Raw genomic sequence first — 57,671 nt, 5'->3', positions numbered from 1 at the left:
GAAGTCTCCCTATGAAACTCGGTGACACCGTAGCCGAGCCCACTGGATGACATGAAACCTGTGGGAGCCGGGCTTGCCCGCGATAAGAACGCCGCGATCTGAAGTGTGAACCGCGTCAACCTTATCGCGAGCAAGCTCAGCTCCCACAACCTCTCCCTTGCCCGCGCTTGATCCCGACATGGCCACAGGCCTAATCTAACGCCATCGTTTCAGCTCTACACCGCGTCGCGCCCTTCGCGAATGAATTCGCTCCCACATTGAAATGCGATCCACCTGTGGGAGCGAATTCACTCGCGAAGACGCCGGACCAGACAACGCCCAATCCCCCGCATCACCCGAACAAGGATGACGCTGCATGTTCGATTTTTCCGCTCAGCTCAAGCAGCGGTTTACCGCCTTGCAGAGCCGTGCCCAGTTCTTTTCCGTGCGTTATGTTCGTCAGACCAGCCAGCATCTGTGCGTGCGTAAGAATGTCGCCGAACCGCCGCATTTGAGTTCCGACGAAGGCGCGATGCTGACCGTGCGCCTCAATGGCGTCGAAGCCTACGCGGCAACCCGGGACATTTCGCAACGCGGCCTGCAAGCTGCGCTGGAACAGGCCGAAGCCCACGCACGACGCCTCGCCCCTCACGCACTGCTCAATCTCAGCGATCAACCGGTTGCGACCGCACAAGCTGACTACCTGTCGCCACATTTGCATGACGCCTTCCCGCCTCTAAGCGATTGCCTGCAGCTGTTGCTCAGTGAGTCCAGCGCCGTCCCGAAAGACGAGCGTCTGGTGAACTGGCAAGTCACCCTGGGTCTGGAAAACGTCGAGCAGATTTACCTGAACAACGCAGGCGCACAGATTCGTCGGGCGCAGCGTTTTGTCTATCCGGGCATGACCGTCACCGCCTACGACGGCAGCGACAGCCAGACTCGCAGCCTGGGCCGGGACAACTTCGGCCAGCAAGGCGGCGCGGAAGTGATCAGTAATTGCGGGCTTGTGGGCGCCGCAAGCAAAGTCGCCGATCAGGCTCTGCAATTGATCATGGCCCCCAACACACCGAACGGCCCTCGCGATCTACTGTTGACGCCGGACCAGATGATCCTGCAAATCCATGAGTCCATCGGCCACCCGCTGGAGCTGGATCGTATTTTGGGTGACGAGCGCAACTACGCGGGGACCAGCTTCGTCAAAGCCAGCGACTTCGGCCATCTGCAATACGGCTCCGAATTGCTCAACGTAACCTTCGACCCGGACATCCCCGAGCAGTTGGCGAGCTACAGCCATGACGATGACGGCACACCCGCCAGCAAACAGTTTCTGATTCGCAAAGGTGTACTGGAAAGACCGTTGGGCGGCGCGCTGTCGCAATACCGAGCCGACTTGCCAGGTGTCGCCAACAGCCGCGCGTGCAACTGGAATCGTCCGCCGATTGATCGCATGGCCAACCTCAACATCGAGCCTGGGGATAATTCCCTCGACCAGTTGATCGGCAACATTGAACACGGCGTGCTGATGTCCACCAACCGTTCGTGGTCCATCGACGACGCGCGCAACAAATTTCAGTTCGGCTGCGAGTGGGGCCAGTTGATCGAGAACGGCGAACTCAAAGGCGTGGTGAAGAACCCGAATTACCGGGCGATTTCCGCGCAGTTCTGGAAAAACCTCAGCGCCGTGGGCGACGCCAGCACCTTCAAAGTTTTGGGCACACCTAACTGCGGCAAAGGCGAACCCAATCAAGTGGTACGCGTCGGCCATGCCTCGCCCGCCTGCGTATTCAAGCAAGTCGACGTATTCGGAGGGGATGCCTGATGTCGCATCAACAGCAGTTTCAGGCACTGATCCGCGCGCTCAATGGTGCGATCGCCGCTCAAGAGCGTTTCACCCTCGCCTACAACGCGGAAGAGTCGGATTTCATTCGCTTCAATCACGCCAAGGTGCGTCAGGTCGGCCACGTGCAGCAGGCCAGCGTGACCCTCAAACTGATCGACGACGAGCGCCACGCCGACTTGCAACTGACCCTCAGCGGCGATGGCGAGCTGGATCGTCAGCGTTTGAGCGAAGCACTGCAGCAATTACGCGAAACCGTGGCGCTGTTACCGAAAGATCCTTACCTGAAACCCAACACCGAGGCCTGGCAGAACACAAATGTTCAAGACTTGCCGTTGCCGGACAGCGAACATGTGGTCGGTCAAATTGCTGAGCTTGGTGAAGGTCTTGATCTGGTCGGCTTCTATGCCGCCGGGCCTCTATACCGCGGTTTCGCCAGTTCGTGGGGCGCGTTTGGCTGGCATGAAGCCAACAGCTTCAATTTCGACTGGAGTCTGTTTCACGAGAACGGTCAGGCAGTCAAAGCCAACTATGCCGGGCACAACTGGAGCGACGAAGGCTTCGCGCGCCGGTTCGAGCTGGCTCGCCAACAGTTGGAGTTTCTCGGCAAGCCGCTGAAAACCCTGGCACCGGGTGAATACCGTGCGTATCTGGCACCGGCCGCCATGGATGAAATCATGGGCATGCTCTGCTGGGGTGGTTTCTCGGCGCAGTCGCTGGCGAACAAGACCAGTCCATTGCAACGGCTGTACAGCGGCGATGCCCAGTTCAGCCCGCTGGTGAGCCTCGACGAGCAGGTCAGCGGTTCGCTGTCGCCAGCCTTTTCCGGTGAGGGTTATCCACGTCGGGATCTGGCGTTGATCGCGGGTGGCAAAGGCCGCGAGCAATTGGTGGGTTCTGCCAGCGCCGCCGAGTACGGTTTAACGGCCAATGGCGCGGAGCCTTGGGAAGCGCCGAACTCATTGAGCATGGCGGCGGGCAATCTGGAGCTGGAGCAGGTTCTGGAAAAGATCGGTACCGGCCTGTACATCGGCAATCTCTGGTACTTGAACTACTCCGACCAGCCTGCTGCGCGCCTGACCGGTATGACCCGCTTCGCGACGTTCTGGGTTGAAGACGGCAAGATCCAGGCCCCGGTCAGCACCATGCGTTTCGATGACAGCGCGTACAGCCTGCTGGGCAGCGCACTGGAAGATTTGACCAAAGAGCGGGAACTGATTCTGTCCACGAGTACCTATAGTGAGCGCCAGACAGCGTCCAGTCAGCTGCCGGGTGCATTAATCAGCAAGCTGACGTTGACGTTGTAAGGGCCTCTGAAAAAACACTGTGGAATGAGGCTTTTGTGACAGCGCGTTCTCCTGTGGGAGCAGAGCTTGCTCGCGATAAGGTCGCCGCAGATATCAGGTATATCGCATTCAACCTTATCGCGGGCAAGCCCGGCTCCCACAGGAATCAGTTCCACCTACAACTCCACAAGGACCCACATGCCGACCACCACACCGCTTCTGGATGAAAAAACCCTTCGCTGGCTGCCTTGGGTAGTCGCTATCGCGTTCTTCATGCAGAGCCTGGACGGCACGATTCTCAATACGGCGCTGCCTTCCATGGCGCGCTCGCTGGCGGAAGATCCGCTGCGTATGCAGTCGGTGGTCATCGCTTACATGCTGACCATCGCCCTGTTGATCCCCGCTTCCGGCTGGATCGCGGACCGGTTTGGCATCAAGCAGATTTTCTTCAGTGCGATCCTGCTGTTCAGTTTTGGCTCGCTGCTGTGCGCCGTTTCCAACTCACTGGGCATGCTGGTTGGCGCACGGATTGTTCAGGGTTTAGGCGGCGCATTGATGCTGCCCATCGGGCGCTTGATCGTGCTGCGCGCCTACCCGCGCTCGGAGCTGGTGCGGATCATGAGTTTCATCACCCTGCCCGGCCTGCTAGGTCCATTGATGGGCCCGAGCCTGGGTGGCTGGATGGTTGAATACCTGAGCTGGCACTGGATCTTCCTGATCAACATTCCGGTGGGGATCCTCGGCTGCTGGGCCGTGCACCACTTCATCCCGAACCTGCAAGGCGGCGGCCGTACAAAATTCGACGGCATAGGCTTCGCGCTGTTTGGCGCGTCGATGGTGTTGATCACGATAGCCCTGGAAGGCCTCGGTGAATTGCACTTGCCGCATCTACGCGTGGTGCTGTTGTTGTTCGCAGGCTTTGGTTGTCTGGCAGCCTATTGGCTGCGCGCCGGGCACGTTGAGTCGCCACTGTTCGCACCTTCACTGTTCCGCACCCGTACTTTCGCGGTAGGCATTCTCGGCAACCTGTTTGCCCGTCTCGGCAGCGGTGCCCTGCCCTTCCTCATGCCCTTGCTGCTCCAGGTGGCGCTGGGTTATTCACCGTCACAAGCGGGCATGAGCATGCTGCCTTTGGCGGCTGCAGCGATGTTCGCCAAGTCGGTGGCGCGCTGGCTGATCGAGCGGCTGGGTTATCGAATCATCCTCACGGGCAACACGCTGATGCTCGGTATTCTGCTGTCGAGTATTGCTCTGGTGGATGCGCAAACACCGTACTGGGTACTGCTGGTGCATCTGGGTCTGCTGGGCGCGGTGAACTCGTTACAGTTCACCGCGATGAACACTGTCACCCTAATCGATCTGGACGACGCCAGCGCCGCCAGCGGCAACAGCCTGCTGTCGGTAGTGGCGCAGTTGTCCCTGAGCTTCGGCGTGGCGTGTGCGGCAGCCTTGCTGGGCGGCTTTACCGAACAGGTGTCGACCGGCGAAGTGAGCAGCGTGCTGGGCGCCTTCCAGCTGACCTTCCTGACTGTGGGGGTGATGGCGATGCTGGCCGCGGGGATCTTCCTGCAGCTGCCGCCCAGAGACGCAAAGCCGGCGGCGACTTGAAATACACCCTCTGTAGGAGCTGCCGAAGGCTGCGAAAGATTGCTCCTGACACACCGAGATCGCAGCCTTCGGCAGCTCCTACAGATCCGGGGTGCTACACCACCCGGCGGGAGCGCGCCTGATGGCCCTGTGACCTGATACACTGCGCGACATTTTGTTTTGCAGGCCCATACCGTGACTAACACCGCTTTCAATACTTTGCCCCTGTCCGCCGCCATGTTGGCTAACCTGGAGTCCCTTGGTTATGCCGAGATGACGCCGATTCAGGCGCAAAGCCTGCCGGTGATTCTCAAAGGAATGGACCTCATCGCTCAGGCCAAAACCGGTAGCGGCAAGACCGCAGCCTTCGGTATCGGCCTGCTCAACCCGATCAACCCGCGCTACTTCGGCTGTCAGGCGCTGGTGTTGTGCCCGACCCGCGAACTGGCTGACCAGGTCGCCAAAGAAATCCGTCGTCTGGCCCGTTCGGAAGACAACATCAAGGTCCTGACCCTGTGTGGCGGCGTGTCGTTTGGCCCGCAGATCGGCTCGCTGGAGCACGGCGCGCACATCATCGTGGGTACCCCGGGCCGCATTCAGCAGCATTTGCGCAAAGGCTCGCTGGTGCTTGATGGCTTGAACACGCTGATCCTCGACGAAGCCGACCGCATGCTGGACATGGGCTTCTACGACGCCATCGCCGACATCATCGAGCAGACTCCGAAAAAGCGTCAGACACTGCTGTTCTCCGCTACTTACCCAGTGGGCATCAAACAGCTGTCGTCCAAGTTCATGCGCGACCCGCAGACCGTCAAGGTCGAAGCCCTGCACGCCGACAGCCAGATCGAACAGATTTTCTACGAGATTTCCCCGGAAGATCGCCTCGATGCAGTGGTAAAAGTCCTCGGGCATTTCCGTCCACAATCCTGCGTAGCGTTCTGCTTTACCAAACAGCAGTGCCAGGAAGTGGTCGATCACCTGACTGCCAAAGGCATTTCCGCCGTGGGTCTGCATGGTGATCTGGAACAGCGCGACCGTGATCAAGTGCTGGCAATGTTTGCCAACCGCAGTACTTCGGTGCTGGTTGCCACTGACGTTGCAGCGCGTGGTCTGGACATCGACGCACTGGACATGGTGATCAACGTCGAGTTGGCGCGTGATTCGGAGATGCACATTCACCGCGTCGGTCGTACCGGTCGTGCGGGTGAAAAAGGTATTGCGGTGAGCCTCGTTGCACCATCGGAAAGCCAACGCGCCCGCGCCATCGAAGAAATCCAGAAAGCGTCGTTGCGCTGGGAACAGCTCGACAGCCTGAAGAACGCTGGCGGCTCGCAACTGATCCCGACCATGAGCACGCTGTGCATCGGTTCGGGCCGTAAAGACAAGCTGCGTCCAGGCGACATTCTCGGCGCGCTGACGGGCGAAGCCGGTATTCCTGGCGCACAGGTGGGCAAGATCGCGATCTTCGATTTCCAGGCTTATGTAGCAGTTGAACGCGGCGTCGCCAAACAGGCGCTTGAGCGCTTGAACAACGGCAAGATCAAAGGCAAGTCGCTGCGCGTGCGGATTTTGTAAGGTAATTTTCCAGACCAAATAGATCCTATGTGGGAGCCGAGCTTGCTCGCGATAAGACTGAGCGCGGTTTGCTTTAGATCGCGTCCAGCCTTATCGCGAGCAAGCTCGGCTCCCACATAAACATCCACACCCCGAGGAAATCGCTTTGCCCGTTACTGACGTTGTGATCATTGGCGCTGGCGCCGCAGGTTTGATGTGCGCGCTGACTGCCGCTGGCCGTGGCCGCAAAGTGATGCTGATCGATCACGCCAACAAGCCCGGCAAGAAGATCCTCATGTCCGGTGGCGGGCGTTGCAATTTCACCAATATGTACACCGAGTCGAGTAACTTCCTCTCGCAGAATCCGCACTTCTGCAAGTCAGCGCTGGCGCGTTACACCCAGTGGGATTTCATCGGCCTGGTGGGCAAACACGGCGTGCCGTACCACGAGAAAAAGCTCGGGCAGTTGTTCTGCGATAACAAGTCCAGCGACATCCTCGAAATGCTACTCGACGAATGCAGGCAGGCCGGTGCCAGCCTGCACATGGACACTTCCGTGCAGCAGATCGAAAAAACCGAAAGCGGATACAGCTTGACCACAACGCTGGGCAGCATCAGCTGTGAATCGCTGGTGATCGCTACCGGTGGTTTATCGATCCCGACCCTGGGCGCGACCGGTTTTGGTTATCAGGTCGGCAAACAGTTCGGTCATACCTTGCTGCCAACCCGCGCCGGGCTGGTGCCGTTTACGATCACCGATCAGCTCAAAGAGTTGTGCACCGAGCTGTCCGGTACGTCGGTGGACTGTCTGGTCAGCTGCAACGACACAAGCTTTCGCGAGAACATCCTGTTCACCCACCGCGGCCTCAGTGGCCCGGCGATTTTGCAGATTTCTTCGTTCTGGCATCCCGGCGACGCGGTGGAAATCAACCTGCTGCCTGACCACGACGCTGCTGGCTGGCTGGCAGAGCAACAGGCCGAACGGCCCAATAGCGAATTGAAAACCCTGCTGGGGGAAATCTTCACCAAGAAGATGGCCAACCTGATTGCCGAGCAGTGGTTCGTGTCCAAGCCTATGAAACAGTACACCCACGCCGAACTGGCCGACATCGCTACAAAGCTGGCCTCGTGGCAGGTCGTACCGGCAGGTACGGAAGGCTATCGCACGGCGGAAGTGACGCTGGGTGGTATCGATACGCGGGAGGTTTCGTCAAAGACGATGGAATCCCTGAAGTCACCGGGGCTGTATTTTATCGGTGAAGTACTGGACGTCAGCGGTCATCTGGGCGGCTTCAACTTCCAGTGGGCCTGGGCGTCAGGGTATGCGGCTGCGCAGTTTGTTTAAAAACCGGAATGCGGTTTAACCCTTGTGGGAGCAGAGCTTGCTCGCGATAAGGGCACCGCAGTTCTAAAGTGAACCGCGTCCGGCCTTATCGCGAGCAAGCTCTGCTCCCACAGTCCTGCATCAGCTCTGTCACCGAATAAATCTCGCCAACCGGATGTACAGATGCGGCTCAGGCCTGTACATATCCACTTCAGCATTGATCAATCGTGAAACAGCTCCTTTATGGCATCGAAATCTCTTCGTCATACCTTCCGCCGTCTGTGGGCGCTGGATAAGTTCAGTTATAGCGTTCGTGTCTTCATTGCGCTGACCGGCAGCATGGCGCTGTGCTGGTACCAGAATGAGATGGGCTTGCTGATTCCGCTGTTCCTGGGAATTATCGCCTGCGCCCTGGCCGAGACCGATGACAGCTGGCAAGGCCGCCTCAATGCACTCGCGGTGACGCTGGTGTGTTTCAGCGTCGCCGCCATGGCCGTGGAGTTGCTGTTTCCGTATCCGTGGATCTTTGCCATATCACTGGCGATTGCCAGTTTTGCGCTGACCATGCTCGGCGCGCTGGGCGAGCGCTATAGCGCGATTGCCTACGGCACTTTGATTCTCTCCGTTTACACCATGATCGGCGTCGATCAGCGAGGCGGCGAAGTACTGGACTTCTGGCACGAACCGATGCTGCTGGTCGCGGGCGCGGCGTGGTACGGCTTGCTGTCAGTGTTGTGGCAAATGCTGTTTTCCAACCAGCCAGTGCAACAGGCACTGGCGCGCCTGTTTCGCGAGCTGGGTCAGTACCTGAAGTTGAAATCGAGCCTGTTCGAGCCGATTCGCCAACTGGACGTCGAAGCACGTCGTCTGGAGTTAGCCCAGCAAAATGGCCGGGTCGTCGCGGCGTTGAACGCCACCAAGGAAATCATTCTGCACAGGGTCGGCAACGGTCGGCCCGGCTCGAAAGTCAGCCGCTACCTGAAGCTGTACTTCATCGCGCAGGACATCCACGAGCGCGCCAGTTCATCGCACTACCCCTACAACTCACTGGCCGAAGCGTTCTTCCACAGCGACGTGCTGTTCCGTTGTCAGCGCCTGCTGCGCCAGCAAGGTTCGGCCTGTCAGGCATTGTCCGAGTCGATCCAGCTGCGCCAGCCGTTCGTTTACAACGACAGCTTTGCCTATGCCATGGAAGACCTGCGCGCCTCGCTGGAGCACCTGCGCATCCAGAGCAACCCGGCGTGGCGCGGCCTGCTGCGCTCCCTGCGCGCATTGGCCAATAACCTGGAAACCCTGGACCGGCTGCTCAGCGATGCCAGCAACCCGGACGCCGTGGCCGACGCGACTGACAGCTCATTACTGGACCGCTCGCCGCGCACCCTCAAGGACGCCTGGGCGCGCCTGCGCCTGCAAATGACCCCGACCTCGTTGCTGTTTCGCCACGCCTTGCGCCTGCCGCTGGCGCTGGTGGTCGGCTATGCGATGGTGCACTTGATTCACCCGTCCCAGGGTTACTGGATCATCCTCACCACGGTATTCGTTTGCCAGCCCAGTTACGGCGCAACGCGTCGCAAGCTGGGCCAGCGGATCATTGGCACAGCCATCGGCCTGACTATCGGCTGGGCTCTGTTTGATCTGGTCACCAGCCCGATCCTGCAATCGATGTGTGCGGTGCTGGCCGGTGTGGTGTTCTTCGTCAATCGCACCACCCGCTACACACTCTCGACTGCCGCCATCACCATCATGGTGTTGTTCTGCTTCAATCAGGTCGGCGACGGGTACGGCCTGTTCCTGCCACGTCTGTTCGATACCCTGCTGGGCAGCCTGATTGCAGGGCTTGCAGTGTTCCTGTTCCTGCCGGACTGGCAAGGACGACGTTTGAACAAGGTGCTGGCCAATACTCTCACCTGCAACAGCATTTACTTGCGCCAGATCATGCAGCAATACGCCAAGGGCAAGAGCGACGACCTGGCTTATCGCCTGGCGCGGCGCAACGCTCACAACGCCGATGCGGCGCTATCCACCACGCTGGCCAACATGCTGATGGAGCCTGGCCATTTCCGTAAGGAAGCGGACGTTGGTTTCCGCTTTCTGGTGCTGTCGCACACCTTGCTCAGTTATCTGTCAGGCCTGGGCGCGCACCGCGAAACGCAGCTACCGGCAGAGGTCCACGAGCAGTTGATTAATGGCGCGGGCACGACGCTGGCGGCCAGCATTGATGAAATCGCCCAGGGCCTTGCCGAGAAACAGCCGGTGGCGATCCACAGCGACGCTGAAGAGGCGCTGGCCACTGAGCTTGAGCAAATGCCCGATGAACTGGATGAAAGTCAGCGTCTGGTGCAAACCCAACTGGCATTGATCTGCCGACAACTGGGGCCGCTGCGAACCTTGGCGGCGCACTTGATCAAGGCGCCGGAGCCTGTTGCTACAGACCGTGTCGCTTGAAGATTGCCGCGTAACTGCCGTCAGCTTTCATGGCGGCAATTTCCCGATTGAAATCTTCAACAATCCCCTGATGCTCCGGATTCTTGAGGCTGACCAGAATATGCAGGCTGTTTTCGCTCAATGATTTAGACAGGAACTCAAGCTTGTCGCGAACGTTCTTGGGCTCCGCCGCCAAGTAAAAGCGGGCGACGAATTCATCCTCTACCGCCAGATCCACCCGCCCCGCCGCGACCATGCGCAGCGCCATGGAGAAATTGCTCACAGGCACTTTCTCCAGCAGTTTGTCATTATCAAATTCAGTGGAATAGCTGTACCCACGCACGACCGCAATCGGCCGCTCGTAGAGCTGACTCAAATCCTGAAACTGAACGCTGGACCGGCTGCGCTTGAGGAAACGCACGCGGTTGAGCAGATACTCTTCGGAAAATTGACCGATATGCGTACGTTCATCGCTGAACCACGCGTTGATCAGCACATCGTAACGACCTTCTTCGACCCCGAGCAGCGCTCGCGCCCAAGGTACCTGCGCATAGTCGGTGCTGTACCCGGCACGTTGCAGTGCAGTACTGACCAGATCAGTGGCCAGACCGTTGTTGAGTAATGAAGCTTCTGTAAACGGGGGCCAGGAATCGGCCACCAATCGCAATTTTTCCTCCGCATTGGCCTGAGCCGTCAGCAGAAATCCCAGTAAAGCTATGGCTCTAAGCACACACGACATGCTTTTTTCCCTGAGACGAGCATTGCCCGGATGATGACAGACGAGACCCCGAGTACCCGGTATCCATGCTGGCATGTAGCCTCATTGAAGCTGCATATAACCCTTTTCACAACTCACACATAGATGACATTACGTGCGGTGCTTCGCAAAAACCTCAAAGGGTTATCGGCCAGCTTCACGAAACATTCATAGGGCCTTCTTTGCAGGCGCTTATGGGGTATATGACCGGATGAGGTAGTATTCGCTCAACGTTTCTTCACCGAGTCAGCGAAATGCCAATCAACTGGATCTGCAAACACCACACCGACCTGAGCAAGGAGCAGCTTTACGCCATCCTGCAGTTGCGCGCCGAGGTGTTCGTGGTTGAGCAGAAGTGCGTTTATCTGGATATCGACGGCCAGGATCTGATCGGTGATACATGCCACCTGATGGCGTGGCAGGAAGACAAACTGGTCGCTTATCTGCGCTTGCTTGACCCGATCCAGCAAGGCGGCGACGTGACTATCGGCCGTGTAGTGACTGCGCCCTCGATCCGCAGCCGCGGCATCGGCCACGAGCTTATGGAGCAGGCGCTGGAGAACGCGGAGAAAACCTGGCCCGATCAGCCGATCTATCTGTCAGCCCAGGCGCATCTGCAGCGGTATTACGCCCGGTACGGCTTCGAGCCGGTCGGCGAGGTGTATCTGGAAGACGAAATCCCCCACATCGGCATGCGCCGCGACCTGGAGTAGCGATCAGGTACGGCGGACTCAGGGGTAACCCAGCACTGCTTTGATCTGTGCCAGGTTGCCCGCGATCCAGCTTTTATCTATCGCGCCCCAGCTACGAATGCGGTATTGCCCGGCATGATTACGGGCGCCATCAAGCTGCTCGAACTCACATTCGATATCGAGATCCGCCAGCGCGGCGATCGTGTCCTGCGCCGTACGGCGGGGCATGCCGGTAACCTCGACCAATGCCGGGACGTTGCTGGCCAGTTCGCTGTCAATCAGATACGCCACGTAAAGCCGACGGTAGAAACTGGATTTGGTTTTGCTGACTTCCATTGAAGTGAGGGCCTATTATCTTGACGGTGAGGGCATGGCTGGTGATTGACCTGTGGGAGCGAATTTATTCGCGAAGGGGGCATACCTCAAAGAGATTCAGCGACTGAAACACCGCCTTCGCGAATGAATTCGCTCCCACCGGAATGTCATTAATCCTTGGTGCTACTGCATATTCCGCCAGGTCAGGTAAATCCGCAGATCAAACTCCAACTGGTGATACCCCGGCTGCATGTGCTCGCACAGCTGGTAAAACGCCTTGTTGTGATCGGATTCCTTGAAATGCGCCAGTTCGTGCACCACGATCATTTTCAGGAACTCCGGCGGTGCTTCCTTGAACAACGAGGCGACGCGAATTTCTTTCTTGGCCTTGAGCTTGCCGCCCTGCACACGGGAGATCGTGGTGTGCAGCCCCAATGCGCGATGAGTCAGATCGAGCCGATTATCAAACAGCACTTTGTCGATGTTCGGCGCATTTCGCAGGTATTCCTGCTTGAGCCCCAACGCATAGGCATACAGCGCTTTATCGCTCTGGACCTCGTGACGACCGGGGTAACGTTGCTGTAAATATTCACCCAGCTTGTTGCGGGCGATCAACTGCCGCACCTGATCCTGAAGCGCGGGAGGATAGGCCTGAAGGTATTTGAGAGGAGCCATCGCCGATGCAGTCATGAGCCGTAACGCTGATTCGAAAGGCGCCAGTGTACATAAATCAATGCTGTTTCAGGCTCTCCCAGTCGAATACCTTCGGGAAGCGCAGCGCGTCGTCGGCCAGCATGGGCCGTCCGACCAGATAACCCTGAATCAGCTGGCAACCGTTGTCAGCCAGCCACTGGTATTGCTCGAGGGTCTCGACCCCTTCAGCGATCACCAGCACGTTGAGGTTGCGACACAGGTCAATAATGCTACGCGCTACAGCGGTATCGCGCGGCGTTGTGAGCATGCCCGCGATGAAGTGCCGATCGATCTTGAGCGTATCGATATCCAGGTTGCGCAGATGCGTCAGCGAACATTCGCCAACACCAAAATCGTCAAGCGCGACACTCACGCCGATGTCATGCAAATGGCGTATCTGATTACGGCTGTGGGACAAATTGTGTACGAGTGACGCTTCGGTGAGCTCAACCTCCAACTGGCCCGGCTTCAGATCGTAGCGCTGCATGGCGCGGCGCAACTCAGAGGCAAGATTAGGCATGCAGAACTGGGTTGGACTGATGCTGATGCTCAGCACCAGCCCTGCATCAAAAACATCATTGCAGCGGCTACGATGTTCGGCGCCTTGCTCGAAGATCCAGCCACCCAGCTTGTTAATCAAGCGGGTCTCTTCCAGCAGCGGAATAAACACGCCCGGCGGCACATCTCCGGCGCTCGGGTGCTGCCAACGCAATAAGGCCTCGAAACCGCGCAACTTGCCATCCGCGATGGACACCTGCGGCTGATAGACCATGGAGAAATCATGACCATCGATGGCGCTGCGCACACTGTCTTCGAGCATCAACCTCGAACGCGCCCGGCCGTTCATTTCCTGGTCGTAAAACCGATACTGCTGGCGACCGGCCCGCTTGGCCTCGTACATGGCAATATCCGCCGCACGCAGCAAGCCGTCCAGGTTGGAACCGCAATCGGGATAGGTGGCAATGCCGATACTGGCACCCAGCGTGACATCCAGGCCGTCGACCTGCCTGCGCACTGATACCCGCTCAATCAGCTTTTCCGCCACCTTGGCAGCCTGCTCGGGAAAGTCCAGACCATCGATGACAACGGTGAACTCATCGCCCCCCATGCGCGCCAGCACGTCATAAGGCCGCATGCAATCCTTGAGCTGCTGGGAAACCCAAAGCAGCACTTGATCGCCAGCGTCATGCCCCAGGGAATCGTTGACGCGCTTGAAGCCGTCCAGATCGAGGTACAGCAACACCAGGAATCCCCCGGCTTGCTCGTTGCGTAACAACAAGCCTTCTACCGCCTGGTAAAAACCCCGTCTGTTGAGCAAGCCAGTCAATGCATCGGTAACGGCCTGCTGCTCGAGCTGCTGATAAAGATCGCGGACCACCGACATGTCCAGAATGCTGAATACCATGGCCTTCTGCTCTACGGGCAAAGGCGCGCACGACAATGCCACTGGCAGTTTGCAGCCTTCATGGGTACGCAGGACGGCATCGTGCAGACGGTAGATTTCAGCGTTGCGGTAGTGACGATAGAACCCTGACTGCGCCCAATCAGAGACCTGCGGCTCGATCAGGTAATCAATCACGCTGGTACCTCTCAATTGCTCGGCATTGGCACCGAGCAACCGACAGATAGCCGGGTTAGCGAAATTGATGAGCCCGGCCTCGCTGACGACCAGAATTCCCTCGTCGATGTTATCCAGCACAGATGCGTTGAATGCCCGGGCGGCTTCCAGCTCTCGGGAGATTCGTTGCAGGGCGCGCTGATTTTGCTGCTGCTCAAGAAGAGCCTGGACTTTTGGCCTGAGTACGTTGGGATCGAAGGGTTTGAACAGGTAGTCGATGGCGCCGCTGGCGTAACCACGATGTACGGCGTCCTGAGACTGCTCGTTGGCAGTCAGGAAAATGATGGGGGTCAGCCGCGTTCGCTGGCTGCCGCGCATCAGGCGTGCGACCTCAAAACCGTCCATGCCCGGCATCTGCACATCAAGCAGCACCAGGTCGACCTCGCGCTCCAAGAGCACAGTCAACGCTTCGATTCCGGAACTCGCAGTCACGATGCACCAGTCCTGCCTCTGCAGAACAGCGCGCATGGTCACCAGATTCTCTGGGTAGTCATCAACAACCAACAAAACAGAACAGCCATCACCCGGCTTGGTTTGCGCGCATTCCATGCAGTTTCTCTTATGTAGCACGACATCCAGGGACCGTCGCGTCGATTTCCAATCAAGATAACTCTAGTCGGGTATGAGGGAAACTGAAGGTGGCTTTGTGACAGCCTTCGCTAAAGTTCATATCCACCCGACTAACGGTCATTTCCTACAGGCCAATCAGTACATGCCCTACAGCCAATGTGACAGCACTTTGACGTCACCAGTTCGACAATTAATCGTTAACAGAACGTTATTGAGAACGTATAACAACAACCCGCAAAGGCTTGACATAGACGCCTCTTACTGGCAATGCGACATATTGGAAAACATCACATGGTAGACATGGCTTCGTGGAATCTGAGCATTCCTGTGGGTTCGCCCCCCAAAACCATCGAGACGTCCCAACTGAAGAAGGGCTATGACGGCAAGTACTTCCGGTCTGAGTCGGGTTACATCTTTTTCTGGTCACCCGTCACTGGTTCGAAAACCGCCAACGCCAAATACCCGCGCAGCGAACTTCGAGAGACCTGGGCCGACGGTACGTTACATAACTGGATGTACCCGCAGGCCGACAACTTTCTCGACGCGACACTGGAAGTGAATCAAGTGCCCTCTTCCGGCAAGATCGTGATTGGCCAGATACATGCCTACGGAAGTACCGAGCCGATGCTCAAAGTTGAGTATCAGTACAAAGAAGACAGCAAATCCGGAAACATCGTCGCCAAAGTACGCAACCGTTATGACGATGATAAAAGCCGTGTCATACCGATAGCACAAGGTGTGCCGCTGAACGAGAGGTTCAATTACAAGATCCACCTCAGCCCGGGTGGCGACCTGAGTGTCAGCGCCAGAGGGAAGAACTGGAGCAGCCCAATCAGCGCCACCTGGCGAGACAAGCCGCTGTACTTCAAAGCGGGGGTTTACGTGCAAGACAACAAGGGTTATAGCAGCGAAGGCGGCAAAGCCACCTTCTATAAGCTGGACATCGATCACAACAAGATTTAGTGCTGCATCCCTGTTGCGCCAAAAGTCTGCAGGAGTTCACGAGTAACGCGAGGCAACGACAGCGTTCTGCCTGATACACCGCCATCGCGGCTTCGCATTGCTCGTGCGCTCCTACAGAATCATTTCAATTCAATGGCTCGCCGCCTTGAACTCTTTCTCGGCCAATTCAAAACGCGATTGCATGCCAGCCGAAGGCCCTTTGCCAATCAGGCTGAACACAACGATGGCGATGCTGGCGAACAGGAAGCCCGGGATGATTTCGTACAGCCCCCAGATTCCCAGCTGCTTCCAGACGATCACAGTAATAGCGCCGACCAACACACCCGCCAGCGCTCCGTTGCGAGTCATGCCTTTCCAGAGCACTGAAATCAACACCACAGGACCAAACGCCGCGCCGAAGCCAGCCCAGGCATAGCTCACCAGCCCGAGTACACGGTTGTTCGGATCGGCAGCCAGCAAGATGGAGATGATCGCGATCAGCAGCACCATCGCACGCCCGACCCAGACCAGCTCTTTTTGCGAAGCGCTTTTACGCAGAAAGGCTTTATAGAAATCTTCGGTCAACGCACTGGAGCACACCAGCAGTTGGCAGCTCAGCGTGCTCATCACCGCAGCCAGAATCGCCGAGAGCAATACGCCAGTCACCCAAGGGTTGAACAGCAGCTTGGCCAGCTCAATGAATACCCGCTCAGGGTTTTCGGTAACTGGCCCGGCGACATCGGGATTCGCCGAGAAATAGGCAATCCCGAAGAAGCCCGCCGCCACGGTCCCCCCCAGACAAAGGATCATCCAGGTCATGGAAATGCGCCGTGCGCTGGCAATCGACTTCACCGAGTCTGCCGCCATGAAGCGCGCCAGAATGTGTGGCTGACCGAAGTAACCCAAGCCCCAGCCCATCAGGGAAATGATGCCGATGATGCTGGTGTTGCGGAACATGTCGAAGTTGGCTGGATCCTTGGCCTCGATGGCAAGGAATGTCGCGTCAACGCCACCGGTCGCAAGCAGCACGATGATCGGCGTCAGGATCAAAGCAAAAATCATCAGTGTTGCCTGCACCGTATCGGTCCAGCTCACTGCGAGAAACCCACCTACAAACGTATAAGCGATGGTTGCTGCAGCACCGGCCCACAGTGCGGTTTCGTAAGACATACCGAAGGTGCTTTCAAACAGGCGTGCACCGGCAACAATGCCCGAGGCGCAATAAATAGTGAAGAACACCAGAATGACCACGGCGGATATCACCCGCAGCAAGCCGCTTTTATCTTCGAAACGACTGGTGAAATAGTCCGGCAGTGTCAGGGCATCACCGTTGTGCTCGGTCTGTACACGCAGACGACCGGCGACAAACAGCCAGTTCAGATAAGCACCAATAATCAGACCGACCGCGATCCAGCTTTCAGACAGGCCCGACATATAAATGGCACCGGGCAAGCCCATCAATAGCCAGCCGCTCATGTCCGAAGCGCCGGCCGACAACGCCGTAACGACGCTGCCCAGACTGCGACCGCCCAGAATATAATCCGACAGGTTGTTGGTTGAGCGATAAGCCATCAGGCCGATCAGCACCATTACTGCGATATAGATCACGAAGGTGATCAGGGTGGGATTGCTGACACTCATTGGTATTTCGCCTTGGCATTGTTTTTATTTAGCGAGGTCGACTTTGACCGGGAGATTAATAACCAAGGCGCAGAAAGAAAGCGGCAGATTTTCTGGCCCCACTCCCAGCCGAAGCCGGTCCCGCGAGAACAATTCTTGGTCGCACATGCGACATCGCGACGCATCCTATTCAACAACTCATCAGCGGTGCAACCCATTTACGGCCAAAAAGTTGCACCTCAACGTCATCGCTGCTCGTTTTTTTGCGAAGTTTGCCCCGTTCCAGAGCGTGAGTCTCCTTTCGTCCGAACATCGGCACTGCAGTTGTGCACCACAGAACATCGAACCAGGACCGGCTGGCAGGCCGCGAAAATATTCAGTAAAAAAAGGGTTGCACCCGGTTGCACCTCGACCTGCTCATGGCTAATCTTGTCCGACAACCAAGGCCACATTGCAGTGGCATGATGAGGACAGCACATGGCGACCACCACCCTGGGTGTCAAACTTGACGACCCGACCCGCGAGCGATTGAAAGTAGCCGCTCAGTCCATCGACCGGACTCCGCACTGGCTCATCAAACAGGCGATTTTCAATTACCTGGAAAAGCTCGAAGGTGGTGCAACCCTTTCCGAACTCAATGGCACGGCTGGCAAAGACGGCGATGACCACGGCGAATTGCCAGTGGACACGACGCACCAGTGCTTCCTCGAGTTCGCGGAAAGCATCCTCCCGCAATCAGTACTGCGCGCTGCAATTACTGCGGCCTATCGCCGACCGGAACCGGAAGTGGTGCCGATGCTCATCGAGCAGGCGCGCCTGCCTGTGCCAATGGCTGAAGCGACCAACAAACTGGCCGCGACCATCGCCGAAAAGCTGCGTAACCAGAAGAGCGCTGGCGGCCGTGCTGGCATCGTTCAGGGGCTGCTGCAGGAATTCTCCCTGTCGTCCCAGGAAGGCGTAGCCCTGATGTGCCTGGCCGAAGCGCTGCTGCGCATTCCGGACAAAGGCACCCGCGACGCATTGATCCGCGACAAGATCAGCACCGGCAACTGGCAGCCGCACTTGGGCAACAGCCCGTCGCTGTTCGTGAATGCTGCAACCTGGGGTCTGCTGCTGACCGGGAAACTGGTCTCGACCCATAACGAAGCCGGGCTGACATCGTCCCTGAGCCGGATCATCGGCAAAAGCGGCGAGCCCATGATCCGCAAAGGCGTGGACATGGCCATGCGCCTGATGGGCGAACAATTCGTCACCGGTGAAACCATCGGCGAAGCATTGGCCAACGCCAGCCGCTTCGAAGCCAAAGGCTTCCGCTACTCCTACGACATGCTCGGTGAAGCTGCACTCACCGAACATGACGCACAAAAATACCTGGCCTCGTACGAGCAGGCGATCCACTCCATCGGCAAAGCCTCCCACGGCCGTGGAATCTACGAAGGCCCGGGCATCTCCATCAAGCTCTCGGCATTGCACCCCCGCTACAGCCGCGCCCAGTACGAGCGCGTGATGGAAGAGCTGTATCCACGCCTGCTGTCGCTGACCCTGCTGGCCAAGCAATACGACATCGGCCTGAACATCGACGCCGAAGAAGCCGACCGTCTCGAGCTGTCGCTGGACCTGCTTGAACGCCTGTGCTTCGAGCCGCAACTGACCGGCTGGAACGGTATTGGCTTCGTGATCCAGGCTTACCAGAAGCGTTGCCCGTATGTGATCGACTATGTGATCGATCTGGCTCGACGCAGCCGCCACCGCCTGATGATTCGCCTGGTGAAAGGCGCTTACTGGGACAGCGAAATCAAGCGCGCCCAAGTTGAGGGGCTGGAAGGCTATCCGGTCTACACCCGCAAGGTGTACACCGACGTTTCCTACATTGCCTGTGCACGCAAACTGCTGTCGGTGCCGGAAGTCATCTATCCGCAATTCGCCACACACAACGCGCATACGCTGTCGGCCATTTACCATATCGCCGGTCAGAACTATTACCCCGGCCAGTACGAATTCCAGTGCCTGCACGGCATGGGCGAACCGCTTTACGAGCAAGTCGTGGGCAAGGTTGCCGATGGCAAGCTGAACCGACCGTGCCGCGTGTACGCCCCGGTGGGCACCCACGAAACATTGCTGGCTTATCTGGTGCGCCGCCTGCTGGAAAACGGTGCGAACACCTCCTTCGTCAACCGTATTGCCGATCAGTCCATCTCCATTCAGGAGCTGGTGGCTGACCCAGTGGCCAGCATCGAGCGCATGGCGACTCAGGAAGGCGGCTTCGGCCTGCCGCACCCGCGTATTCCATTGCCGCGTGATCTGTATGGTGCCGAGCGCGCCAACTCCAGCGGTATCGACCTGGCCAACGAACATCGTCTCGGCTCGTTGTCTTCAGCCTTGTTGGCCACCGCGCACAACGATTGGAAGGCCGCACCAATGCTCGGTTGCCCGGCCAGTGAAGGCGCTTTCACCCCGCTGCTTAACCCGTCTGACCTGCGTGACGTGGTCGGACAAGTGCAGGAAGCCAGCCTGGAAGATGTCGACAACGCCCTGCTCTGCGCCCTGAGTTCCGGCCCGATCTGGCAAGCCACTCCACCGGCTGAACGCGCTGCGATTCTGGAGCGTGCCGCCGACCTGATGGAAGCTGAAATCCAGCCTTTGATGGGCCTGCTGGCTCGCGAAGCAGGCAAAACTTTCGCCAACGCTATCGCTGAAGTCCGCGAAGCAGTGGACTTCCTGCGTTACTACGCTGTGCAGGCACGTAACGATTTCAGCAATGACGCTCATCGCCCACTGGGGCCGGTGGTGTGTATCAGCCCGTGGAACTTCCCGCTGGCAATTTTTAGCGGTCAGGTCGCTGCTGCGCTCGCTGCAGGTAACCCGGTACTGGCCAAACCAGCTGAACAAACGCCACTGGTTGCCGCTCAAGCCGTTCGTATTTTGCTCGAAGCCGGCATTCCGGAAGGCGTCCTGCAATTGCTGCCAGGACGCGGCGAAACTGTCGGCGCGCGTCTGGTCGGTGACGATCGGGTCAAAGGCGTCATGTTCACCGGCTCCACTGAAGTCGCTCGCCTGCTGCAACGCAACATTGCCGGTCGCCTTGACGCTCAAGGTCGCCCGATCCCGCTGATCGCGGAAACCGGTGGCCAGAACGCAATGATCGTCGATTCCTCGGCGCTCACAGAACAAGTGGTCATCGACGTCGTGTCCTCAGCTTTCGACAGCGCCGGTCAACGTTGCTCTGCCCTGCGCGTACTTTGCTTGCAGGAAGACTCCGCCGACCGCGTCATCGAAATGCTCAAGGGCGCCATGGCTGAATGCCGTCTCGGCAACCCGGAGCGTTTGTCTGTAGACATCGGCCCGGTGATCGATGCCGAAGCCAAGGCGGGCATTGATAAACACATTCAAGGCATGCGCGACAAAGGCCGCACGGTCTATCAGGTTGCAATCGCCGACAGCGACGAAATCAAGCGCGGTACTTATGTGATGCCGACGCTGATCGAACTCGAAAGCTTTGACGAGTTGCAGCGTGAAATCTTCGGCCCGGTGCTGCACGTGGTCCGTTACAAGCGCAAGGAACTGGACCAGTTGATCGGTCAGATCAACGCCTCCGGTTACGGCCTGACGCTCGGCGTGCATACCCGCATCGACGAGACCATCGCCAAGGTCATCGACAACGTTAACGCGGGCAACGTTTACGTTAACCGCAACATCGTCGGTGCTGTAGTAGGTGTGCAACCGTTCGGCGGCGAAGGTCTGTCGGGCACAGGGCCGAAAGCCGGTGGTCCGCTGTATCTGTATCGCCTGCTTTCGACCCGCCCGGTCGACGCCATCGAGCAATCGTTCGTGCGTGGCGATGCGTTGGCGGCACCCGACACCCGCATGCGCGATGCCTTGAGCCAGCCGTTGCAGGCTCTGAAAACCTGGGCAACCAGCAATCAGCAAGCCGAGCTGGATCAGCTCTGCAGCCAGTTCGCCGTGCAATCGCAAAGCGGCGTGACTCGCCTGCTGGCAGGCCCTACCGGCGAGCGCAACAGCTACAGCATCCTGCCGCGTGAACACGTGCTCTGCCTTGCTGAAGCGGAAAGCGACCTGCTTATTCAACTGGCTGCCGTTCTGGCCGTGGGTAGCAGCGCAGTCTGGCCGGACAACGCGTTGAGCAAACCACTGCGTGCCCGCCTGCCGAAAGAAGTACAGGCGCGCATCAAGCTGGTGGCCGACTGGACGAAAGACGAGGTGCTGATCGATGCCGTTCTGCACCACGGCGACTCGGATCAACTGCGCGCTGTTTGCGAGCAAGTGGCCCAGCGTCCGGGCGCCATCGTTGGCGTCAACGGGCTGTCCCATGGCGAAACCAACGTAGCACTGGAGCGCCTGGTGATTGAGCGCGCACTCAGCGTCAACACTGCCGCTGCGGGTGGTAATGCGAGCTTGATGACCATCGGTTGATGGTTGGCCGGGATTTAAAAAAGAGAGCTTCGGCTCTCTTTTTTATTGCCATGATTTTAAAATCTTGACAACTAAGCCACTTATTGATTCGCTATAAAAACAGATTTAAACCACCCCATATAATTGCACTATATACCTCACCCATACGGCTGCGATGCGACATTAAAAATTCATTGCACTCTCTAATACTCTGTGATTAAACGCCCCTATCGACTGATTAATTCATCTTTCGAAAACTATATAATTAACGCAATCAGAGATTAGAGAATGACAATCTTACACAATCAAAGAACTGAGTTTGATCCTGCCTTTGGTATCAATGGGAAACTTGATGTCCGCCCACCGGGCAACTTTCGTAATGACTTGTCGAACCTGGCCATGGATGCATCCGGCCTGCGTTTGATGATCTATGGGGCCTACGAACGCGAGACACCAAACTCGCCTATCCCGGGTGTTGCCTCCCTTTACCTCAACGGTAACTTCGACACCCGCTTCGGCGACAGGCAGGACGGCCTTACCATCGCACCACCGAATGTCCTCGCACAGAGCGCCAGCGGTTTCGCCAGGCTGAACAATGGATCATTCTTCATCACCGGTTCAGCGTCCCAACAACTTCCGCTCCTCCGATATGACCCTGAAGGGCGACTGATGTACGTCATGGATCTGGCCGAGGGTCCGCAATACTCCACTCCGCGACTACTGGGTATGGGTGAAGCCGTCTTATTGGCCAGCTCCGACCGTAACGGGGGTGTTATTTATTGCCGCAACTACGAAACAGACGAACCTTATTTCGGCATCGATGGCAAGGCAACTTTCCTGACGGGCAATAGTTATGTATCTACCTTGCACATGGTGCGCAGTGCTGATGACTCGTTTTATCTGGCCGGTGAAGTAGGCAATGACGGTTATATACTGCGCATGACCCGTACAGGCGAACTCGATCAAGGCTTTGCCGAGGGTGGTGTGTACAGGGTCAGGATGGTGGATGCCCGTTACAACTCTTGCCGCAGGGTGATTGACCTGCCTGATGGCAAAGTCCTTGCGTTGATTAACGACTCAGGCTCCGAGATCGGCGCGGCCAGCCACATGATTCGTTTGACCGCCGCCGGGCGAATCGACCCGACATTCAATCGCGGCGAACCCGTTCGCATCCCGGGCGAAGTTGGCGAAGACATGACACTGCACGCTGACGGCAGAATCCTAGTGGTTAATCGCGGCGTGATGACTGGCAACCTGCTAACCCGCTACCTGCCTGATGGCTTGCTGGACATCGAGTTCGGCAACGAAGGGACCGGATCAATCACGTTTACCAATGACCAGATCGGCTTCGTCAAAGGCGTGATGGTTCAGCCTGACGGCAAGATTCTCATTGGCGGAACATCCGGGTCGATCACAACGCTACTGAGGTTGCTGGCGTAAGACCTGACTGACCGCTACGGGCGCACCCAGGCCGGATGGCTAGCGGGTCCCACTGAATCTGTGGGAGCCGGGCTTGCCCGCGATAAGGCTGGAAGCGGTTTAGTTTAGATAGCGGTGCCCTTATCGCGGGCAAGCCCGGCTCCCACAGGGATGGTATTTCAATCAGATGTCTTGGATCCCACAGCAACCCGGTTACTTTCGCTAACGAAACGCCCTGTAAAATGGGCGTTTCCGACAGGCTTCTCCCTTTCTTCTGCGTGAAACTTCCTAGAGACTCCTGACCCCGTTGCGTGGGTGTTTTTGTCTCTTTAGGCTGCGTCGGTCACTGCTCATCAGTGATCGGGTTTAGCAGCCTGCCGTATCCACCGCGCAACAACACCGTTTATGGCGGCTTTGCGCGGGGCGCCTTCGGGCGCGCCGGTTTTGGTGGGTACCCGGTCTGCTAACCCGCGACAAAGCCGCCACCCTCATTCGTTTAGCGGCGTTTGAAAGGTGGCCCCAAAGAGGTACTCACCATGACAAAAGTAACGCCAGACACATCGCAAATCTCACTTGAACAATCCCTGCTCCACATCTCCGACCTGCTGCGTTGTGCAGCAGCGACCGCCTACGAATCCGGCGACAGCCTCAACGGCCCGAAGCGCGACCTGGCCTTCTCCGTCGTTCACCTGATCGGCATGGCCCGGACCGAAGTGGATCGCTCTTTGGCGGGAGTTGAAGCTCGATAAATTCCAGCCAGACAGGCCGTCTCGGCAACAAGTTGCCTCCTATCTGACGCGACGCTGTTTCACAGCAAACATTGGACCTGTAGGAGCTGCCGGAGGCTGCGATCGCGGTGTGTCAGGGAGAAATGCTTCGCAGCCTTCGGCAGCTCCTACAGAAGATGCATTTCAATCCATTAATTTGGTTTCTTTGATGAGAACGAACTTGTTCTCGATACGCTGGCATCGCCGATGAGCAGCGCACGCCCCAAACAGACTCGCGTGTTGCTTTCCCCAACCATCACCCAAATCAATCATCCTGTGCAGCCGAAATATGCGCGCCTAGACTCAGCCTATTTCAACAAAAAGGTACAGGGTCATGTCCGAGTTGCTGCTCAGTTCCCGCAATCTGGCGTTCGAGCTTTATGAAGTGCTGGATGCCGAAGCGCTGACCCAACGCAAACGGTTTGCCGAGCACAATCGGGAGACGTTCGATGCCGCGATTGGCACGGCGCGCACCGTCGCTGAGAAGTACTTCGCGCCCCACAACCGCAAAGCTGATGAAAACGAGCCACGCTATGAAAATGGCGAAGCGGTTCTGATTCCCGAGGTAAAACCTGCCGTTGATGCGTTTCTCGAGGCAGGTTTCCTGAATGCAACACGCAGTTTTGAAGACGGCGGCATGCAGTTGCCGACGCTGTTATCCCAAGCCTGTTTTGCACATTTTCAGGCCGCTAACGCAGGCTCTACGGCTTATCCGTTCCTGACCATGGGCGCGGCAAACTTGATTGAAAGCTTCGGCAGTGACGAGCAGAAACGACGCTTTCTGCAACCGATGATCGAAGGCCGTTTCTTCGGCACTATGGCGTTAACCGAACCCCACGCTGGCTCATCCCTTTCAGATATTCGCACCCGTGCGGAACCCCACGAAGATGGCAGCTATCGCCTGCGGGGCAACAAGATTTTTATCTCCGGCGGCGATCATCAATTGTCGGAAAACATCGTGCACATGGTGCTCGCCAAGCTGCCGGATGCACCTGCCGGTGTGAAAGGTATTTCGCTGTTTATCGTGCCCAAGTTCCTCGTCAACGATGACGGCAGCCTCGGCCCCCGCAACGATGTGATTCTGGCCGGGCTGTTCCACAAGATGGGCTGGCGCGGCACCACTTCAACAGCACTTAACTTCGGTGATAACGGTCAGTGCGTCGGCTATCTGGTGGGTCAACCTCATCAGGGCCTGAACTGCATGTTCCAGATGATGAACGAGGCGCGTATTGGCGTCGGTATGGGCGCTGTCATGCTCGGTTACGCGGGCTATCTATACTCGCTGGACTACGCTCGCGAGCGACCACAGGGTCGGCTGCCAGACAGCAAAAACCCGGAAAGCGCGCCAGTGCCCATCATCCAGCACGCCGACGTCAAACGCATGCTGCTGACCCAGAAAGCCTATGTCGAAGGCGCTTTCGATCTGGGGCTATACGCCGCTCGGCTATTTGACGACAGCACGACTGGGGAAACCGAAGAGGCTCGCCAGTGGGCTCAACAATTACTGGACTTGCTCACGCCTATCGTTAAAGCCTGGCCGTCGGAGTTCTGCCTGAAAGCCAACGAGCTGGCGATCCAGATTCTAGGAGGGCATGGCTACACCCGGGAGTATCCGGTAGAGCAGCATTACCGCGACAACCGCCTGAACCCGATCCACGAGGGCACCAACGGTATTCAGTCGCTGGACCTGCTGGGTCGCAAGCTGGCGCAGAATGGCGGCGCGGGCCTCAAGCAATTGCTGCGGCTGATTGCCGATACCAGTCAACGTGCCCAGACACATGAAGCGCTGACTGAACTACGCCAGCCACTGGAGCAACTGGTGGCACGCCTGCAAGCCGTGACCCTCGGTCTGCTGGGCGATCTGGCGTTGGGGAAAGTGAACACGACCCTGGCCAATTCGGCGCTATACCTCAAGGTTTTCGGGCATACCGTGATTGGCTGGCGCTGGCTGGAGCAGGCGATACACGCACAACAGGGCCTGGCGACGGGCAACCCGGCAGACAGGGATTTTTACCAAGGGAAACTTCAGGCTGCGCGTTACTTCCTGACCTGGGAAATCCCCGGTTGTCATCACGAGCTGGCGATCCTGGAAGCGCGTGACGGGACATGCCTGAACATGCACGAAGCCTGGTTTTAGGGGGACACCGCGTAAATCTGCGGGAGGCGGGTTCACTCCCGGGGGCGTACCGATGATGCCGTATGCCTCAAGTTAAATGCTTTTCTGTAGGAGCTGCCGAAGGCTGTGAAGCATTTATTCTGACGCACCGCGATCGCAGCCTCCGGCAGCTCCTACAGGGTCCGATGTTTGCTTCGCGACCCCGCGGTACCAAGGACACGTGGCAGCCCTCCTACAGTTCAAGCCATCTATTGAACATCCTGTTCAGCCAATCAACAGCAATGCTTTGACAGCCAACCAATTCAACAGGTTAGAATCCGTTGGCACGGTGACTGCATGGTGATTCATCTGCCCTTTCTTTTTTTGATCACTTTTCTGCCTGGAGTAATGCCCTTGGATGCCACGACCATCAACAGCCTGTTCTTGATCGGCGCGTTGCTGGTGGGTGCAAGCATTCTGGTCAGCTCGCTTTCTTCGCGCCTGGGCATCCCGATTCTGGTCATCATCCTTGCGGTCGGCATGGTCGCGGGCGTAGACGGCGGCGGGATTATTTTTGATAACTACGCCACCGCTTATCTGGTAGGCAACCTCGCGCTGGCGGTTATTCTGCTCGACGGCGGCCTTCGCACACGTGTTTCCAGTTTCCGCGTCGCGTTATGGCCAGCGCTGTCTCTGGCGACGGTTGGGGTCCTGATTACTACGGCTCTGACAGGCATGGTCGCGGCCTGGCTGTTCAATTTGAACATGATCCAGGGCTTGCTGATCGGCGCCATTGTCGGCTCCACGGACGCTGCCGCGGTGTTCTCGCTGCTGGGCGGCAAAGGACTGAACGAACGGGTCACCGCGAGCCTGGAAATCGAATCCGGCAGTAACGACCCGATGGCGGTGTTCCTCACGGTGACGCTGATCGGCATGCTTGCCAACGGCCAAACCAGCCTGGAATGGAGTCTGTTGACCCACCTGATTCGCGAATTCGGCATCGGCGGCGTCATCGGTCTGGGCGGCGGCTGGGTCATGTTGCAGTTGGTCAACCGTATAAATCTGGCTGCTGGCCTGTATCCAATTCTGGTGATCGCCGGTGGATTGGCGGTCTTTGCCCTGACCAACGCCGTCCACGGCAGCGGTTTTCTGGCGGTTTACCTGTGCGGGCTGGTGATGGGCAACCGTCCGATCCGCAGCCGCCACGGTATTTTGCACATGCTTGACGGCATGGCATGGCTGGCGCAGATCGGTATGTTTCTGGTGCTGGGTCTGCTGGTCACGCCGCACGACCTGCTGCCGATCGCAATCCCGGCATTGGGTCTGGCGCTGTGGATGATCCTCGTCGCACGACCTCTCTCGGTACTGGTCGGGTTGTTGCCGTTCAAGGCGTTCCATGGCCGTGAAAAAGCCTTTATTGCGTGGGTCGGCTTGCGTGGCGCAGTACCGATCATTCTGGCGGTGTTCCCGCTGATGGCTAACCTGCCCAATGCGCAGCTGTACTTCAACCTGGCGTTCTTTATCGTACTGGTCTCGCTGCTCGTGCAGGGCACCAGCCTGCCGTGGATGGCCAAACTGCTCAAAGTTACGGTGCCGCCTGAGCCTGCGCCGATCTCCCGAGCGCCACTGGAAGTTCATGTCACCAGTGAATGGGAGCTGTTCGTCTACCGCCTCGGCGCTGAAAAATGGTGTATCGGCGCCGCCTTGCGCGAGCTGAAAATGCCTGAAGGCACACGTATCGCAGCCTTGTTCCGCGGCCAGCAACTGCTCCACCCGTCGGGTAGCACAACCCTGGAAGTGGGTGATTTGCTGTGCGTCATCGGCCACGAACATGACCTTCCAGCCTTGGGCAAGCTTTTCAGCCAGGCTCCTCAGCGCGGTCTCGACCTGCGTTTCTTTGGCGACTTTGTGCTGGAGGGCGACGCCCAGCTCAGCGCTGTAGCGGCTTTGTATGGCTTGAAGCTGGATGGCCAGGACGGCAACATGCCGCTGAGCCAGTTCATCGTGCAGAAGAATCGTGGCGAGCCGGTTGTCGGTGACCAGATCGAATGGAATGGAACTATTTGGACAGTTGCGGTGATGGAGGGGAACAAGATCCTCAAAGTCGGCGTCAGATTCCCGGAAGGAAGCAACCCGGGCCCTGGGTTGTTCCTCTAAACTGCCCTTCTATTCGATCAGCTCGACCGGTGTCTATGTTGCCCCTGCGTACTTTTTTTGCTGCCATTGTGCTCGGCCTTTGCCTGTCTTCTTTCCCGGTGCTCGCCGCCGACCCGCCTACACGCGAGGCGGTACAGCAGAGTCTGGACAAGATCGCCGAGCGCAAACTGCCGGACGCTGACCAAAAAGCCCTGCAGCAAGTGCTGGAACAGACCCTTGGCTTTATCGACAGCAAGCGGGACTACGATCAAAAGCTCACAGCACTCAAGCAACAATTGGCCGATGCGCCGAAGCAGATCACGGAAAACCAGCGAGAGCTGACGCGGCTGAAGGGCAGCAGGATCATCCCCGTCGCCCAACGTTACGGCAGCCTTGATGTTCCGCAGCTGGAAAACATGCTCAGCGAGCGCAGCACTCAGCAAGGAGAACTGCAAAAAGCCCTGAGCGACGCCAGCAGCATGGTGATCACCGCCCAGACCCGTCCCGAGCGGGCTCAAGCCGAGATCAGCAACAATCAGAACCGTATCCAGCAAATCAACAACATCCTCAAGCTGGGCAAAGACAACGGTAAAAACGTCAGCGCCGACCAGCGCAATCAGCTCAACGCCGAACTGGCATCAATCAACGCCTTGAACGTGTTGCGTCGCCAGGAACTGGCCGGCAACAGCCAGTTGCAGGATCTGGGTAACAGCCAGCACGACCTGCTGGTGGAGAAGGTCAGCCGCCAGGAGCAGGAAATCCAGGAGCTGCAAAACCTGATCAACGACAAGCGTCGCGCCCAGTCGCAACAGACGGTGACGCAGCTGTCTCTGGAGGCCCAAAAAGCTGGAAGCAGCAGCCTGCTGGCAACCGAAAGCGCTGCCAACCTGAAGCTGTCCGACTACCTGTTACGTGGCACCGACCGCCTTAACGAACTGACGCAGCAAAACCTCAAGACCAAACAACAGCTGGATAATCTGACCCAGACCGATCAGGCCCTGGACGAGCAGATCAACGTGCTGCGCGGCAGCCTGTTGCTGTCCAAGATTCTCTACAAGCAGAAGCAGTCACTGCCGCACTTGCAGCTCGACAAAGGCCTGGCGGACGAAATCGCAGACATCCGCCTGTATCAGTTCGAGGTCAATCAGCAACGTGAACTGATGAGCAGCCCGGTCGCCTACGTTGAAAAACTGCTGGCCACGCAACCGCCGCAAGACATTACTCCGCAACTGCGTAAAACCCTGCTGGACCTTGCCGTCACCCGCAGCGACCTGCTGGAGCGCCTTAACCGCGAACTCAGCGCGTTACTCAATGAATCCATCACCTTGCAACTCAACCAGAAGCAGTTGGTCAGTACGGCGATCAGCCTGCGCTCAACGCTGGATGAGCAGATGTTCTGGATCCCCAGCAACAAGCCACTCGACATCGAGTGGTTTCAGGGCATCTGGCCGCGTCTGCAGAAACAGGTCGCAACCTTGCCGGTGGCCTCAAGCGTCAGCGAGCTTAGCGATGGCCTGACTCAGCGCCCGCTCCTGTTCCTGCCGCTGCTGCTGTTGATCGGCGTGCTGACCTGGAGGCGCAAAGCGCTCTACAACAAGCTCAACAAACTGCATGCCGACATCGGCCATTTCAAGCGTGACAGCCAGTTGCAGACACCGCTGGCGATTCTGATCAATATCCTGCTGGCGATGCCCGTGGCGCTGGCACTGGCGCTGTGTGGTTATGCCTTGCAGATCGATGCGCGAGGGCAAAATGCCAACCTGGGCGAAGCCTTGCTGCAAATCGCACTGGCATGGCTGGTGTTCTATACCGCTTACCGGATTCTCGCGCCGGGTGGCGTAGCCCAGCTGCATTTCCGCTGGGAAAAAGCTCAAGTGGAATTCCTGCAGCGCTGGATACGCAGACTTGGCCTGGTAGTGCTGGCACTGGTGGCGGTAGTCGCCGTGGCGGAGCATCAACCTGCAGCGCTGGCCGATGATGTACTGGGCATTGGCGTGGTGCTGACTTGCTATGCGCTGATGGCCTTGCTGCTTTCCCGGTTGCTGTTGATCAGCCCTAGCAATCACAACGCCTCGCTGTTCCGCAAAACCATGGGCCTGGCTTTCACAGCACTGCCTATCGCGTTGTTTGTCGCGGTCTGCTTCGGCTACTACTACACCGCACTGAAGCTCAGTGACCGGTTGATCGACACCTTGTATCTCATGATGCTCTGGCTGGTGATCGAAGCGACTTTCGTGCGCGGGCTGAGTGTTGCCGCACGCCGTCTGGCCTATCAGCGAGCGCTGGCTAAACGTCAGGCCGCCAAAGAAGCTGGCGATGGTGACGCCGTCGTGGAGGAACCGACGCTCGATATCGAACAGGTCAACCAACAGTCGCTGCGTCTGATTCGTCTGGCGCTGCTGGCCGGTTTCGTCGCCGCGCTGTATTGGGTCTGGTCGGACCTGATTACCGTGTTCTCGTACCTGGACAACATCACCCTTTATGAATACACCAGCGGTACGGGTGCAACCATGAGCATGGTGCCGATCAGCCTCGGCGACATGATCGGCGCACTGGTGATCATCGGTATTACCTTTGTGCTGGCGGGTAACCTGCCCGGCTTGCTGGAAGTGCTGGTGCTGTCGCGCTTGAGCCTTGCCCAAGGCAGCGCTTACGCGACCACCACGTTGCTGTCTTACGCCATTGCCGGTATCGGCTTCGTTTCTACGCTGTCAGCGCTTGGCGTGAGCTGGGACAAGTTGCAATGGTTGGTGGCAGCGCTGTCGGTGGGCCTGGGTTTCGGTATGCAGGAGATCTTCGCCAACTTCATCTCCGGCATCATGATCCTGTTCGAACGACCGGTGCGGATAGGCGACACGATCACCATCGGCAACCTGTCGGGCACAGTCAGCAAGATCCGTATTCGCGCCACGACCATTACCGACTTTGACCGCAAGGACATCATTGTCCCTAACAAAACGTTCATTACCGGCCAACTGATCAACTGGTCGCTGACCGATACCATTACCCGCGTCACGCTCAAGCTCGGCGTGGATTATGGCTCTGATCTGGACCTGGTTCGCACCCTGCTGATCAAAGCGGCCCGCGATAACCCACGGGTATTGAAAGATCCTGAGCCGATCGTGTACTTCCTGAACTTCGGCGAGAGCACGCTGGATCATGAGCTGCGCATGCACGTACGTGATCTGGGCGACCGTAACCCGGTGCTCGACGAGATCAACCGCTTCATCAACAAAGAGTTCAAGAAGCAGCACATCAACATCTCGTTCCGGCAGATGGAGGTTTACCTCAAAAACCTGCACGGCCAGGAATACAAACTGGTGCCTACCGACGAAGAGCCAAAACCAAGCGGGCCACTCAAGCTGGAATCTGCGGAGCCGGTCAAACCCGCGCCGAAAGACCAGCCAGAGCCGCCGGAGCTGCGGCTGGATTAAAGCAAATGCCGACCCGTTGGAGCGAGGCTTGCCCACGAACCAGGCGCCTCGGCAGCCCAGACAAATCGCATTAGCGTTCTTCGAGGGCAAGCCTCGCTCCAACAAACCTGGGAGCGCTGGACGCATACGGATCAACCCAGCAGAATACTCGGACATTCTGCTGGAGAAGGCCTGTGAAAGCCCTCGACGAACTCACCTTCGACAATCGCTTTGCCCGCCTGGGCGATGCGTTCTCCACTACGGTTCTGCCTGAACCCGTTGCCGAGCCGCGCCTGGTCGTAGCCAGCGATGCAGCCCTGGCCCTGCTCGACCTCGATCCCGCGCAAGCCGAGCTGCCGCTGTTTGCCGAAATATTCAGCGGCCACAAACTCTGGGCCGACGCCGATCCGCGGGCGATGGTCTATTCGGGTCATCAATTCGGCTCCTATAACCCACGCCTGGGCGACGGCCGCGGCCTGTTGCTCGGCGAGGTCTATAACGATGCGGGTGAACACTGGGATTTGCATCTCAAAGGTGCCGGACAGACGCCCTACTCACGCATGGGCGACGGGCGCGCCGTGCTGCGCTCATCGATCCGCGAGTTTCTCGCCTCCGAGGCCCTGTTCGCATTGGGTATCCCGAGCAGCCGCGCAGGTTGCGTGATCGGCTCAAGCACACCGGTATGGCGCGAAAAGCAGGAGCGCGCCGCAATGGTCTTGCGCCTGGCGCAGAGCCATGTGCGCTTTGGCAGCTTCGAGTACTTTTATTACACCAAACAACCGGAGCAGTTGAAGGCGCTCGGTGAACATGTGCTGGCGATGCATTTCCCACAGTGCCTGGAACAGGACGAGCCTTATCTGGCAATGTTCAAGGAAATCGTCGAGCGCAATGCCGAACTGATCGCCAAGTGGCAGGCTTATGGCTTCTGCCACGGCGTGATGAACACCGACAATATGTCGATTCTGGGCATCACTTTCGACTTCGGGCCTTTCGCCTTTCTCGATGATTTCGACCAGAACTTCATCTGCAACCATTCTGATCACGAAGGTCGCTACGCCTTCAGTAATCAAGTGCCCATTGCCCAATGGAACCTGAGCGCACTGGCCCAGGCGCTGACCCCGTTCATTAGCGTCGAAGCCTTGCGTGAGACCATCGGCTTGTTTCTGCCGCTCTATCAGGCTCACTATCAGGACTTGATGCGCCGTCGCCTGGGCCTGACCAGCGCCGAAGACGGCGATGAGCAACTGATTAGCGGATTGCTCAAACTGATGCAGAACAGCGGTGTGGATTACACGCTGTTCTTCCGTCGCCTTGGCGACGCACCAGCCGCCGAAGCACTGCGGGTGCTACGCGATGACTTCGTCGACATCAAAGGCTTCGACAACTGGGCCGAACAGTATGTCGCGCGTATCAGCCGTGAAGACAGCGGCACCGATCAGCAACGCCAGACGCGCATGCACGCGGTCAACCCGCTGTACATCCTGCGCAATTACCTGGCGCAACAAGCCATCGATGCCGCTGAAAACGGTGATTACGAAGAAGTCCGCCGCCTTCATAAAGTCCTCAGCGACCCGTTCAACGAACAACCGGGTATGGCTAGCTACGCTCAGCGGCCGCCGGAGTGGGGGAAGCACCTGGAGATAAGCTGCTCGTCCTGACGGTGGGCGCCTGTTTTGTGTTCACAGCCATGGAGGCCTCGCCATTGAAGGCCTCGTCGAGAATTCCAGGCTTTTTCTTGTCCCCGGGAAATCCATAGCGGGCGAGAAACTCAAAAAGCGATAACAACTCAAAGTCGCTTTTTTTATCTGTTGAGGTTGGGTCGCTGGCTTCTTTGATCTGGCGCTCTAAACGGCTCTCGTAAATATCGGGATACTGGGCTTCTTCTATAGGCTCAAGCGTCCGATAGTGCGCCAGCACTTCGGTATAGAACATTGGCGTTTTCCCATTATTGGCCGCCGACTCCAGGCGCTCCGGGCCCCATAAAGCATCATTCCATTTGCCTTCAATTTCACACACTGCACTACAGGCTGCACTTCTCTCGTCCATCGTATACGGTCCCTCATCGTCATAGACAATCAGGTTCAACTGCGCTCTGGAAAGCCCGTCAAAAGGATTTTTAGCTCCCACGTGGTTGTGAGCATAACGAGCGACAAACTCAGCGGCTTGCCGGGCCCTCTTCAACAGCTCAGGGTCGGTAGTGTCAGGAAGCTCAATCTTGTAATCGGCGCGGTCCAATCGCCAGTCACTTTCAGCCATTTTGTTCAAGATACGACTGGCTTCGGCCCCCAACTGCCGGCGATCCATAGTCTTGTCTCTATGTTCAGCACGTAACGCACTGTCCGCTAGCTGCCGAGAAAGCGTCGATAATGTCGCATTGGCGGATGATGCATCACGGGTTATTGGTTCTTTTGTTTGAAGAGATACTGATGCGGTATCACTGGTCTGTCTAGTCGAGTTGACACAAGCGCTATTGGTACTGGAAACAGTATTAATCATTACTAACCTCTAAGCGATAAGATAGTACAAACACGCCGTCTGGCCACAAGAACCAAATAACAGCCCTGCGACCAGACAACCTATCAATCTGGACTTCTACCTCATCGTGAATTCCACAGCCCAATTGTGATTTGACTGATTAACAGCGGTAATTCTTACTTCACAACGTGCGCCGCCCGTCTCCTCGACACTTTTATTCCACCTTGGCGCACCGTTACGGCCAGGAAGTTTTAAATAGCTTGTTTTAAACCTGCAGGACTTTCCCCCGATTTTGTATTGAAAAATGACGGGCGTCACATCAGGGGTAGGTCCTTTGACCTTAAAGACTTTTGAGGACCGCGGACCGACACGCGCCGGCGGCTTAGGGTCAGCATGTGCATAAGTATAGGCACTGATACTCACCGGATCATATATCGCAGTTTGGTCCGAATTATTCTTGAACGTCACGGTAGCCTCAGGCCCCGCAAGTGCAACACCTGAAACAGCGGCGATAGAAAGCGACGCGAACGCCAACGCATTAATTAATTTCATTAGTTATTTACCTTTATCTATTATTAAAACCTGAGAAAAAGGTAATCATCAAACACAGAAAGTCACAACCATTCGAACGGATAGCCAGCGAGAGAAAGCCCGCAATTGCTGGATATCAAAGGCAAGAAAAGATTAATTTTCCGAACACTCTTTATTTACTGTAAGAGCTGTCCTACACGACACAATATATAACTACCGCATTTTTCAGCGACCGCTGTACCAGCGCAATAGCACTGCAAACACCGGTTCTGTAGGAGCTGCCGAAGGCTGCGATGGCGATGTGTCAGGATGAATGTTTTCGCAGCCTTCGGCAGCTCCTACAAGAACTGCATTTGGCTGGATGTATGGCGATTTATCTGAAGAGACCAATCCTACAGCCCAAGCAACCACCGCAACCCCATCGCCACATGCTGCTCGGTACTGTCGATCAACGGCAACGGGCTTTTAACCCCGTCGAGCAGCAAGCCGATTTCGGTACAGCCCAGAATTGCCGCCTCCGCGCCCTGATCGCGCAGTTGCTCAAGCACGCTCAGGTAGTAATCCCGAGCGGGTTGATTGAATTGCCCCAGGCATAACTCGGCAAAGATCACCCGGTCGATCTCGGCCATGGCCTGAGCGTCAGGCAGCAGGCATTCAATGCCGAAGCGCTCGGCAAGGCGGTTGCGATAGAAGTCTTCCTGCATGGTGAAGCGCGTGCCCAGCAGTGCGGCGCGGGACACGCCGGAGGCTTGTAGGGTCTGGCCGACCGCATCGCCGATGTGCAACAGCGGGATGTCCACCGCAGCCTCAATGGCAGGAGCGATTTTGTGCATGGTGTTCGTGGCCAGCAGCAGCGCGCCCGCGCCAGCTCGTTGCAAACCTTGTGCGACCTGGGCCAGTTGCTCGCCTGCAACGTGCCATTCACCGGACTTTTGCAACGCAGCGATGCCCGAGAATTCGACTGAATGCAGAAGGATCGGCGCCGAATGGAGGCCGCCTAGCGCATCCCGAACGCCTTCATTGAGCCATTTGTAATAGGTGGCTGTGGATTCCCAGCTCATTCCGCCTATAACGCCCAGCGTTTTCATGGTTTGCTCCGTCACTGAATCATTGAAACCAGCCTAGGGGCATTAATCTCCTCAAACCAGTTACAGCCAAGTGGGAAGCGAGCAGTACAATCTGCGCGTCACTAGATTTTGGAGGCATCATGTCCGACCCCATGCTGATCCCCTGCCCGCACTGCAACGGGCTTAATCGCATCCCTAACGAACGCCTGGGCGACCATCCCAAATGTGGCCGCTGCAAACAGCAGGTATTTCTGAGCACATCGTTCAATCTGACCCAAGGCGATTACGCCAGCCAGATCAAAGGCGACTTGCCGCTGTTGGTGGATGTCTGGGCCGAATGGTGTGGCCCGTGCAAGTCCTTCGCGCCGATTTTCGAGCAGGCGGCCAATGAACTGGCCGGGCGCTGCCGACTGGCCAAACTGGACAGTGAAGCCAATCAGCAGTTGTCCGGGCAATTGGGCATTCGTTCGATCCCAAGCCTGATTTTGTTCCGCAACGGTCAGGAAGTCGCTCGTCAGAGCGGTGCGTTTCCGTTGCAGCAACTGTTGGCGTGGCTGAAAAGCCAGGGTATCTGAGTCGGTCTACGGCAAGGCAATGACTACGCCTTGCTGATTTTTCCGTAGGGGATTTCCGAAACCGCGATTTGCCCCTCCCGGCTGCGTTATTCAGACCTAGGATTTGAGTCCGACTCGTTTAACGGAAGCAGATCCATGTCCTATGTAGTCAGGGAAGACGATCCAACCACCACCGGTGGTTTTGTATTGAGCGCATCGGCGACACAACTCATGGACCAGCGCAGACTTGCGCGGATGGGTGACCCCGTCTGGTGCCCGGCCTGCGCAACGGTCGGTTACGTCGCTCAGGGCAACCCGACCTTCATTGACGAATACATCGCCGTCGCGACCCATGGCCACCACGTTAAATGCGACTGCGCCCCCGGCAGCCATCAGTTGATCGCGACGCAGCAAAGCCTGGCAGCAGATATGGATGCAGCAATTGATATCCCGAAAGGCCTGGCCAAACGGGCAAGGCTTGTCACGGACAGGATGAATGCTGCGGTAAAAGAAGGAGTAAAGCCTGGCGACCTTCGCTCAAGAAGAAAAACCTGACGTCTCAGGCGAATACATTTTCTGTAGGAGCTGCCGAAGGCTGCGAAGCGTTCCGCCCGGTATACCGCGATCGCAGCCTTCGGCAGCTCCTGCAGGTCTTGATTGCCTAAGCCCTGGTCTCCAGCAAATGATGAAGCTCCACGAACTGCTGGGTCAGTTTGTGGCGGGGCTCAAGGTAGATCAGCGGTTTGCTGGCCTGATGTGATTCGCGCATCTTCACCGAAGCATTCAAATACACCGGCAATACTGGCAACCCTTCTGCAATCAGTTCGTCGAGAATTTGCTGAGGCAGACTGGCCCGCGGCTGGAACTGGTTAACGATGATCCCCTCAACTTGCAGATCTTCGTTGTGATCTTCGCGAAGCTCCTCCACTTCCTTGATCAGGCCGTACAGCGCCTGACGAGAAAAGCTGTCGCAATCGAAAGGGATCAGTACTCGATCTGCGGCGATCAACGCTGAAACGGCGTAAAAATTAAGCGCAGGAGGTGTATCCAGATAAATCCGCTCGTAATCCTCATCCAGTTCGTCCAGCAGCTTCCTGAGCTTATTGATCTTGTGCTTGGCCTCAAGCTTGGGCTGCAAGTCCGCCAATTCCGGGGTGGCCGTTACGACATGGAGGTTATCAAACGGAGTTTCGTAGATATCCACCTGGTTTTTCTTGGCGAATGGACCTGAAGAAAGCGTCTGTTTGAAAAAATCCGCAATACCCATGGGGATGTCGTCACCCGTCAAACCGGTGAGGTACTGAGTCGAGTTCGCCTGAGCATCAAGATCGATCAAAAGCGTCCGATACCCTTCATTAGCACTGACGGCTGCCAGGTTGCAGGCAATGCTGGACTTGCCAACGCCACCTTTCTGATTGAAAACCACCCGACGCATGAGTTGACCTCCTTGGTCCCTGAATTGACTACAGGGGAAATAGTGGATGGCTGGAGTCTATGCAATGCACGTGACAAGGGCGAGTGCTACAGCCAGCCGCTAGACAAAATCCGGCTGGAAAAGTGGCAAATTTCTGCATATTTGATTTTTACAAATTGCTACTCCTCATCCTCATCGGGATAATGCCCGACGTTTGCCCGGAAATACGCACGATCCCGGCAAATTGCCAGCAATATCGCAGTAAGCAGTAGCCCGCAGGGGCGGGAAGATAATCCATTGATCACCTTTAACATCGCACAATGGCGCGCCTGGGCACCGGGTTTGACTCAGGTCGACGACTGGCAGCAGTGGAGCCAGCATCCCACGCCTTTGCAGAGCAGCGATGAAGCTCCTGACGTGTCGTTCCTGCCCGCCATGCAGCGTCGACGTCTGGGGCGCCTTGCACGCATGGCATTCGCCGTAGGCTGGCCACTGGCTGAGGGCCACGAGCGTTTGCCCCTGGTGTTCGTGTCACGCCATGGTGAAACACCGCGCACGTTCGAAATTCTGCGCGACGTAGCGGCCAGCCAACCGCTGTCCCCCACCCAGTTCAGCCTGTCCGTGCACAACGCGGTCATTGGCCTGTGGTCGATCATGCGTGGCGAAACCAGCGAAATGACTGCCCTGGCTGCGGCTGGCGACGGGCTTGAGCACGGCGCGTTCGAAGCGGCCGCACTGCTCGCCGAAGGTGCACCTGCGGTATTGCTGATCGTGACTGAAGAACAACCGCCCCACGCCTATTCAGACTGGATAGATGACGTGCCCTTCCCTTATGCCGTTGGCTTGTTGCTGACGCCGGGAACGGACTGGCAGCTTTCCTTGCAAGACAGCAGCGACAAAACGGTGCCCTGCAGCGAATGGCCCCATGCCTTGAATCTGCTGCGAGCACTCAACACCCAACAGAACATCTGCCAACACCCTTGGAAGAACCGGTTATGGAACTGGCAACGCAACCACTGAAAAAGCGCCAGGACGCCTATTACTGGCGCCTGCTCGCTACTGCGATGTGTTTTGCCCTGTTCGGGTTGGGCGGGCTATGTTTGCGATTGCTGTATTTCCCCCTGCTGCGCTGTCTGCCAGGCAATGCCGAGAAAAAACGCCAGCAGGCCAGAAGAACCATCAGCCGTTTGTTCTGGGTGTTTATTCAGCGCATGGCGCGCAGCGGCGTGCTGACTTACGAAGTAGAAGGCGCAGAACGACTGGGACGCCCCGGCCAGATGATCATTGCCAACCACCCGTCATTAATTGATGTGGTGTTTCTGATCGGGCTTGTGCGCGATGCCAACTGCGTGGTCAAACACAGCCTCTGGGAAAACCCTTTCACATGCGGCCCAGTGCGGTCGACCGGCTACATCAGCAACGATGGCAGCGCCGAGATGCTGGACACTGCCGCCGATGCATTGCGCAGCGGCCAGACCCTGATCGTTTTCCCGGAGGGCACGCGTACTCAGCCCGGCTGCGCACCAGAATTCCATCGCGGCGCAGCGGCAATTGCGCTACGAGGTGCCTCAATGATCACTCCGGTCGTCATTCAGGTCAGCCCGACGACGCTGACCAAGGCCGAACCCTGGTATCGCATCCCTTTGCGTCGTGTGCACTTCAGTTTGCGCGTCGGTGCCGATATAGATCCACACGCCTTTGCTGCGCTTGGCCCGGCGCCTGTCGCGTCGCGCAAGCTCAACGATCACCTGCATCACTATTTCATCAGGGAGCTCGCCTCAGATGAGCGTTCTACATCAAGACATTAAACAGCTGATCATCGACGCCCTGGGCCTCGAAGACATCAGCACCCATGACATCGGCAATGACCAGATCCTCTTCGGTGAAGGTCTGGGTCTTGACTCCGTAGACGCCCTGGAACTGGGCCTGGCCATCCAGAAGCGTTACGGCATCAAGATCGACGCGGACGCCAAAGACACCCGTGATCATTTCACTAGCGTGGACAGCCTTGCGGCGTTTGTCAGCGCACGACAAGCGGCCTGAGGATTTGACATGCAAACCCGTGAAGACATCTTCGAAATCCTGCGCGATGCGCTGGTCGAGCTGTTCGAACTTGAGCCTGAGCGAGTCACTCTGCAAGCCAATCTCTATCAGGATCTGGAAATTGACAGCATTGACGCCGTGGACCTGATCGACCACATCAAACGCAAGACCGGCACTAAAATCGCCGCTGAAGAGTTCAAGGCAGTACGCACCGTCAATGACGTCGTCGAGGCGGTTTACCGTCTGGCCAACACCGCCGAATGAAACGGCTGATCGGCCTGGGTCTTCTGCTGGCGGGCGTGCTGTACCCGTTCGCGGTTTACTACGGCACCGAGCATTTCGCACCCTGGCAGTTTGCGCTGCTGCTGGGTGTCTTGTGGCTGGGACGGGCGCTCACCGCTGGCAAGCGTCCCGCAACACTGATCACCGCCCTGATCGCCATTGGCTTTTGCCTGTTGTTGGGGCTGCTGGGCAGCCCGGAGTTGCTGCGTTGGTACCCGGTATTGATCAGCGCCTCAATGCTGAGTCTGTTCGGCATGAGCCTGATCTATGGCCCGCCGATCGTTGAGCGACTGGCGCGCCTGAGCGACCCGCATCTGCCCGAAAAGGCCATTCGCTACACACGTCAGGTAACGGTCGTGTGGTGCTGCTTTTTTCTGGCGAACGGGCTTATAGCCGCGGGGTTGACGCTGTGGGCTCCGTTGTCCTGGTGGGCGTTGTACACCGGGCTTGTTTCATATGGATTGATGGGTCTGCTGTTTGCAGGCGAATGGTTAGTCCGCCGCCGAGTAAGAGGCGCGGCATGAAATGGAATGCATGAACCGGATGGTTGTTGACTGGATAAAACCCGAACGTGTGTTGCTAGACCCGCGATTGGCCCGCGAGCTGACGCAGGCCCCGACGCTGAACCATGCCCAATTCTGCGAGCAGGCGTTGAGCGTCGCAGCGGGCTTGCAGGCCAAAGGCATCAAGCGCCTGGCGGTGCATCTTGAAGATGCAGGCGAACTGGCGATTGCCCTGTTTGCGGCCTGGCGAGCCGGTATCAGCGTACTGCTGCCCGCCGACTTGCAGGCGCAGACGCGTGAACGCTGGTCTGGGCATGTTGATGCCTGGCTGACCGACCAACCCGCTGACAGCAAACTGCATGAGTTGCATGCCGAGCCACTGCAACCTGCGCTGCTGGACCTTGATGAGTGTCGCCTCAGCCTGTGCACATCCGGCTCAAGCGGTGAACCCAAGCTGATCGAAAAGCGCCTGCGCCAACTGGCCAACGAGATCGACGCACTGGAACAACTGTGGGGCGCCGACCTTGGCGCGGCATGCATCATTGGCAGCGTCGCGACTCAACACATCTACGGTCTACTGTTCCGCGTGCTGTGGCCCTTGAGCGCGGGCCGTTGCTTCGTGCGCAAACAACTGCCGTTCCCCGAAGACCTGCAACGCGCCAGCCGCGAATTCCCGCACTTTGCGTGGGTTGCAAGCCCCGCGCTGCTCAAACGCATGGGCGACAACCTCGACTGGCCAGGTCTGGGCAAAGTTCGCCGGGTGTTCTCCTCCGGTGGCGCACTGCCAACAGAGGCAGCCGTCAGCCTTCACCAGCGTCTGGGCCAGTGGCCAACTGAAATCCTTGGCAGCTCGGAAACAGGTGGGATTGCGTGGCGCCAGGGCGAGAGCCTGTGGCAAGCCTTCGCCGGTGTTGAATTAGGTCAGGATGCAGAGGGAGCCTTGCGCATCAGTTCGACCTACATGCCTGCTGGCCACATCGAACAAACTGCAGACGCCGTTCGCATGGCCGACAATGGCCGCTTTGAATTGCTCGGGCGGCTGGATCGTATCGTCAAGCTTGAAGAAAAGCGCATTTCCCTGCCGCTGCTGGAACAAGCGCTGATCAGTCATGAATGGGTCGCTGAAGCGCGCCTAGCCGTGGTCCAGGAAAATCGTGCCTCGCTTGGGGCTCTGTTGGTGCTCAGCGCCAGCGGTTTGCACGCCTTCCGCAATCAAGGGCGGCGCCATCTGACACAAACCCTGCGCCAGCATTTAAGCGGACATTGCGAAGCCATCGCCCTGCCTCGCCGCTGGCGCATGCTGCGCCAGTTACCCCTGAACGCACAGGGCAAATTGCCTCAGGCTGAAATTCAGGCGCTGTTGATGGCGCCTCGCGGACAAGATCCGGAAGTGCTTGAGCAGCGCAACGTTGATGGCGAGTGGCATCTGCAACTGGGCGTACCGCCGGACCTGGCTTACTTCAGCGGACATTTCCCGACAGTGCCGGTGCTGCCGGGCGTGGTTCAAGTGAACTGGGCAATGGCGCTGGGTCAGCGTTTGCTTAATCTGCCGCCAAAGTTTGCCGGCATGGAAGTGCTCAAGTTCCAGCAACTGGTTCGCCCTGGCGACCAGATCAGCCTGAGCCTGCGCTTCGACGCCGAACGCGGCAAGCTGTACTTCGCCTTCCGCAACAGCGACGCGCCATGTTCCAGCGGCCGGATATTGCTGGAGGTGGCGGATGTTTGATTTAAAAGCGACCACGGACGCTTTCCTGCCGCTGCACTGTCACGCGACAAACATCAACTCTGTAGGAGCTGAGGAGCACCGCGAGGCTGCGATAGCGGCTTGCCTGACACACCCTTATCGCAGCCTCGCGGTGCTCGTCAGCTCCTACAGGAAACTCATTCCCTGTCATAAGTTTGATTTAAACCCGAGCGCTCCCACAGAATCCCCAGCGCATTCGACAACCCGGGAACAGGTAACTACGCATGCATAACCCCTGCGCAATTATCCCGGTGTTCGACCATGAACTGGCGGTGCCCGCAGTAGTTGATGCAGTGCTCGCCGCTGGTTTGCCGTGTATTCTGGTGGACGACGCCAGCAGTCCGTCTTGTGCCGCGGTACTGCGCGAACTGGCGCAAACCGAACAGGTTTATCTCGTCACCCTGCCGGTCAATCAGGGCAAGGGCGGCGCGGTCATGGCGGGTTTCCGCGAAGCCCAGCGCCTGGGCTTCAGCCATGCGCTGCAAGTGGATGCTGATGGCCAACACGACCTGGCTGATCTGGCGCTTTTTCTCGAAGCCTCCCGCCAGCAGCCCAACGCACTGATCTGTGGTTACCCGCAGTACGATGCAAGCGTGCCTAAAGGCCGTTTGTATGCGCGTTACCTCACGCACTTCTGGGTGTGGGTCAACAGTCTGTCCCTGCAGATCAAGGATTCGATGTGCGGCTTCCGGGTTTACCCGCTGACGCCCGTCCTGGATCTGATCAATACCGTGCAGGTGGGTAAACGCATGGACTTCGACTCGGAAATCCTCGTCCGCCTTTCGTGGCTCAATCAGCCGATGGTGTGGCTGCCGACCAAGGTGCATTACCCGCAGGACGGCCTGTCGCACTTCCGGCTGTTCCACGACAACGCACTGATCTCGAAAATGCACACCAAGCTGTTCTTCGGCATGCTGGGGCGTTTCCCGTTGATTCTCTGGCGGCGGTGGTTGCCATGAGCGGTGTGTTTGCAAGAAATCCGGCAGGAGCTGCCCCGGCGTCCATGGCCCCGCTCTGTCTCGCGACAAACACTGGATCTGTAGGAGCTGCCGAAGGCTGCGATAGCGGTGTATCGCAATGAACGCTTCGCAGCCTTCGGCAGCTCCTACAGGGGGACGCAGCGATGAGCGATAAGCACTGGGCCAGGCACGAAGAGCGCGGCAGTTTCCTGCTGATGAAACTCACCGCCTGGGGTGTACGTCATCTGGGTCGTCGGGTGCTGAGCCCGGTGCTGCACGGCATCGTGCTGTACTTTTTTCTGTTCGGTCGCCAGGCGCGCAAAAGCGCCTGGGAATATCAGCAGCGACTAGCCCAATGGAGCAACCGGCCAGAGCTGATGCCAACGCATAAAAGCGTGTTCGGCCAGTTCATGGCGTTTGCCGACTCGCTGCTGGACAAGCTCGACGTCTGGAATGGCAAGCTGCGCCTGGAACAGATCGAAATCGTTGACCCCGCGTTGCTGCGCACTCAGCTACGTGGTGAGCGCGGTCAGATGCTGGTGGGTGCGCATCTGGGCAATCTCGAAGTGTGCCGTGCACTCGCCGAGCTGGGCGAAAAAGTCACCATGAACGTGCTGGTCCATACCAAACACGCCGAGCGCTTTAACCGGCTGCTGGGCGAGGCAGGTGCGACCAATCTGCGCCTGATTCAAGTCAGCGAACTGGACCCTTCGGTGATGCTGCAACTGAGCCAGCGCCTGGATGACGGGGAATGGCTGGCCATCGCCGGTGACCGCGTGGCGCTGCACGGCGGACGCAATGCGCGGGTCGACTTTCTAGGTGCCAAGGCTGCTTTCCCGCAAGGTCCCTGGCTGCTGGCCGGGCTGTTGAAATGCCCCATCAACCTGATTTTCTGTCTCAAGCGTCCCAGCGGTTATCAAGTGACGCTGGAGCCGTTTGCCGACGCCATCGAATGGCGGCGCAGTGACCGGCAGCAAGTGATTGCAGAACACGCCCAGCGTTATGCCGACCGCCTCGGCCACTACTGCCTGCAAGCTCCGCAACAGTGGTTCAATTTCTACCCTTTCTGGAAGTCCGATGACGAATCAAGTTCCTGAGCCGGTTACCTTCGGCGAGCGCGCATTGCAGATCGAAGACGTACTGGCCCTGGCCAACCGCCAAGTGCCTACGGCCCTGCAAAACGACAGCGCCTACCGTCAACGCATCGCCAAAGGCGCGCAGTTCCTAGACTCGTTGCTGGACAAGGAAGGCGTGATCTACGGAGTGACAACCGGCTACGGTGATTCCTGCGTGGTGGCTGTGCCGCTGCAGCATGTGGAAGCCTTACCGCGTCACCTCTACACCTTCCACGGTTGCGGACTCGGCAAACTGCTCGACGCCCAAGCCACGCGCGCAGTATTGGCTGCGCGCCTGCAGTCGCTGTGCCACGGCGTTTCCGGGGTGCGTATTGAACTGCTGGAGCGGCTGCAGGCGTTTCTTGATCAAGACGTATTGCCGCTGATCCCTGAAGAAGGCTCGGTGGGCGCCAGTGGCGATCTTACGCCGCTGTCCTACGTCGCAGCGACCTTGTCCGGCGAGCGCGAAGTGATGTTCCGCGGCGAACGCCGTCTGTCCAGCGATGTGCATCGCGAACTGGGTTGGGACCCGCTGGTACTGCGCCCCAAGGAAGCCCTGGCGCTGATGAACGGTACCGCAGTGATGACTGGCCTGGCGTGCCTGGCCTTCGCTCGCGCTGATTACCTGCTGCAACTGGCGACGCGCATCACCGCGATGAACGTAGTTGCGCTGCAAGGCAACCCGGAGCACTTCGACGAACGACTGTTTGCCGCCAAACCGCATCCGGGCCAGATGCAGGTAGCAGCGTGGTTGCGCAAAGACCTGGCCATCGACGCCCCCACTGCACCGCTGCACCGTTTGCAGGATCGCTACTCGTTGCGCTGCGCCCCTCACGTGTTGGGCGTGCTGGCTGACAGCCTGAACTGGCTGCGTTCGTTCATCGAAATCGAACTGAACAGCGCCAACGACAACCCGATTATTGACGCCGAAGCCGAACGCGTACTGCACGGCGGCCACTTCTATGGCGGGCATATCGCCTTCGCCATGGACAGCCTGAAAAACCTCGTTGCCAACGTCGCCGACCTGCTGGATCGCCAGCTCGCGCTCCTCGTCGATGAACGTTACAACCACGGTTTGCCGAGCAATCTGTCTGGCGCACCAGCAGACCGGGCGATGATCAACCATGGCTTCAAGGCTGTGCAGATCGGTACCAGCGCATGGACCGCCGAAGCCCTGAAAAACACCATGCCAGCCAGCGTGTTTTCTCGCTCTACCGAATGCCATAACCAGGACAAAGTCAGCATGGGCACCATCGCTGCCCGCGACGCCATTCGCGTTTTGGAGCTGACCGAACAGGTTGCCGCCGCCACGCTGATCGCCGCCAATCAGGGTGTCTGGCTGCGCAGTAAAGCCGCCGATGCGCGCCCTCTGCCGCCAGCACTGGCTGCCATGCACGAGCAACTGGCCGTGGATTTCCCACCCGTGATTGAAGACCGTGCACTGGAGGGCGAACTGCGCTTATGCCTGCAACGTATCGCTGATCGCCACTGGAGGTTGCATGCGCAGTAAAGGCGTAATTGATGTCGACACTGAAGTCCTGGTGCCCTTTTTCGACGTCGACTCGATGAACATCGTGTGGCACGGCCATTACATCAAGTACCTGGAAGTCGCCCGCTGCACCTTGCTGGACCATATCGGCCACAACTACACGCAGATGCTCGAATCCGGCTACGGCTGGCCAGTGATCGACATCCAGTTGCGCTACGTGCGCGGCGCGGTCTTTGGCCAACGGCTGATCGTGCGCGCCAGCCTTGTTGAGTGGGAGAACCGCCTTAAGATCAACTACCTGATCAGCGACGCCGAAACCGGCGAGCGCATGACCCGTGCCAGTTCGATCCAGGTAGCGGTAGACATCAAAACCCGCGAGATGCAGCTGGCTTCGCCGAAAGCCTTCACCGATGCGGTTGAGAGGGTGTTGCCATGAATACGGTAGACGCGTCCCTCTGTAGGAGTGAGCTTGCTCGCGATTGGTTTTTCCAATCGCTGAATGTGTTGACTGCTACACCGCTATCGCGAGCAAGCTCACTCCTACAGAAATGCATTTCGGGAGTTTGCCTTCTGGCTCTGCTCTGCCTGTCGCCACTGGCCCACGCCTTCGACCTGCAACAGCTCAGCGATCAACTGGCAAAACCGGTCGTGGTACGCGGCAACTTCATCCAGGAAAAACACCTGCGTGCCCTGCCCACACCGCTGATCAGCAAAGGCCGCTTTGTACTGGCCAAGGAATTTGGCCTGTTGTGGCTGCTGAATACGCCCCTCAAGCAGGACTACCGAATCAGCGCGGCAGGCATAGCCCGACGCGACGCCGCCAACGGCTGGCAATTACTGCCGAACAAAAGCGCGGGCGCTGAACAGAACCGATTGTTTCTGGCCGTCCTGCAGGGCGATAGCAGTGGCCTGCAGCGCGACTTCGAATTGCAGCTCAAAGGCGACGCCAGCGCCTGGCAACTGACGTTGACCCCTCGTTCCTTGTTGCTGCAGCAGGTGTTCAAGCAGATCAACATTGAGGGTGGCGAACTGGTGCAGCGCATCGAGCTGCTGGAAACCCAAGGTGACAGCACGTTACTGAAGATGGTCGATAGCCAGAGCGTACCTGCGCTGAGCGATGCGGAGCGTGCTGATTTTGCGAATTGAACGCCTGTTGCCACGCCTGTTCCTGATCATCCTGCTGGCGGTGCTGGCCCTCGCTGGCTGGCAGTGGCGTGACGGAGCGCCGCTGTCCGCCAACCTCATGGAACTGGTCCCCGGCAGCAGCCCCGATGCGCTGGAACAGCGCGCCGAACAGCGCATGCAAGAACCACTGAACCGCGAAATGCTGGTATTGGTCGGCCACACGGATCAACAACAAGCCATCAACCTGGCCAGGCAACTGGGCGAGCAATGGCAAGCCAGCGGTCTGTTCGACAAGGTCCAGTGGAGCCTGCAGGCCGATCTGCCTGCGCTGCGCACGCAACTGCTGCAAGGCCGACTGGCGATGCTGCCGACAGCGGACAGGACACAGTTGATCGAACATCCCGAGGCATTCATTCAACAGCGCGTGCAAAGCCTGTTTGACCCGTTCAGCGGCTTCAGTCTGGTGCCCAGCCAGGACGATTGGCTTGGCTTGACCGGGCGCATACAAAACGGCATGCCGCAGCATGGCTCGGTACACCCAGACATCGGCAGCGGGGCGTTGATTGCCAGCGCTGACGGGAAGAGCTGGGTGCTGCTGCGAGCACGCACCCACGGCGATGCATTCGATATGCAACTGCCGCTGCGGGTAGCAGACTTACTCAGCGCATCACGCCAACAAGCGGCGCAGGCCAACGGACAACTATTGGCAGCCAGCGGTCTGCTGTATGCAGCCGACGGTCAGCGTCAGGCCAGCCGTGAAATCACCTGGGTGGGTGGTGGTGCTACAGCGGGTATTTTGCTGTTGCTGCTGCTGGCTTTCCGACGCTGGCGTGTGTTGCTGGCGTTCGTGCCAGTGCTGGTCGGCATGCTATTCGGCGCCGTGGCCTGCGTCGCATTTTTTGGCCACATGCACGTGATGACTCTGGTGCTGGGTTCGAGCCTGATTGGCGTGGCGGTGGATTACCCGCTGCATTACCTGTCCAAGAGCTGGAGCCTGAAACCCTGGCGCAGCTGGCCTGCCTTGCGTCTGACCCTGCCAGGGCTGAGCCTGAGTCTGGCGACCAGTTGCATCGGCTATCTTGCGCTCGCCTGGACGCCCTTCCCGGCACTCACGCAAATCGCAGTGTTCTCTGCCGCTGGCCTGATTGGCGCTTATCTCACCGCCGTCTGCCTGTTGCCCGCGCTGCTCAACACTACCCAATTGCAGCCTGCTCAATGGCCACTGAGTCTGGCCGAACGTTTGCTCGGCTGGCGCGAAGCGTTGCTGAGCCGGGTCGGCACGCCGATCCTGCTGGCTCTGTTGATGCTGTTCTGCGCCGCCGGGCTCTGGCAACTGAACACCAAAAATGACATCCGCCAATGGATATCGGCACCGCCACAGCTCACCGAAGAAGCACAGGCCATTGCGCGGATCACGGGTTATCAACCCACCAGCCAGTTCTTTCTGGTTGAAGGCAAGGATCAGCAAGAACTGCTGGAGCGTCAGAAGGCATTAACAAACCGCCTCGATCAACTGGTAAATCTGGACGAGCTGAACGGCTATCTAGCGTTGAACCAGTTGATTGCTTCGCCCTCCGACCAGGCTGCAGTACGTGACGCGCTGGGGAGGCTGCCCGAGCACTGGCAAACGCTGATTGACCTCGGTGTTCCAGGCAGTGCTCTGCAGGCTGAACTGACTCAATTGCAGGCGTTACCGGTCACTGACATCGACGCAGCACTTGCTGGTCCGCTGGGCGAGCCATGGCGGGTGCTGTGGCTGGGCGCCAGCAAAAACGGTGTCGCAGGCATGGTCAGCCTGCAGGGTTTGAACAGCGCCGCCCTGCTACGTTTGCAGGCCCAGGACTTGCCGGGTGTGCGGCTGGTGGATCGTCTGGGGCAACTCAACGGTGTATTCGCAGCCACCCAGATCAGCGCCGCTGAATTGAAACTGGCGTCCTGCGTCCTGATCGTGCTGTTGTTAATCGCGCCATTCGGCTTTGGCGGTGCATTGCGCATCGTCGCCCTGCCCTTGCTCGCGGCGCTGTGCAGCCTGGCGAGCCTGGGTTGGCTCGGTCAGCCACTGACCCTGTTTAGCCTGTTCGGTCTGTTGCTGGTGACTGCGATCAGCGTCGATTACGCGATCCTGATGCGCGAACAGATCGGCGGCGCAGCGGTCAGCCTGCTCGGCACTCTGCTGGCAGCCGTCACCACCTGGCTCTCGTTCGGTTTGCTGGCTGTGTCCAGTACGCCAGCGATCAGCAACTTTGGTCTGTCGGTAAGCCTGGGTCTGGCGTTCAGCTTCATGCTTGCACCGTGGGCCGCCAGTCGCCACAGCCAACCTGCCGCTGAAAGCGAGGCTCACTGATGATGACCGCGCTGTTCTGGCTGATGGCTCTATTGATGTTTGCCGTAGCGACTCGGCTGGGGCGCTATTTCGGCTTGATCCCGATCGTCAGTCAGTTGCTGCTGGCCACCTTCGGCTTGCCGCTGATCATGCTGTTCTGGATTGAACCCCACTGGCAATTGAGTGGTGCGCAACTGGTTGCGCCGGTGTGGCTGAAAACCCTGTACGGCCTGAGTTTCGCCATCGTTTTGGGGCATATCCTCAGCGACGTCATCGACGTGAAAATGGATCGCCAAAGCCTCAAGGTCGCCTTGCCGAGTTTTGCCGTGCCATTCGTGGCCGGGTTGTGCTGCGCGATGTGGTCTTTGCCGGCTCAACCATGGATCAGCTCGCTGGCCCTTGGCCTGGTGTTCGCCATTACCGCAATCCCGGTGTTGTACCTGTACCTGCGTCATATTGATTACCCGCCCGAAGCAACCCGGCGTCTGGTGCAAACCGCGATCCTTATTGACCTGATGTGCTGGAGCCTGTTCGGCATCGCCCAAGGCAGCCTGAACATCAATAGCCTGCTGATACCGCTGCTCGGCGCGTGCGTGCCCTTATTGCTTCGCGCCCTGCGACTGCGCCAGCCGATGATTTACAGCGTGACGTTTTTCGCCCTGCTGGTAGTGGCCGAGCATTACCGGCTCAATGCGCTGATTTTCGGTATTGGTTACCTGCTGTGCATGGCGCGACTCAAGCAACCGTGGGTGTTGCCGATCAACCGCGCGTGGTTCATGCACCTGCAAACCTGGCTGGCCATCCCGCTGATCCTGACCTTCGGCATCGTGCAGATCAATGTGCACAGCGCCATGGGCAGCCTCGGCTGGGTACAGCTCGGTGCGCTGATTTTCCTGCCGATTGCCAGCAAGCTGCTCGGCAACTGGCTGGGCTTGAGCTGGGCAACGCCCTCCTTCGCCGGTGCCAGCCGCTGGCGCGAAAGCGTGCTGCTGAATATTCGCGGCCTGAGCGAAATCGTCTTTCTCAATATGCTCCTGCAACAACAACTGATCAGCCCGACGCTGTACTTCGCGCTGATGCTCATGAGCCTGCTCGCCACGCTGATCCCTGCCCTGCTGGGCATGGGCCGCGCTCCGGTTCTGCCACCCGTTAACGCTGTCGATCAAGTAAGGAAGTCGTATGCCAATAACTGATAGGGAAAGTCGTACAGTCGTTGTGATTGGCGCAGGCCCTTCCGGTGCGATCGCCGCAGCGCTGCTCAAACGCAAAGGCCATGACGTACTGATCATCGAGCGCCAGCAGTTCCCGCGTTTTTCCATCGGTGAAAGCCTGCTTTCGCACTGCCTGGACTTCGTCGAAGAAGCCGGCATGCTCGATGCGGTGAAAGCCGCTGGCTTCCAGAAGAAAAACGGCGCTGCATTTGCGTGGCGTGATCAGTACAGCGCATTCGACTTTGGCGACACCTTCAGCGAAGGGCAACCATCGACCTTTCAGGTACAACGCGGCGAGTTCGACAAGTTGCTGGCCGATCAGGCTGCCTTGCAGGGTGTGGAAATTCGCTATCAGGAAGAAATCATCGCAGGTGATTTCGACAGTCCTCGTCCGGTGCTGAGTGTGCGCCGCGAAGACGGCAGCGAGTACCAGGTGCAGGCGCAATTCGTGCTGGATGCCAGCGGTTACGGTCGGGTGTTACCGCGCTTGCTGGACCTGGAAGCACCGTCGAATTTCCCGGTACGCCAAGCGGTCTTCACCCACGTCGAGGACCATTTCCCGGCGTCCTTTGACCGCGAGAAGATCCTCGTCAGCATCCATCCTGAAATGCGCGACGTCTGGTTCTGGTCGATCCCGTTCAGCAATGGCCGGTGTTCCATGGGCGTCGTCGCTGCCTCGGAACGCTTCAAGGACCGCCCTGCGGACCTGGACGCCTGCCTGCGTCAGTTCGTCGACGAAACTCCACACCTGAAAACACTGCTCAAGGACGCCGTGTGGGATACCCCCGCACGAACCATCGGCGGTTACTCGGCCAACGTCAAAACCCTGCATGGTCCGGGCTTTGCGCTGCTGGGCAACGCCGCAGAGTTCCTTGACCCGGTGTTCTCCTCAGGCGTGACCATCGCCATGCGTTCGGCAAGCATGGCGGCAGGCGTTCTGCATCGCCAACTGCAAGGTGAAACGGTCGACTGGCAAACTGAATTCGCGACGCCGCTCAAGCGCGGCGTAGACACCTTCCGCGCCTATGTCGAAGGCTGGTACGAGGGCACGTTCCAGGATGTCATCTTCTACCCGGAAAGCACGCGGGATATCCGCCGCATGATCTGTGCAATCCTCGCTGGCTACGCTTGGGACGAGCGCAATCCGTTTGTAGCGGAACCCAAGCGCCGCCTGCGCATGCTGTCTGAAATCTGCGCGAGCACACCTCAATGAGCGGGCCATTCCTGAGCGACAAATACGTCGAAGAAACCCGTTTCGGCTTGTGGTTCCTGCGCAGCCACACCTGGCAACACCGCGTGCTGCGGGTGGCAATCGACGACCTGCGCAGCCTGTTTGACGGCGCACCGCCGAGCCAGCCGGTACTGCTCGATGCGGGTTGTGGTCAGGGCAAGTCATTCAAGCGGCTGTGCGACGTGTTTGCGCCATCACGCCTGCTGGGCGTAGACGCTGACCCCGACAGCCTGACCATGAGCCGTGCAGAAGCCCGTGCTCACGGCATTGACGTCGAATTGATCGGCAGTGACTGCGCCGCGCTGAAACTGGCAGATGCCAGTGTCGATATTCTCTTCTGCCATCAGACCTTTCACCATCTGGTGGAGCAGGAGCAAGCCCTCGCCGAGTTCTACCGGGTACTCAAGCCCGGTGGTTATCTGCTATTCGCCGAGTCCACCGAAGCCTATATCGATACGTGGGTTATCCGCTGGCTGTTCCGCCACCCAATGCACGTGCAGAAGAGCGCCGAACAGTACCTGCAAATGCTCCGCGACCAAGGCTTTCAGTTTGGTGCACAAAACGTTTCTTACCCGTATCTTTGGTGGAGCCGCTCCAGCGATTTCGGTTTGCTGGAACGTCTGAAACTGCGTAAGCCAGCCCCCGTCGGCCAGCGTGAAGAAACGCTGGTCAACGTGGTGGCGCGCAAGCCTCTGGAGGGTGATAACACATGATTCGCGCATTGCTGATCGCCTCAATCCTGCTGCTGACCGCTTGCGCCAGCAGAGCACCGTTGCCTGTCTCGGTCCCCAATCTGCATTTGCCGATGCAACTGCACGTGCAACGTCAGCAGGCCGATCAGCGTCAAGACTGGTTGCTGGTGATTCAGCAGGAAGCCAACGGCCTGCGCTGGTCACTCATGGACCCGCTGGGTATTCCGCTAGCGCGTCAGCAATTGATTGAGGGTCAATGGCAGGCCGACGGTCTGTTGCCGCCCAACGCCGAGGCCCGAGAGTTGTTCGCTGCATTGTTGTTTGCCCTGACACCAGACAGCGAGTTGAATCGCAATTACCCCACGGCGCAGCGCCGGGGGACGCAGCGCATTTTTGATGAGCGCTGGGGCGTGGAATACAGCAGCGCGGACACCTTTCGATTAATCGTCCTGGTCGGCAAAAACGACAGAATCAACTATGGCATCAGCCCGTTGAATAGCGAGGCCGTGCAGTGAGCGCTTACCTGAATGCATTGGGTCTGATCTGCTCTTTAGGCAGTGGTCGTGAAGAGGTCGCGCGTCGGCTGTTCGCCGCGGACACGTCCGGCATGGTCGAGGAAGGCGGCTGGGTACCAGAGCGAGTCTTGCCGGTAGGCGCCGTGAAAACAGAGTTGCCGCCCATCCCTGACTCTCTGGCAGCCCACAACAGCCGCAATAACCGGCTGTTACTGGCGGCAGCACTGCAAATCGAGCCGCAAATCCGTCAGGCCATCCAACGCTATGGCAGCCATCGCATCGGCGTGATTCTCGGCACCAGCACTTCGGGCATAGACGAAGCCGGGCGCGGTATTGCAGCCTGGTTAAGCGACCAGCAATTTCCCGCCGATTACCACTACCAGCAGCAAGAACTCGGCGCGGCGGCAACGTTCCTCTCGGAATGGTTGCAACTGAGCGGCCCGTCTTATGTGATTTCCACGGCCTGCACTTCGAGCGCGCGCGCGCTGCTCAGTGCCCGGCGTGCACTGGATATCGGCCTGTGCGACGCAGTGCTTTGCGGCGGGGTCGATACGCTGTGCAAGCTCACGCTTAACGGCTTTTCTTCGCTGGAGGCGGTTTCGCCACAGCGCTGCAATCCGTTTTCGCGCAATCGTGACGGGATCAATATCGGTGAAGCCGCCGTACTGTTTCTGATGACCCGCGAAGCCAGCGGCGAGCATTCGATTGCCTTGCTGGGCGCGGGTGCAACCTGTGACGCGCACCATATTTCGGCGCCAGAACCCAGCGGACGCGGTGCTCGTGAGGCCATGCAACAGGCGTTGGACAATGCCGGACTGACAGCTGCGCAGATCGGCTACCTGAACCTGCATGGCACTGCGACGCCGCACAACGACGCGATGGAAAGCCTCGCAGTGAAAGCCGTTTTCCCTGACGGCGTGCCGTGCTCCTCGACCAAACCCATGACCGGCCACACGCTGGGCGCAGCCGGGGCGCTGGAAGTCGCGTTCTGCTGGCTGAGCCTGGCATCGGAAAACACCGACCATGCGCTGCCCCCTCATGCCTGGGATGGCCAGCCCGACCCGGCGCTGCCGTCCTTGCAGTGGACTGATACACACACCCGCCTGGCGCAAACGCCCCAGCGCTACTTGATGAGCAACTCCTTTGCCTTCGGTGGCAACAACATCAGCCTGATTATCGGAGACGCCTCATGATTGCCTGGCCGCTCGCCGAACTGCTGCCCCATGCTGGCGACATGATCCTCATCGATGAGGTCCTGTCGTTCGACGAAGAACAGATTCACACTCGCCTGACCGTCACGCCCGGTGGTCTGCTCAATGACGCCAACGGCAATATGCCTGCCTGGGTTGGCATTGAATTGATGGCCCAGAGCGTTGCCGCTTACGCTGGCTGTCAGGCGCGCCTTCAGGATCAACCCGTGGTACTCGGTTTTCTGCTCGGCAGCCGCAAGTTCGAATGCAACGTCGACCACTTTCCCGCTGGCAGCGAATTAACCATTCACGCGCTGCGTTCTCTGCAGGACGACAGCGGCATGGGGGTCTTTGAATGCCGTCTTACCGGCCCGGCCATTGAAGCTTTCGCCCGCCTCAGTGTGTATTGCCCGCCCAACCCTGACCAATACCTGGCCGAAGGAGCCCACACATGACTGACTCGATACTGGTCACCGGCTCCAGCCGTGGCATTGGCCGCGCTATTGCGCTGCGTCTGGCGCAAGCGGGTTTCGACCTGATTCTGCATTGCCGTAACGGGCGCAGCGAAGCCGAAGCCGTCCAGGCGGAAATCGTCGCATTGGGTCGTCAGGCGCGCATCCTGCAATTCGATGTGGCTGACCGCGAAGCCAGCAAAGCCATTCTGGAAGCCGATGTGGAAACCCATGGTGCGTATTACGGCGTGGTACTCAACGCAGGCTTGACTCGGGACGGCGCATTTCCGGCCCTCAGCGACGATGATTGGGACGTGGTGCTCAGAACCAACCTCGATGGCTTCTATAACGTGCTGCACCCGGTAATGATGCCGATGATACGTCGCCGTGCGGCAGGCCGAATTGTATGCATCACTTCGGTTTCCGGTTTGATCGGCAATCGCGGGCAGGTCAACTACAGCGCGTCGAAGGCCGGTGTGATCGGTGCCGCCAAGGCGCTGGCCATTGAGCTGGGCAAGCGCAAGATCACCGTTAACTGCGTCGCGCCTGGGCTGATCGACACCGCCATGCTCGACGAAAATGTTCCTGTGGATGAATTGATGAAGATGATCCCCGCGCAGCGCATGGGCACCCCTGAAGAGGTCGCGGGCGCGGTGAATTTCCTGATGTCCGCCGAAGCCGCGTATATCACTCGCCAGGTGCTGGCAGTCAACGGAGGCCTGTGCTGATGAAGCGCGTCGTCGTTACCGGCATGGCCGGGATTACTTCATTAGGCAGCGACTGGGCGAGCATCGAAGCCAACTTCAATGCCAACCGCAGTGGCATTCGGCGCATGGACGAGTGGGATCGCTTCACCGAGCTGAATACGCGCCTGGCTGGCCCTATCGATGATTTCGCCGTGCCGTCGCACTGGACTCGCAAGCAACTGCGCAGCATGGGCCGTGTCTCCCGTTTCGCGGTGGGCGCATCCGAACAGGCCTTGATCGGCGCAGGCTTGCTCAACGACCCGATCATCCGTGACGGACGCATGGGCACTGCGTGCGGCTCATCCACGGGCAGCACCGAAGATGTAAAAGCCTTCGGCAACATGCTGCTCAACTCGGTGGCCGTGGGGCTTAACGCCAACTCGTACGTGCGGATGATGCCGCACACCACGGCAGCGAATATCAGTATCTTCTTTGGCCTGACTGGCCGCTTGATCCCGACGTCCAGCGCCTGCACCAGCGGCAGCCAGGGCATCGGTTATGCCTATGAAGCGATCAAGTTCGGGCGTTTGCCATTGATGCTGGCTGGCGGGGCCGAAGAGCTCTGCCCTACCGAAGCAATGGTCTTCGACGCGCTGTATGCCACCAGCCTGAAGAACGATGCACCCCACACCAGCCCGCGCCCTTACGACACCGGACGAGACGGTCTGGTAATTGGCGAGGGCGGCGGCATGCTGGTGCTTGAGGAGCTGGAACACGCTTTGGCCCGTGGCGCGCACATTCACGCGGAACTGGTAGGCTTCGGCAGCAACGCTGATGGGGCACACAGTACCCGGCCTGAGCAGGCAACCATGCGCCGCGCGATGGAGCTGGCGCTGGAAGATGCCAACTTGCCCCCCGAAGCCATTGGCTACGTCAACGGCCACGGCACTGCAACCGAGCAAGGCGACATCGCTGAAACCCTCGCCACCAGCAGCCTCTTCGGCTCGCGCATGCCGATCAGTTCGCAGAAAAGCTTTTTCGGCCACACCCTGGGCGCCTGCGGCGCACTGGAATCGTGGTTCTGCATCGAGATGCTCAATCGCGACCGCTACATCCACACGTTGAACCTCGATGAGGTCGATCCGCAATGCGGCGATCTGGATTACCTGCGCGGCGAACCCCGGCAAATGAGCCACGAATACGTCATGAACAACAACTTTGCTTTTGGCGGGGTCAACACGTCGTTGATTTTCCGTCGCTGGTCCTGATTCATTCACTCACTCTCAAGGAAAGACCGTTATGCAATTGAAGCCCTGGATCGCCGCTGCTGCCATTGCCCTGTCCGTACTGCCAGGCGTCAGCCAGGCTCGTGACACGGCGCTGTTTCTGCCGTTTCAGAAAGTCATCAATGACATGACCGCCGCTGGCAAAATCGACGGCAGCGTTAAGTTCTACCTGGCGGGCGTGCCACCCAAAGGTAAGGTCACCGTCGTCAGCCCGGGCGCCGTGACCAATAAGAAAACCAACGCTTTCAACAAGAGCGACACAGAAGCCTGTGAGTGGGTACTGCAATCGGCCATCCTGCAGATGTACGGCGCCGCGAAAAACGCCAACGCCAACGCCGTGACCAACATCACCAGCTACTACAAAAGCATCGAACGCAAAGACCCTGTGAACTATGAGTGCCACGCGGGCGCGTTCATCGCTGGCGTCGCGTTGAAGGGTGATTTGAGCAAGGTGGATTAATCCACATCTTCGACTCACGTCCGTAGGAGCTACCGAAGGCTGCGAAGCATTCAGCCCGACACAAGGCGATCACAGCCTTCGGCAGCCCTCATTAAACAAACGACAACTTTCTGATTTGTAATACCTTTCTGTAGGAGTGAGCTTGCTCGCGATAGCGTCAGGTCAGAGAGTAATTTCTCAACAGGTCTACCGTTATCGCGAGCAAGCTCACTCCTACAGGGTCCACGTTTGCTGCGCGACAGCGCGGCGTCGCAGTCCTCTACGGGAGAGTCTGGACTACAACTGAAAGCGCCCAACCATTGTTTTCAGATCGTGGGACAGACCTGAAAGAGACTGGCTGGCCGAATCTATCTGCCCGGCCCCCTCCGATGTCTGGATCGAGAGGTCACGGATGTTAACCAGATTACGATCGATTTCCCGCGCTACCTGAGCCTGTTCCTCCGAAGCACTTGCGATCACCAGATTCCGTTCGTGAATCAGCGAGATAGCCTGGGCAATCTCATCGAGCGCTCCACCGGCGGTTTTGGCCATATCCAGAGTAGTGAGCGCCTGCTCGTTAGTGGCTTGCATCGTGTCGACGACTTTGGCCGTACCGGCCCGAATCGCAGCGACCATCTGTTCGATTTCCTGAGTCGACGTCTGGGTCCGTCCAGCCAAAGCTCGCACTTCATCAGCAACGACCGCAAAACCTCGTCCAGCCTCTCCCGCACGTGCGGCCTCAATCGCGGCGTTAAGCGCCAGCAGATTGGTTTGCTCGGCCACGCCCCGAATCACATCCAGAATTTTGCCGATGTCCTGCGAATGCTCGGCCAACTCCTGAACCTGTGAAGAAGCGTCTTCTACACGCTGCCCCATACGCTCGATGGCCTGAATAGTCCCGTCGACG

General features: G+C 58.3%; 48 protein-coding genes (1 of these 48 cut by a window edge). 38 read left to right on the top strand and 10 right to left on the bottom strand.

Annotation, left to right across the window (positions count from 1 at the left end; translation table 11 throughout):
- Window positions 1-355 precede the first annotated feature (355 nt).
- The 6 genes from AUC61_RS02490 (at window position 356) to yccS (ending at window position 10,012) form a co-directional block, all read left to right on the top strand.
- Complete coding sequence (locus AUC61_RS02490) at window positions 356-1,798, top strand: TldD/PmbA family protein (protein ID WP_243244302.1); 1,443 nt, start codon at window positions 356-358, stop codon at window positions 1,796-1,798.
- Window positions 1,798-3,123: a TldD/PmbA family protein gene (locus AUC61_RS02485; protein ID WP_243244301.1), complete on the top strand. Its 1,326-nt coding sequence runs from the start codon at window positions 1,798-1,800 to the stop codon at window positions 3,121-3,123. The genes AUC61_RS02490 and AUC61_RS02485 overlap by 1 nt, the downstream gene beginning before the upstream one ends.
- 177 nt (window positions 3,124-3,300) lie before the next feature.
- The gene (gene mdtD, locus AUC61_RS02480) at window positions 3,301-4,710 is read left to right on the top strand and encodes a multidrug transporter subunit MdtD (RefSeq protein ID WP_243244300.1); all 1,410 of its coding nucleotides are present in this window, start codon (window positions 3,301-3,303) and stop codon (window positions 4,708-4,710) included.
- A gap of 174 nt (window positions 4,711-4,884) precedes the next feature.
- A complete protein-coding gene (gene dbpA, locus AUC61_RS02475; protein WP_243244299.1) occupies window positions 4,885-6,264 on the top strand; it encodes an ATP-dependent RNA helicase DbpA in 1,380 nt (459 codons plus the stop codon).
- 145 nt (window positions 6,265-6,409) lie between these two features.
- Window positions 6,410-7,588: a BaiN/RdsA family NAD(P)/FAD-dependent oxidoreductase gene (locus AUC61_RS02470; RefSeq protein WP_243244298.1), complete on the top strand. Its 1,179-nt coding sequence runs from the start codon at window positions 6,410-6,412 to the stop codon at window positions 7,586-7,588.
- A gap of 222 nt (window positions 7,589-7,810) precedes the next feature.
- Window positions 7,811-10,012, top strand: coding sequence for a YccS family putative transporter (yccS, locus tag AUC61_RS02465; protein WP_243244297.1), 2,202 nt, complete (start codon window positions 7,811-7,813; stop codon window positions 10,010-10,012).
- On the opposite strand, the gene AUC61_RS02460 is transcribed toward yccS, so the two are convergent.
- Window positions 9,993-10,730 carry a substrate-binding periplasmic protein gene (locus AUC61_RS02460; protein ID WP_243244296.1) on the bottom strand — a complete coding sequence of 246 codons (738 nt, stop codon included), beginning with the start codon at window positions 10,728-10,730 and terminating at the stop codon, window positions 9,993-9,995. The two genes, yccS and AUC61_RS02460, sit on opposite strands and share 20 nt — an antisense overlap.
- A gap of 272 nt (window positions 10,731-11,002) precedes the next feature.
- Here AUC61_RS02460 and AUC61_RS02455 point away from each other — a divergent pair, with 272 nt between their 5' ends.
- The gene (locus AUC61_RS02455; RefSeq protein ID WP_122664205.1) at window positions 11,003-11,461 is read left to right on the top strand and encodes a GNAT family N-acetyltransferase; all 459 of its coding nucleotides are present in this window, start codon (window positions 11,003-11,005) and stop codon (window positions 11,459-11,461) included.
- 18 nt (window positions 11,462-11,479) lie between these two features.
- Here AUC61_RS02455 and AUC61_RS02450 read toward each other — a convergent pair whose 3' ends face one another.
- The 3 genes from AUC61_RS02450 to AUC61_RS02440 all read right to left on the bottom strand — a co-directional run bounded on the left by AUC61_RS02450 (window position 11,480) and on the right by AUC61_RS02440 (window position 14,615).
- The gene (locus tag AUC61_RS02450) at window positions 11,480-11,776 is read right to left on the bottom strand and encodes a winged helix-turn-helix domain-containing protein (RefSeq protein ID WP_243244295.1); all 297 of its coding nucleotides are present in this window, start codon (window positions 11,774-11,776) and stop codon (window positions 11,480-11,482) included.
- Between the two features lie 162 nt (window positions 11,777-11,938).
- Window positions 11,939-12,430 (bottom strand): M48 metallopeptidase family protein, encoded by a 492-nt coding sequence (locus AUC61_RS02445; RefSeq protein WP_243244294.1) that lies wholly within the window; start codon window positions 12,428-12,430, stop codon window positions 11,939-11,941.
- Between the two features lie 55 nt (window positions 12,431-12,485).
- The gene (locus AUC61_RS02440) at window positions 12,486-14,615 is read right to left on the bottom strand and encodes a putative bifunctional diguanylate cyclase/phosphodiesterase (RefSeq protein ID WP_243244293.1); all 2,130 of its coding nucleotides are present in this window, start codon (window positions 14,613-14,615) and stop codon (window positions 12,486-12,488) included.
- A 312-nt stretch (window positions 14,616-14,927) separates the two neighbouring features.
- Between AUC61_RS02440 and AUC61_RS02435 the strand changes: the two genes are divergently transcribed.
- On the top strand, window positions 14,928-15,599 hold the full coding sequence (locus tag AUC61_RS02435; RefSeq protein WP_243244292.1) for a polysaccharide lyase family 7 protein: 672 nt from the start codon (window positions 14,928-14,930) through the stop codon (window positions 15,597-15,599).
- Between the two features lie 129 nt (window positions 15,600-15,728).
- Here AUC61_RS02435 and putP read toward each other — a convergent pair whose 3' ends face one another.
- Complete coding sequence (gene putP / locus AUC61_RS02430) at window positions 15,729-17,219, bottom strand: sodium/proline symporter PutP (protein ID WP_243244291.1); 1,491 nt, start codon at window positions 17,217-17,219, stop codon at window positions 15,729-15,731.
- 456 nt (window positions 17,220-17,675) lie between these two features.
- Here putP and putA point away from each other — a divergent pair, with 456 nt between their 5' ends.
- The 7 genes from putA (at window position 17,676) to selO (ending at window position 33,096) form a co-directional block, all read left to right on the top strand.
- Complete coding sequence (gene putA, locus AUC61_RS02425; RefSeq protein WP_243244290.1) at window positions 17,676-21,629, top strand: trifunctional transcriptional regulator/proline dehydrogenase/L-glutamate gamma-semialdehyde dehydrogenase; 3,954 nt, start codon at window positions 17,676-17,678, stop codon at window positions 21,627-21,629.
- A gap of 267 nt (window positions 21,630-21,896) precedes the next feature.
- Window positions 21,897-23,048: an NHL repeat-containing protein gene (locus AUC61_RS02420; protein ID WP_243244289.1), complete on the top strand. Its 1,152-nt coding sequence runs from the start codon at window positions 21,897-21,899 to the stop codon at window positions 23,046-23,048.
- 515 nt (window positions 23,049-23,563) lie between these two features.
- On the top strand, window positions 23,564-23,776 hold the full coding sequence (locus AUC61_RS02415) for a DUF6124 family protein (RefSeq protein ID WP_243244288.1): 213 nt from the start codon (window positions 23,564-23,566) through the stop codon (window positions 23,774-23,776).
- Between the two features lie 352 nt (window positions 23,777-24,128).
- Window positions 24,129-25,931 carry an acyl-CoA dehydrogenase gene (locus AUC61_RS02410; protein WP_243244287.1) on the top strand — a complete coding sequence of 601 codons (1,803 nt, stop codon included), beginning with the start codon at window positions 24,129-24,131 and terminating at the stop codon, window positions 25,929-25,931.
- 372 nt (window positions 25,932-26,303) lie between these two features.
- Window positions 26,304-28,046: a potassium/proton antiporter gene (locus tag AUC61_RS02405; RefSeq protein ID WP_122664225.1), complete on the top strand. Its 1,743-nt coding sequence runs from the start codon at window positions 26,304-26,306 to the stop codon at window positions 28,044-28,046.
- Between the two features lie 35 nt (window positions 28,047-28,081).
- Window positions 28,082-31,459: a mechanosensitive channel MscK gene (gene mscK / locus AUC61_RS02400; RefSeq protein ID WP_243244286.1), complete on the top strand. Its 3,378-nt coding sequence runs from the start codon at window positions 28,082-28,084 to the stop codon at window positions 31,457-31,459.
- A gap of 173 nt (window positions 31,460-31,632) precedes the next feature.
- Entirely contained in the window at window positions 31,633-33,096 is a 1,464-nt protein-coding gene (selO, locus tag AUC61_RS02395; RefSeq protein ID WP_243244285.1) for a protein adenylyltransferase SelO, read from the top strand.
- On the opposite strand, the gene AUC61_RS02390 is transcribed toward selO, so the two are convergent.
- The 3 genes from AUC61_RS02390 to AUC61_RS02380 all read right to left on the bottom strand — a co-directional run bounded on the left by AUC61_RS02390 (window position 33,035) and on the right by AUC61_RS02380 (window position 35,532).
- On the bottom strand, window positions 33,035-33,934 hold the full coding sequence (locus AUC61_RS02390; protein ID WP_243244284.1) for a hypothetical protein: 900 nt from the start codon (window positions 33,932-33,934) through the stop codon (window positions 33,035-33,037). The genes selO and AUC61_RS02390 overlap by 62 nt on opposite strands.
- A gap of 96 nt (window positions 33,935-34,030) precedes the next feature.
- Window positions 34,031-34,465 carry a hypothetical protein gene (locus AUC61_RS02385; protein WP_243244283.1) on the bottom strand — a complete coding sequence of 145 codons (435 nt, stop codon included), beginning with the start codon at window positions 34,463-34,465 and terminating at the stop codon, window positions 34,031-34,033.
- Window positions 34,466-34,836: 371 nt separating this feature from the next.
- Complete coding sequence (locus AUC61_RS02380; protein ID WP_243244282.1) at window positions 34,837-35,532, bottom strand: aspartate/glutamate racemase family protein; 696 nt, start codon at window positions 35,530-35,532, stop codon at window positions 34,837-34,839.
- Window positions 35,533-35,651: 119 nt separating this feature from the next.
- On the opposite strand from AUC61_RS02380, the gene trxC reads away from it, so the two are divergent.
- Window positions 35,652-36,086 (top strand): thioredoxin TrxC, encoded by a 435-nt coding sequence (trxC, locus tag AUC61_RS02375; RefSeq protein WP_243244281.1) that lies wholly within the window; start codon window positions 35,652-35,654, stop codon window positions 36,084-36,086.
- Window positions 36,087-36,221: 135 nt separating this feature from the next.
- Window positions 36,222-36,620: a PAAR domain-containing protein gene (locus tag AUC61_RS02370; RefSeq protein ID WP_243244280.1), complete on the top strand. Its 399-nt coding sequence runs from the start codon at window positions 36,222-36,224 to the stop codon at window positions 36,618-36,620.
- Between the two features lie 106 nt (window positions 36,621-36,726).
- Here the strand turns inward: AUC61_RS02370 and AUC61_RS02365 are convergent, their stop codons facing one another.
- A complete protein-coding gene (locus tag AUC61_RS02365) occupies window positions 36,727-37,500 on the bottom strand; it encodes a ParA family protein (RefSeq protein ID WP_243244279.1) in 774 nt (257 codons plus the stop codon).
- Window positions 37,501-37,776: 276 nt separating this feature from the next.
- Here AUC61_RS02365 and AUC61_RS02360 point away from each other — a divergent pair, with 276 nt between their 5' ends.
- The 21 genes from AUC61_RS02360 (at window position 37,777) to AUC61_RS02260 (ending at window position 56,785) form a co-directional block, all read left to right on the top strand.
- On the top strand, window positions 37,777-38,499 hold the full coding sequence (locus AUC61_RS02360) for a beta-ketoacyl synthase chain length factor (RefSeq protein ID WP_243244278.1): 723 nt from the start codon (window positions 37,777-37,779) through the stop codon (window positions 38,497-38,499).
- Complete coding sequence (locus AUC61_RS02355; RefSeq protein ID WP_243244277.1) at window positions 38,475-39,287, top strand: lysophospholipid acyltransferase family protein; 813 nt, start codon at window positions 38,475-38,477, stop codon at window positions 39,285-39,287. The genes AUC61_RS02360 and AUC61_RS02355 overlap by 25 nt, the downstream gene beginning before the upstream one ends.
- A complete protein-coding gene (locus tag AUC61_RS02350; RefSeq protein ID WP_027901954.1) occupies window positions 39,262-39,522 on the top strand; it encodes a phosphopantetheine-binding protein in 261 nt (86 codons plus the stop codon). The genes AUC61_RS02355 and AUC61_RS02350 overlap by 26 nt, the downstream gene beginning before the upstream one ends.
- Window positions 39,523-39,531: 9 nt before the next feature.
- The gene (locus AUC61_RS02345; RefSeq protein WP_122664184.1) at window positions 39,532-39,786 is read left to right on the top strand and encodes an acyl carrier protein; all 255 of its coding nucleotides are present in this window, start codon (window positions 39,532-39,534) and stop codon (window positions 39,784-39,786) included.
- On the top strand, window positions 39,783-40,328 hold the full coding sequence (locus AUC61_RS02340) for a COG4648 family protein (RefSeq protein ID WP_243244276.1): 546 nt from the start codon (window positions 39,783-39,785) through the stop codon (window positions 40,326-40,328). Before AUC61_RS02345 ends, AUC61_RS02340 begins: the two co-directional genes overlap by 4 nt.
- A gap of 19 nt (window positions 40,329-40,347) precedes the next feature.
- Window positions 40,348-42,033 carry an ApeI family dehydratase gene (locus tag AUC61_RS02335; RefSeq protein ID WP_422764893.1) on the top strand — a complete coding sequence of 562 codons (1,686 nt, stop codon included), beginning with the start codon at window positions 40,348-40,350 and terminating at the stop codon, window positions 42,031-42,033.
- A 242-nt stretch (window positions 42,034-42,275) separates the two neighbouring features.
- A complete protein-coding gene (locus AUC61_RS02330) occupies window positions 42,276-43,010 on the top strand; it encodes a glycosyltransferase family 2 protein (RefSeq protein ID WP_243244274.1) in 735 nt (244 codons plus the stop codon).
- 164 nt (window positions 43,011-43,174) lie between these two features.
- Window positions 43,175-44,107, top strand: a complete 933-nt coding sequence (locus tag AUC61_RS02325) for an LpxL/LpxP family acyltransferase (protein ID WP_243244273.1) — start codon at window positions 43,175-43,177, stop codon at window positions 44,105-44,107.
- Window positions 44,088-45,635: an HAL/PAL/TAL family ammonia-lyase gene (locus AUC61_RS02320; protein WP_243244272.1), complete on the top strand. Its 1,548-nt coding sequence runs from the start codon at window positions 44,088-44,090 to the stop codon at window positions 45,633-45,635. The genes AUC61_RS02325 and AUC61_RS02320 overlap by 20 nt, the downstream gene beginning before the upstream one ends.
- Complete coding sequence (locus AUC61_RS02315; protein ID WP_243244271.1) at window positions 45,625-46,050, top strand: acyl-CoA thioesterase; 426 nt, start codon at window positions 45,625-45,627, stop codon at window positions 46,048-46,050. Before AUC61_RS02320 ends, AUC61_RS02315 begins: the two co-directional genes overlap by 11 nt.
- Window positions 46,047-46,760, top strand: a complete 714-nt coding sequence (locus AUC61_RS02310; protein ID WP_243244270.1) for an outer membrane lipoprotein carrier protein LolA — start codon at window positions 46,047-46,049, stop codon at window positions 46,758-46,760. Before AUC61_RS02315 ends, AUC61_RS02310 begins: the two co-directional genes overlap by 4 nt.
- Complete coding sequence (locus AUC61_RS02305) at window positions 46,750-49,083, top strand: MMPL family transporter (protein ID WP_243244347.1); 2,334 nt, start codon at window positions 46,750-46,752, stop codon at window positions 49,081-49,083. Before AUC61_RS02310 ends, AUC61_RS02305 begins: the two co-directional genes overlap by 11 nt.
- A complete protein-coding gene (locus AUC61_RS02300; protein WP_243244269.1) occupies window positions 49,083-50,255 on the top strand; it encodes a cation:proton antiporter in 1,173 nt (390 codons plus the stop codon). Before AUC61_RS02305 ends, AUC61_RS02300 begins: the two co-directional genes overlap by 1 nt.
- Window positions 50,242-51,486 carry an NAD(P)/FAD-dependent oxidoreductase gene (locus AUC61_RS02295; protein ID WP_243244268.1) on the top strand — a complete coding sequence of 415 codons (1,245 nt, stop codon included), beginning with the start codon at window positions 50,242-50,244 and terminating at the stop codon, window positions 51,484-51,486. The genes AUC61_RS02300 and AUC61_RS02295 overlap by 14 nt, the downstream gene beginning before the upstream one ends.
- The gene (locus AUC61_RS02290) at window positions 51,483-52,217 is read left to right on the top strand and encodes a class I SAM-dependent methyltransferase (protein WP_243244267.1); all 735 of its coding nucleotides are present in this window, start codon (window positions 51,483-51,485) and stop codon (window positions 52,215-52,217) included. Before AUC61_RS02295 ends, AUC61_RS02290 begins: the two co-directional genes overlap by 4 nt.
- Window positions 52,214-52,711, top strand: coding sequence for a DUF3261 domain-containing protein (locus AUC61_RS02285; RefSeq protein ID WP_243244266.1), 498 nt, complete (start codon window positions 52,214-52,216; stop codon window positions 52,709-52,711). Before AUC61_RS02290 ends, AUC61_RS02285 begins: the two co-directional genes overlap by 4 nt.
- A complete protein-coding gene (locus AUC61_RS02280; RefSeq protein WP_243244265.1) occupies window positions 52,708-53,904 on the top strand; it encodes a beta-ketoacyl-[acyl-carrier-protein] synthase family protein in 1,197 nt (398 codons plus the stop codon). Before AUC61_RS02285 ends, AUC61_RS02280 begins: the two co-directional genes overlap by 4 nt.
- The gene (locus AUC61_RS02275; protein WP_243244264.1) at window positions 53,901-54,356 is read left to right on the top strand and encodes a hotdog family protein; all 456 of its coding nucleotides are present in this window, start codon (window positions 53,901-53,903) and stop codon (window positions 54,354-54,356) included. Before AUC61_RS02280 ends, AUC61_RS02275 begins: the two co-directional genes overlap by 4 nt.
- Window positions 54,353-55,081 carry a 3-oxoacyl-ACP reductase FabG gene (fabG, locus tag AUC61_RS02270; RefSeq protein ID WP_243244263.1) on the top strand — a complete coding sequence of 243 codons (729 nt, stop codon included), beginning with the start codon at window positions 54,353-54,355 and terminating at the stop codon, window positions 55,079-55,081. The genes AUC61_RS02275 and fabG overlap by 4 nt, the downstream gene beginning before the upstream one ends.
- Window positions 55,081-56,307, top strand: coding sequence for a beta-ketoacyl-ACP synthase (locus AUC61_RS02265; protein ID WP_122664168.1), 1,227 nt, complete (start codon window positions 55,081-55,083; stop codon window positions 56,305-56,307). The genes fabG and AUC61_RS02265 overlap by 1 nt, the downstream gene beginning before the upstream one ends.
- A gap of 31 nt (window positions 56,308-56,338) precedes the next feature.
- Window positions 56,339-56,785, top strand: coding sequence for an excinuclease (locus AUC61_RS02260; protein ID WP_243244262.1), 447 nt, complete (start codon window positions 56,339-56,341; stop codon window positions 56,783-56,785).
- Window positions 56,786-57,061: 276 nt separating this feature from the next.
- Here the strand turns inward: AUC61_RS02260 and AUC61_RS26840 are convergent, their stop codons facing one another.
- On the bottom strand, window positions 57,062-57,671 hold the 3' portion of the coding sequence (locus AUC61_RS26840) for a methyl-accepting chemotaxis protein (protein ID WP_479692264.1). 179 nt of this gene lie beyond the right edge of the window; the window shows 610 of its 789 coding nt (coding positions 180-789); its start codon lies off the right edge, out of view; the stop codon is at window positions 57,062-57,064.

It is taken from the genome of Pseudomonas maioricensis (genome assembly GCF_022790535.1).
GTDB classification, from domain to species: Bacteria; Pseudomonadota; Gammaproteobacteria; order Pseudomonadales; family Pseudomonadaceae; genus Aquipseudomonas; species Aquipseudomonas maioricensis.
Note: the sequence above shows the minus strand (reverse complement) of the source record. Positions and strands in the feature narration are given on the sequence as shown.

Bases quoted from the DNA above. Each gene is read 5' to 3' on its own strand.
- AUC61_RS02490 (WP_243244302.1), top strand. From the start codon at position 356: ATGTTCGATTTTTCCGCTCAGCTCAAGCAGCGGTTTACCGCCTTGCAG.
- AUC61_RS02485 (WP_243244301.1), top strand. From the start codon at position 1,798: ATGTCGCATCAACAGCAGTTTCAGGCACTGATCCGCGCGCTCAATGGT.
- mdtD (WP_243244300.1), top strand. From the start codon at position 3,301: ATGCCGACCACCACACCGCTTCTGGATGAAAAAACCCTTCGCTGGCTG.
- yccS (WP_243244297.1), top strand. From the start codon at position 7,811: ATGGCATCGAAATCTCTTCGTCATACCTTCCGCCGTCTGTGGGCGCTG.
- AUC61_RS02460 (WP_243244296.1), bottom strand. From the start codon at position 10,730: ATGTCGTGTGTGCTTAGAGCCATAGCTTTACTGGGATTTCTGCTGACG.
- AUC61_RS02455 (WP_122664205.1), top strand. From the start codon at position 11,003: ATGCCAATCAACTGGATCTGCAAACACCACACCGACCTGAGCAAGGAG.
- AUC61_RS02450 (WP_243244295.1), bottom strand. From the start codon at position 11,776: ATGGAAGTCAGCAAAACCAAATCCAGTTTCTACCGTCGGCTTTACGTG.
- AUC61_RS02445 (WP_243244294.1), bottom strand. From the start codon at position 12,430: ATGGCTCCTCTCAAATACCTTCAGGCCTATCCTCCCGCGCTTCAGGAT.
- AUC61_RS02440 (WP_243244293.1), bottom strand. From the start codon at position 14,615: ATGGAATGCGCGCAAACCAAGCCGGGTGATGGCTGTTCTGTTTTGTTG.
- AUC61_RS02435 (WP_243244292.1), top strand. From the start codon at position 14,928: ATGGTAGACATGGCTTCGTGGAATCTGAGCATTCCTGTGGGTTCGCCC.
- putP (WP_243244291.1), bottom strand. From the start codon at position 17,219: ATGAGTGTCAGCAATCCCACCCTGATCACCTTCGTGATCTATATCGCA.
- putA (WP_243244290.1), top strand. From the start codon at position 17,676: ATGGCGACCACCACCCTGGGTGTCAAACTTGACGACCCGACCCGCGAG.
- AUC61_RS02420 (WP_243244289.1), top strand. From the start codon at position 21,897: ATGACAATCTTACACAATCAAAGAACTGAGTTTGATCCTGCCTTTGGT.
- AUC61_RS02415 (WP_243244288.1), top strand. From the start codon at position 23,564: ATGACAAAAGTAACGCCAGACACATCGCAAATCTCACTTGAACAATCC.
- AUC61_RS02410 (WP_243244287.1), top strand. From the start codon at position 24,129: ATGTCCGAGTTGCTGCTCAGTTCCCGCAATCTGGCGTTCGAGCTTTAT.
- mscK (WP_243244286.1), top strand. From the start codon at position 28,082: ATGTTGCCCCTGCGTACTTTTTTTGCTGCCATTGTGCTCGGCCTTTGC.
- AUC61_RS02390 (WP_243244284.1), bottom strand. From the start codon at position 33,934: ATGATTAATACTGTTTCCAGTACCAATAGCGCTTGTGTCAACTCGACT.
- AUC61_RS02385 (WP_243244283.1), bottom strand. From the start codon at position 34,465: ATGAAATTAATTAATGCGTTGGCGTTCGCGTCGCTTTCTATCGCCGCT.
- AUC61_RS02380 (WP_243244282.1), bottom strand. From the start codon at position 35,532: ATGAAAACGCTGGGCGTTATAGGCGGAATGAGCTGGGAATCCACAGCC.
- trxC (WP_243244281.1), top strand. From the start codon at position 35,652: ATGTCCGACCCCATGCTGATCCCCTGCCCGCACTGCAACGGGCTTAAT.
- AUC61_RS02370 (WP_243244280.1), top strand. From the start codon at position 36,222: ATGTCCTATGTAGTCAGGGAAGACGATCCAACCACCACCGGTGGTTTT.
- AUC61_RS02365 (WP_243244279.1), bottom strand. From the start codon at position 37,500: ATGCGTCGGGTGGTTTTCAATCAGAAAGGTGGCGTTGGCAAGTCCAGC.
- AUC61_RS02355 (WP_243244277.1), top strand. From the start codon at position 38,475: ATGGAACTGGCAACGCAACCACTGAAAAAGCGCCAGGACGCCTATTAC.
- AUC61_RS02350 (WP_027901954.1), top strand. From the start codon at position 39,262: ATGAGCGTTCTACATCAAGACATTAAACAGCTGATCATCGACGCCCTG.
- AUC61_RS02345 (WP_122664184.1), top strand. From the start codon at position 39,532: ATGCAAACCCGTGAAGACATCTTCGAAATCCTGCGCGATGCGCTGGTC.
- AUC61_RS02340 (WP_243244276.1), top strand. From the start codon at position 39,783: ATGAAACGGCTGATCGGCCTGGGTCTTCTGCTGGCGGGCGTGCTGTAC.
- AUC61_RS02335 (WP_422764893.1), top strand. From the start codon at position 40,348: ATGGTTGTTGACTGGATAAAACCCGAACGTGTGTTGCTAGACCCGCGA.
- AUC61_RS02330 (WP_243244274.1), top strand. From the start codon at position 42,276: ATGCATAACCCCTGCGCAATTATCCCGGTGTTCGACCATGAACTGGCG.
- AUC61_RS02325 (WP_243244273.1), top strand. From the start codon at position 43,175: ATGAGCGATAAGCACTGGGCCAGGCACGAAGAGCGCGGCAGTTTCCTG.
- AUC61_RS02320 (WP_243244272.1), top strand. From the start codon at position 44,088: ATGACGAATCAAGTTCCTGAGCCGGTTACCTTCGGCGAGCGCGCATTG.
- AUC61_RS02315 (WP_243244271.1), top strand. From the start codon at position 45,625: ATGCGCAGTAAAGGCGTAATTGATGTCGACACTGAAGTCCTGGTGCCC.
- AUC61_RS02310 (WP_243244270.1), top strand. From the start codon at position 46,047: ATGAATACGGTAGACGCGTCCCTCTGTAGGAGTGAGCTTGCTCGCGAT.
- AUC61_RS02300 (WP_243244269.1), top strand. From the start codon at position 49,083: ATGATGACCGCGCTGTTCTGGCTGATGGCTCTATTGATGTTTGCCGTA.
- AUC61_RS02295 (WP_243244268.1), top strand. From the start codon at position 50,242: ATGCCAATAACTGATAGGGAAAGTCGTACAGTCGTTGTGATTGGCGCA.
- AUC61_RS02290 (WP_243244267.1), top strand. From the start codon at position 51,483: ATGAGCGGGCCATTCCTGAGCGACAAATACGTCGAAGAAACCCGTTTC.
- AUC61_RS02285 (WP_243244266.1), top strand. From the start codon at position 52,214: ATGATTCGCGCATTGCTGATCGCCTCAATCCTGCTGCTGACCGCTTGC.
- AUC61_RS02275 (WP_243244264.1), top strand. From the start codon at position 53,901: ATGATTGCCTGGCCGCTCGCCGAACTGCTGCCCCATGCTGGCGACATG.
- fabG (WP_243244263.1), top strand. From the start codon at position 54,353: ATGACTGACTCGATACTGGTCACCGGCTCCAGCCGTGGCATTGGCCGC.
- AUC61_RS02265 (WP_122664168.1), top strand. From the start codon at position 55,081: ATGAAGCGCGTCGTCGTTACCGGCATGGCCGGGATTACTTCATTAGGC.
- AUC61_RS02260 (WP_243244262.1), top strand. From the start codon at position 56,339: ATGCAATTGAAGCCCTGGATCGCCGCTGCTGCCATTGCCCTGTCCGTA.